The sequence below is a fragment of the Sphingopyxis sp. 2PD genome (assembly GCF_005503695.1).
Lineage (GTDB): Bacteria > Pseudomonadota > Alphaproteobacteria > Sphingomonadales > Sphingomonadaceae > Sphingopyxis.
Genome location: NZ_SCMU01000010.1, coordinates 1 through 57,153, shown reverse-complemented (window position 1 = coordinate 57,153; position 57,153 = coordinate 1). Strand labels below are relative to the sequence as shown.

Genomic DNA, 57,153 nt, shown 5'->3' with positions numbered 1-57,153 from the left:
GCGCCTGCGACCGCCGCATGAAGCGCACGCACCTGCCGCTCAACGCCCTGCGCGTGTTCGACGCCGCTGCCCGGCATTTGAGCTTCACGCGCGCTGCCGACGAACTGGCGGTAACCCCGGCTGCGGTTGGACAGCAAATCCGCGCGCTCGAGGATATGCTCGGCGTCGTGCTGTTCCGCCGCACGCCCAAGGGCTTGGAGCTGACCGGTGAGGCCGAGGCAGGCCTTGATGCGCTGCGACAAGGCTTTCTGCAGTTCGAGGAGTCGGTCCGCGCGATGCAGGCGGGGCAATCGTCGCAATCGCTGACGATTGCAGCGCCGCGCGATCTGACCGCCAAATGGCTGGCGCCGCGGCTCGCGCGCTATAGCCAGCAGGCGCCCGACGTGCGTTTCACCTTGGTGTCCGCCGACAGCGGCATCGACTTCACCGAGGCCAACCTCGATCTCGCGATTTTCTGGACCGACGGCGCGGGTGATCATGAGGGCGTGGCGCTCGCCGATCCGCTGATGGTGACTGTTGCGGGCCCGGGCAGCAGTAGCGACACGCGGATCGCTTGGCCGGGCTGCCCGGTCGCCGATGGCGAACCGGCGCTGCGTTTGGGCGACGCCGGTCTCGCCATCGATGCGGCAGCCAACGGACTTGGCCACGCCAATGTCCCGGCAATGCTTGCCGAGGCCGATATTGCGGCGGGCCGCGTTCGCCAGATTGGCGAGGCCGTTACAGTGAAGCGCGGTTACTGGCTGGTCGCGCCGACGCCGCAATGGCGACAGGCCAAGGTCAAGGCGCTGGTTGCCGCGTTGACGGCGTAAACATCGCGCATCGGGTCGCTATTTGGCGGCCAGCGCCAACAGTCGGGTCACCAGGCTGACCATCGTTTCGGTTGCCACCGGCGCGTCGGGGTTGTTCCAGCTTGCGGTGACCACGAACCATTTGCCGTCGGACTTGCGTTCGCCAAGCAGGCTCATCGATATTACGCCCAGTTCGGACCCGCCTTTGTAACCGAGCCAGCTCCAATCCTTGGTGGCGCCCGGATTTACGCCGGGGTTGATCGCCATCACCGACATCGCCGTCGGCGAGTTGCGCTTGCGCAGGTCGATCATCAATTTTGCGACGTCGTTGGGGCTGGCGAACCATTCGAGACTGTCGATATAGCGCGGTTTTCCGGCGAAGCTCACGCCGTCAACATTGGACAGGGTCAATCGGTGCTGGTTGGCATTGATCAGTTCGCGTTGCGCCGCATCGTCACCCGCAATAAAGGTGGAGCGCTCGCTTCCGAAATTGTTGCCCTTGAGGGCAAAGGCCTCGACCGTGGTCAGAAACGGAATATTGCGCGACGGATTGCTGTGCCCTGCCGCCCGCATCCGCGCCTCAATCGCCTCGCGGCCGAGCTGGAGGATCAGCGTGTCGGTCGCGCTGTTGTCGCTGACCGAAATCATCCAGTTCGCCAGGCTTTGCAGCGTGACCGGTGTATCCTTCGGCCAGTTTGCGGTGCCCATCGACGAAAAGCTGAGATGCGAAAGCGGCACGACATCGGACCAGCGGCGCTTCTTCGCGGCGACCTGGGCCGCCAGTTCATCGAGAATATAGAGCTTGAAGGTCGATCCGACGGCGAATTGCTGGTCGGGGTTGGCCGATGCGAGCGGGCGAACGGTGTCGCCGGTGATTTCGGCAACGAGGAAGCCGGTCGACCCCGGCAATGCGGCAATTTCGGCGGCGACGGTGTCGAAACTGTCGTTCGCCATTTCAAAGCCGGTCAGGCGCAGGCCGATGACGCGCGCGTCGGGATCGGCGCCAACGTCGAGCAGTACCGTCCCGACGCCCTTCTCGAACCGCAGCGCAAGCGAGCCTGAACGGCCGTCGTTCGACGCCAGCTTCTCGACGGCGATCGGCTTGCCATATTGCGCGATCAGGCTGGCGGTCATCGCCCTGAACTGCGCCTCGGGCAGGGCGGATTGGAATGTCGGGTCGAAATAATCGGCGAAGGCAACCGAGCCGCCCAGCACATCGACAAGCTGCGCAGCGCGTCGCTCGAAGGCGGAGTCAGCCGCGGCCTGCATTTCGGGCGACTGCGCCAGGCTCGGTCCGGCGGGCAACGTCAGCCCAAGCGTAAATGCCAGTAAAATAGTCTTTCGGACCATGACGACCCCCGTTTCCGGCGAAAATTCAGCGGCAATCCTACGCGTCGATCGCCGCCTCGTCGAGCGTCGCGGCATTGGCCTGAATGAACTGGAAACGATGTTCGGGATGCTTGCCCATCAACCGGTCGACCAGATCCTTGACCAGATGTCGCTCCTCATATTCCTGTGGGAGCGTAACGCGCAGCATTGAGCGCGTGGCGGGGTCCATCGTCGTTTCTTTCAATTGGTTAGGATTCATTTCTCCCAACCCTTTGAAGCGGCCGACCTCGACTTTCTTGCCCTTGAACTGCGTCGCTTCAAGCTCGGCGCGATGCCCGTCGTCGCGCGCATAGGCCGACATGCTGCCCGCGGTCAGGCGATAGAGCGGCGGTTGCGCCAGATAGACATGCCCGCGGCGTACGATGTCGGGCATTTCCTGAAAGAAAAAGGTCATCAGCAAGGTCGCGATATGCGCGCCGTCGACATCGGCATCGGTCATGATCACGATTTTTTCGTAGCGCAGCCGGTCGGCATCGCAATCCTTGCGCATGCCGCAGCCCAGCGCGAGCGCCAGGTCGGCGATCTCCTGATTGGCGCGGATCTTGTCGGCGCTCGCGCTCGCTACGTTCAGTATCTTGCCGCGGATCGGCAGGATCGCCTGCGTCTTGCGGTCGCGCGCTTGCTTGGCGCTGCCGCCGGCACTGTCGCCTTCGACGATAAACAATTCCGTGCCTTCGGGGCCATCATTCGCACAATCTGTCAGCTTGCCGGGCAGGCGAAGCTTTCGCCCGCTGGTTGCCGTCTTGCGCTTGACCTCGCGCTCGGCCTTGCGCTTCAGTCGCTCGTCCATGCGATCGAGCACAAGCCCGAGCAGCGCGCGGCCACGGTCCATATTGTCCGACAGGAAATGGTCGAAATGGTCGCGAACGGCGTTTTCTGTCAGGCGCGCCGCTTCCGGGCTGCTCAGCCGGTCCTTGGTCTGGCTCTGGAACTGCGGGTCGCGAATGAACACCGACAGCATCATCTCACCGCCGTTGAACACGTCCTCGGCGGTGATCTGCGCCGCCTTTTTCTGACCGATCAGCTCGCCAAAACCGCGCAAACCCTTGGTCAGCGCCGCGCGCAGCCCCGCCTCGTGCGTGCCGCCGGCGGGGGTCGGAATGGTGTTACAATACCAGCTATAGCTGCCGTCGGACCACAGCGGCCAGGCAATCGCCCATTCAGCGCGGCCCTGGTCGCCCGGAAAATCCTGACGGCCGATGAACGGCTCGGCGGTCGCACATTCGCGCGTTCCGATCTGCTCCTTCAAATGATCGGCGAGACCACCCGGAAATTGGAAGGTGGCTTCGGCAGGGGTGTCGTCACCGATCAACTCGGCGGCGCATTTCCACCGAATTTCCACGCCCGCGAACAAATAGGCCTTTGACCGCGCCATGCGATACAGCCGCTGCGGCTTGAAGCGCTGATGGTCGCCAAAGATTTCGGGGTCGGGGATGAACGACACGCTGGTCCCGCGCCGGTTGGGGGTCGGGCCGAGCTCCTCAAGCCCGCCGACCGGAGTGCCGCGCGCAAAGCGCTGGCGATAGAGCTGCTTGCCGCGCGCCACTTCGACCTCGGTATCAATCGACAGCGCGTTGACGACGCTGATCCCGACGCCGTGCAGGCCGCCCGATGTCGCATAGGCCTTGCCTTCGAACTTGCCGCCCGAATGCAGCGTCGTCAGGATCACCTCCAGCGCCGATTTGCCGGGAAATTTCGGATGCGGATCGATCGGGATGCCGCGGCCGTTATCGGTGACGGTCAGCCGGTTCCCGACATCGAGCGTGATTTCGATGCGGCTGGCATGGCCCGCCACCGCCTCGTCCATGCTGTTGTCGATCACCTCGGCGGCCAGGTGGTGCAGCGCGCGCTCGTCGGTGCCGCCGATGTACATGCCGGGGCGCCGCCGGACGGGCTCCAGCCCCTCCAGCACCTCGATCTGCGAAGCATTGTAGCTCTCGGTAGCCGGGGTCGCGGCGTCGAACAAATCGTGACTCATGCCTTGGCTATAGGGGGCGGGAAAGCCCGCTGGCAAGCGCGGTTTTCGGGCGATGCGAACCGGACCGCAGGCACTCGATTCGTCCCGTTTTTGTGTGTCGACGGAACTTTGGGCAAGCAGGACGGGTTTGGCGGGTGACTAAAAAGTCATTCAAAAAGCGGAGTAAAACATGAAAGCTCTTTCTCTCCTCGCCGTTCTGGCGGCCAGCACCGTCGCCGTCCCGGCCTTCGCGCAGGACCGCGACCCGTCACAGGATTTTGACGGTCCCTACATCAGCATTGGCGGCGGCGGCACGTTGCAAGGCAGCGATCGCGGCGAAACCGTGCTGTTCGATACCAACCGCGATGGCACCTATGGCGACCAGGTCACGACCGTGGGCGGCGCCAACGCCTTCTCGACCGGCTTCTGCAATGGTGCGGCCACCAGTACCGCCAACCTCAATTGCCGCAACGACAAGGACGGCCCCGAATATTTCGCCCGGTTCGGCTTTGACAAGCGCATGGGCAATTTCGTCCTTGGCGCCGTGATCGAGGGCGGTCGCAGCGTGGCGCGCGACAGCGTCACCGCATTTTCGACCACGCCGGCGAGCTACACCTTCAGCCGTGAAGCCGATTATCAGGCGAATGCCCGCCTGCGCGCCGGTTACACCCCCGGTGGCGGCGCGTTGTTCTATGTGACCGGTGGCGGCGCCTATGCCCGTCTCGATAACCGCTTGACCACGAGCAACACCGCCAACAGCTTTGCCGACAACGGCAAGACCAACGGCTGGGGCTATACCGCAGGCGGCGGCGCCGAAATCATGGTGACCAACAACATCGCGGTTGGGCTCGAATATCTGTACACCGACATCAAGGACAATGATTTTGTCGTCAATGTCGGCCAGGGTACGGCACCCGCGACCAACCCGTTCCTGCTCAATGGTGGCGGGACCGACATGAAGCGCAGCAGCGACCATTTCCGCACCCACAGCGTGCGCGGGACGCTGAGCTTCCGTTTCTAAACTATTGAAAATAAGTAGTTGAAAGGCGTCGGATCGAAAGGTCCGGCGCCTTTTTGGCTATTCGGGCGTCGGTGCCGCGAAGATCGCGAAATTTCCGTTCGCACTGCTGACCAGGCGGCCATCCTGATACAGTTTGGCGTCGATATTGGCGACACGTTTGCCGCGGTGCAGCACTTGCGCCTCGCAGGTGAGCCGCCCTTCACCGACACGGACATGATAGTTGAATTTGATCTCCAGCGTCGCGCACCATCGATCGGCGTCGAGCACGCTGGTCAGCGCACCCCCCATCGCGGTGTCCGCCAGTGAATAGGCAACACCGCCGTGCGCGGCACCTTGCGGGCTGAAATGCTGATGGCGATTGACGTCGATCGCCATCACGCAGCGCCCGTCGCCGCGCTCGACCATTTGCAGGCCAAGCGCGCGCGCGAACTCGAACTCCTGAGCGAACGGCCTCACCGAACGCGCCCTATCGTACGCGCGGACCTCCGAACGGCGGCGGCGGGGGCGGACGGCGCGTGCCGCGCGGCAACTGCGCCTGATAGGCGCGGCCGCAATGCTCGACGCAATAGGGGAAGCCGGGGTTCACGGCCTGCCCGCAGAAATGGAAATCGGGCTCGCCCGGATGCCCCATCGGCCAGCGGCAGATACGGTCATTAAGGTCAAGCAGGCTGGTTTTGTCCGCGATTTCCGGGCTTGGCTTGGCCGGCACCAGACGGCGCGGCGGCGCAGGCGGGATCGGCGCCTGCTGATCGCCAGGTCCTTGGCGGATAAAGCCGCCAGGACCGATCGACACGATACGCGGCTGGTCGCTCTTCGGAGGCTGTTCCCCCACCGATCCGTCGGCGGTCGGCGTATCGACCGTCGGCCGTGCTTCGGACTTGGGCGGCGCGGGTGCGGCGGGCCGCGGCGCGACCGGTGCAGCGGCGCGCGGGGCGGCGACGGGCGCCGCCGGCTTGGGCGCCGCAGGGGCTGCGACTTTCACCGGCTTGACCTTGTCGGTCGCCTTGACCGGCGAGGGGCGCGATTTCAGACCGAGGCGATGCGCCTTGCCGATCACCGCGTTGCGGCTGACCCCGCCCAATTCGTCGGCGATCTGGCTGGCGGTCAGCCCTTTTTCCCACATGGTGCGCAGGCTTTCGATGCGCTCATCGGTCCAAGACATATTCAAATCCTTATCATTCCACGCCGCGGGTGGTGTCGCGGTCATCGATGCGATCCATAGGGATCGGCGCCACTGCCCAGCTTGCGGTAAGATCGGGGAGGCGATAGGCGAGAACGCCATGAACGACCAGCCCCAAATTTCGCGACCCGACTCGAGCAAATTCGCGGCAACCCCGCCCTTTGCCGAACCGGGAGTGCCGCACATCCGGACGCTCAACGTGCCCGGCATGCAGGCGCTATATGTCAAGGAGGTGCGGCGGTTTTTCAAGGTCCAGCTGCAAACAATCTGGGCGCCCGCGATCACGACGCTACTGTTTCTGGTCATTTTCACCGTGGCGCTCGGCGGCGCAGGCCGCGAAGTGATCGGGGTTCCCTTCGCCGATTTCATCGCGCCGGGGCTGATCATGATGGCAATGCTGCAGAACAGCTTTGCCAATTCCAGCTTTTCGCTGCTCGTCGGCAAGATCCAGGGCACGATCGTCGATTATCTGATGCCGCCGCTTGCGGTGGGTGAGCTGATCATCGCGCTGATCGGCGCGGCGATCACGCGGGCTATCCTTGTCGGGATCGCACTGTGGCTCGCGATGACACTGTGGCCGGGGGTCAGCGTGACGCCTCAGCATTTTTGGGCCGTCGCGGTGTTCGGGGTTCTCGGTGCCGCGATGCTCGGGTTTCTGGGCCTTATTACGTCGGTCTGGGCAGAGAAGTTCGATCATGCCGCCGCAGTGACCAATTTCGTCGTCACCCCGCTCGCGCTGCTTTCGGGAACCTTCTATTCGGTCGACCGGCTGGCGCCCTGGTTCCAGACCGTCGCGCACGGCAATCCCGTCTATTACGCGATCATGGGATTTCGCTACGGCTTTATCGGTACGGTCGATTCGACGATCAACAAGCCGGTGGTGACCGCAATCGCGGTGCTGATCGCGGTCAATATCGTGCTGGGACTGCTGACCTATCGCCTGCTTGCTTCCGGCTGGAAGCTCAAAGCCTGACCATCAGTGGCGATGGATGGCGCGGACGCGGTAACGGCCGTCGTCCAGCCCTTCGAACATCGCGTCGATCTGCGGATGATCGATCGGCCCGCCTTCGGCGTCGGGCACCAGATTCTGCTGGCTAACGTAAGCGATATAGGATGAATCGCCATTTTCGGCGAGCAGATGGTAATAGGGCTGCTCTTTCGCCGGACGGATTTCCTCCGGGATCGCTTCATACCACTCGTCGCTGTTCGCAAAGACCGGGTCGATGTCGAACACGACGCCGCGAAAATCGAACATGCGGTGGCGCACGATGTCGCCGGGCGCGAAGCTGGCAGCACCGATCAGCGGCGCCGTTACCGCCCCATGATGGTCGGAGGAAGATTTGGAAATCATGTGCCTAATCTATGGCTATTCCCTGCTGTTTCAACCCTGTTACACTCGGCTGCCCGCCGGTGGGTCGAATCCCGGCTGTGATACGCGTTACAGATGTTGGCGCGAGCCGAGCTAAGCTGTCTGCTCGGCCGCCGGTTATACCGGGCTGGATTGCGGGCCGTGTTGATTGCAACAGGGAAAGGCATAGCATGAGCGACATTCCGACGAGCAACCCACCGCCAAGCCCCGCATCGGGCATTATCGAGCGGGCCAAGAACATCATCCTGAAACCCAAGGAGACGTGGGCGGTCATCGACACCGAGCCCGCGACGACCCAGTCGATCTACATGCCTTACGTGCTGGTGCTGGCCGCGATCGGGCCGATCGCCCAGTTCATCGGCGGGCAGGTTTTTGGCTACGGGGCATTTGGCATCAGTTTTCACCCCCCGATCGGCACCGCGCTGGTTTCGGCGATACTGTCTTATGGCCTGGCGCTCGCGACGACCTTTGCCCTGGCGCTGGTGATCGACGGGCTGGCGCCCAACTTCGGTGGGCAAAAGAATCAGGTCCAGGCGCTGAAGGTCGCGGCCTATTCGGCGACGGCAGGCTGGCTGGCGGGAATATTCGGCCTGATCCCGGCGCTTGCGATCCTGGGACTGCTCGGCCTCTACAGCCTCTATCTGCTATACCTGGGACTACCGATCCTGATGAAGGTGCCGCAGGACAAGGCGATGGGCTATACCGTGGTCGTGATCATCGTCGCGATCGTATTGTTCCTGATCGTCGGCGCGATCGTCGCGTCGCTGACCACACCGTCGCTGCCCGACATTCGAATGTAGATCAATCGACCGTCCCGATAGCGATGCCGGGGCGGTCGTCCGCTGGTGGTCAGATCAGGGAAAAATGGAGGAGAGTGAGGGATTCGAACCCTCGGTACCGTTGCCGGCACTTCGCATTTCGAGTGCGACGCTTTCGACCACTCAGCCAACTCTCCTCGCTGAGAGGTGACGCCCCTAGCGGCGGCTCGCGCGAGTTGCAACCCTCTCGTCACAATTTCGCGCGTCCGCCGCCCGATGGCGTCCCAATCAGGGCTTTTCGGCTTCCCACCAATAGGGCGCGCGCGTGCGATTGCCCGTCGCGACCTCGTTCATCGTCAGCGGATCGTACAGCCGCCCGCCCAGCATCACGCGGTGAATTTTTTCGGTATTGCGAATGTCCTGTGTCGGATCGGCGTCGAGGATCAGCAGATCGGCGAGCTTGCCCGCTTCGAGCGATCCGACATCCTTGCCATAGCCGAGCGAGGTAGCGGGCATGATGGTCGCGGCGCGCAGCGCATCGACATTGCTCCACCCGCCGCGCACGAACGACCAGATCTCCCAATGCGCGCCAAGCCCCGATTGCTGTCCATGCGCGCCGATCGACACCATTCGTCCTGCGGCGGCGATCTTTCCTGCCTCGCGCGCCGAATCATCGTCGACATAGTCGCCCTCGGGCGCGATCGTGCGGCGCTTGTTGTTCGCGGCGAGCTGGGCAGGCGGGATGTGCCTGGTCAGGATCGGATGCTCCCATACATTGGTGTGCGCGCGCCAATAGGGGTCGCCCGCCGGGCCGCCGTAGGTGACGACCAGCGTCGGGGTGTAATCGACCTGCGTCTGCCCCCACAGCTGCACCAGATCCTTGTAGAAGGTGTGGAGCGGGATATTGTGCTCGACGGTCGAATTGCCGTCCTGGATCAACGACACGTCCATCGTGTAGAGCGAGCCGCCCTCCGGCACGACGAGCATGTTCTCGGCCTGCGCGGCCTTGACCACCATCTGGCGCTGATCGCGGCGCGGCTGGTTGTAGTTTTTGACGCTATGCGCGCCCTGCGCCTTCAGGCGGCGGACATGCGCCAGCGCGTCGTCATAGCCGTTGATCTCGGCATAGACCCCCGCCGCTTTCGCGCCATAGATGATCTCGCCGGTCGAAAAGATCCGCGGCGCCAGGATCAGCCCGGCGCGCTGCATTTCGGACGACACAAAGATTTCCGAGGCGCGCGACGAGGGGTTGTGGCTAGTCGTGGTCCCCATCGCCAGATTGACGATTTCGGACCAGTTCTGCTGCGGGATCAGTTCGTCATCGCCGTGACTGCCATGGGCGTGCGCATCGACGAAACCGGGTACGATCGTCTTGCCGGTTGCATCGATGGTGACGGCGCCGGTCGGGACGCTGATCGACGCCAAGGGGCCAACCGCAGTGATGCGGTCGCCTTCGATGACGATCGCGCCATTGTCGATGATGCCGCCGTCGGCGCCCGCCATGGTGACGATGCGCGCGCCGGTGATGACGACGGTGCCGCGGCGTTTGGCCGCCGTTTGCGTCATGGCGAGCGAGACGCCATCGGTCGGCGGCGTGAATTTGGGTGCCTTGTCGTCGGCGGGCGCGTTGGTGAACAAACGCGCTAGGTCGGCGCTGAACAGCGTCGCCCCCCGGCTCCAGTGCAGGCGTCGACCGCCGTTGGACCAATGGATATATTCGGCGCCGCTGCCGCTAACCCGCGTTACGGGCAAGGCTCCGCTCTTGGTGCCGAGCGACACGTCCTGCCCGCCGGGCATCAGCGGGGTGACATAGGCGTCGTAGTTCTGGCGGAATGCCAGCGTCCCGCCGTCGGGCGAGATTTCATAGTCGCTGACCAGTTCGCCGTTAGCATGGGTGCGCTTGTCCTGGCCGCTGAGGTCGGTGCTGACGAGCTGGCTTTTGCCGTCGCCCGCGGTCACCATGAAAATACGGTCGTTGGTCGCCCCATATTGCGGCTTTGCGCCGTCGCGGCTGACCAGTTCGGCAGAGCCTCCGCTCGCCGCCATGCGATAGACGCCGGTGTCCTCGCTCCAGCGCGCCGAGGTCAGCCCGCCGCTGCCGCGCCGCTCGAACACGATTGTCTTGCCGTCCGGAGAGAAACGCGGTTCGGCATAATGGCCGGGAACGGTCGTAAGCTTGCGCGATGCGCCACCGCCTGCACCGACGACGTGAATTTCGCCGAGCCCGCTGTCGGTCCAGCGGACGAAGACGAGCGACTTGCCGTCGCGCGACCAGCTTGGCCATGCCTCCATCGCATCGTCCCTCGCGGCGGTCAGTCGCCGCGCGGTGCCGCCGCTGGCGGGCTTGATGTACAGCTTGCCGAGCGTTTCGAACACGACGCTACGCCCATCGGGCGACACCTCGGCCCAGCGCGGCATCTGTGTCGTAAAGCTGTCCGGTGCCACCTCGACCGCCGGGTGGGTGGCGTCGATGATCACGCGGTCATCGTTGATGCTGAACGGAATGATCCGCGCGTCGCCGCCCTGGCTGCTGACGCGGCGCAGCTTGCCGCCCGACCAAAAGACGATATCGCTACTGTCGGGAGTCCACGCCATGTTCGGATAGACGCCGGTGACCGCCCAGGTTTCCTGCACATCCTGGTCGAGCGCATCATAAACCTTGCGCTCGATCCCCGAAGTGAGATCTTTCACATAAAGCTTCGATTGGGTCGCTTCACGGCGCACGAACGCCAGTCGCTTGCCATCGGGGGAAGGGGTGGGGCGCACCGCCCCGCCATCGCCCGACGCCGCAGTGGTAACCTTCGCTGCCTGCAAATCATAGCGTTCGATGTGGAACAGGTCGGTGTTGCTGTCCTGCGCATATTCAAAGATCGGGCCCGGGGTGACATTGCGCGTGTAAAACACGCTCTTGCCGTCGGCGGCGAAGATCGGTTCGCCGAGCTCCTTCTGGTGGCGCTCATTGGGTTTCTTGACCAGCGGCACGCCGGCGCCGCCCGAGACATGGTACATCCACACCTCGCCGGTGCCGAGCGAGCGGCCCGTGGTGAAATGTTTCTTCGCGACAATGAACTGCCCGTCGGGCGACCAGCTTGGCTGATTGAGCAAGCGGAAATCTTCCTTGCTCAATTGCACCTTGTCGCTGCCGTCGCGATTCATCAGCCAGATATTGTCGCCGCCTCCCCGGTCGGACACAAAGGCGATCCGCTTGCCGTCGGGCGAAAAGCGCGGCTGATGCTCGAACGCGAGACCTTCTGCGATGCGCGTCGGGGTGCCACCCTCGATCGGCATGGTGTAAATGTCGCCAAGCAGGTCGAAAGCGATGGTGCGGCCGTCGGGTGAAACATCGACGTTCATCCAGCTGCCTTCATCGACGGCAATCGGCACCTTGCGCGTCGCCATCCCCGGCGGAGCGTTGACGTCCCATTTCTGGGCTTTCGCATCTGCGGCGGGCGCTGGTGCCGCCTGCTGGGCAAAAACCGAAGTCGAACAAGCCAAAGTCGCCGCAAGGGCGAGAGCGAAGCGCGCCATGAAATTATCCCCGTTTGAAATTATGTGCCGACCATATGATGCTGTAACGAACATGCAAGCGACAGGTTTCGACGAAGGCGCTGGCACGCTCGACAGGCGGCTGCTAGCCCGACCCAAAGACAGCAATGGGGAGAGTGAAGCGTGCCGCTCAAGGGAATAAGAGTCCTCGATTTCGGGCGCTATATCGCCGGTCCCTATTGCGCCGCCCTGCTCGCCGACTATGGCGCCGACGTCATCCGGATCGAGGCGCCGGGCGGCAATGACGACCGGTTCACGGTTCCGGTGGCCGACGACGGATCGGGGGCGATGTTCCTGCAGATGAACCGCGGCAAGCGCTGCCTGACGCTGAAGCCCGGCAGCCCCGAAGGACGCAAAATTGTCCGGCAGCTCGTCGAAACCGCCGATGTCGTCGTCGCCAACCTGCCGCACGACGCGCTGACCAAGCTGGGGCTCGATTTCGCGAGCTTGTCCGCGATCAACCCGCGGATCATCCTTGCCACCGCGTCGGCATTCGGCAGCGAGGGGCCGCTGGCGCAGAACGTCGGTTTCGATGCGGTCGGACAGGCGATGTCGGGCGCGGTACATTTGACCGGGACGCCCGATCAGCCCTACCGCGCGCAGGTCAATTACGTCGATTTCGGCACCGCGCTGCACACCGCCTTTGGCGTCATGCTGGCGCTGCGTGAGCGCGAAACGACGGGGAAGGGGCAATGCGTTTCGGGGTCGCTGCTCGGCACCGCGCTTGCCTTTTCGAACGCGTTGGCGATCGATCATGCGCTCAACGGCGTCGAGCGTCAGCCGATCGGCAATCGGAGTTACAGCTCCGGGCCGACCGACATCTTTCGGACGTGTGATGGGTGGATCGTTACCCAGATCGTCGGCGGCGGCATCTTTGCCCGCTGGGCCAATCTGGTCGGGCGGCCCGAACTGATCGACGATCCGCGCTATGCCAGCGATATCTTGCGCGGCGACAATGGCGAAGCGCTGAGCGCGATCATGCAGGCATGGTGCATCGACCGGAGCAGCGCTGACGCCATCGCCGAACTGGGCGCGGCCCGCGTTCCGGCAGCGCCGGTGCTGCGCGCAGCCGAAGCGTTAGCGCAGCCGCAAGTGGCCGCAATGGGGCTCGTCGAGCCTGCCGACTATCCGGGAACGCCCGGCGGCGCGCCCATCATTCGGGCGCCGATCAGTTTGTCGGGCAGCGACAAGGTCGCTTCGACGCGCGCGCCGCAAGTCGGCGAACACAGCGACGCGATCCTGGCCGAACTCGGCTATGACACGACTGAGGTCGCAGCTTTACGTGCGGCAATTATTATTTGACCGGCTAGGGGTGGACGGCGATGGCATCGATCTTTAAATACCGTTCAGTATGAAATTCAGTGCAGGAGCTCCGCGATGACCGATCAAGCCGAATATGTGCCGCCAAAAGTGTGGACGTGGGACAAGGATAGCGGTGGACGCTTTGCCAACATCAATCGCCCGATCGCCGGGCCGACGCACGACAAGGATCTGCCCATCGGCAAGCATCCGCTGCAACTCTATTCGCTCGGCACCCCCAATGGGGTGAAGGTCACGGTGATGCTCGAAGAGCTGCTGGCGGCAGGTCATAGCGGCGCCGAATATGACGCGTGGCTGATCAACATCGGCGAGGGCGATCAGTTTTCGAGCGGCTATGTCGCGGCGAACCCGAACAGCAAGATCCCTGTTCTCGTCGATCGCAGCGGCGCCGAGCCCATCCGCGTGTTCGAATCGGGGGCGATCCTGATTCATCTTGCCGAAAAATTTGGCGCCTTCCTGCCGACCGAGACCGCGAAGCGTGCAGAGACCTTGTCGTGGCTGATGTGGCAGATGGGCAGCGCGCCGTTCCTTGGCGGCGGCTTTGGCCATTTCTACGCCTATGCGCCGACGAAGCAGGAATATCCGATCAATCGCTATGCGATGGAAGTGAAGCGCCAGATGGACGTGCTCGACCGGCGCCTCGCGGAGAGCGAATATGTCGCGGGCGCCGACTACACCATCGCCGACATGGCGATCTGGCCCTGGTACGGCGCGCTGGCCAAGGGGCTGGTCTATGACGCGGGCGAGTTCCTGCAGGTGCATGAATATAAGAATGTACAGCGCTGGACCGACCAACTGGCCACGCGCCCCGCGGTCAAGCGCGGGCGGATGGTCAATCGCGTTACCGGCGATCCGGCGAGTCAGCTTCGCGAACGCCACGACGCATCGGACTTTGACCTCAAGACCCAGGACAAGCTGGAGACCGCTCAATAAGCGCAATTTGCGACGGGCGACGACCGCCCGTCGTTAGCGCTGCGTCAAGGAATGGCGCAAACCGCCGACAAGGCCGCTGCACTGCACGCAAATGCTATGTAAAATACGCAAAAGCGGCGTCGGGCGATCTCGACGCCGCTTTCATTTCGGACCGTCATGCTGGCGGCCATGACAGCTTTCCCTGTCTTGCCGCGGCCCGCCCGCCGTCCGTCTCCGCCCGGCCCCACTCTGCTGCGCGAGGAGCGCGGCGCTGCCATCGTCGAAATGGCGCTGGTGCTGCCGCTGCTCCTCATGCTGCTGACGGGCATGCTGGTCTATGGCCAATATTTCATGCTCGCGCACAGCGTCCAGCAGGCGGCGAACGACGGTGCACGCGCCGCCATCGTCGGGCTCGATGCCGCCGATCGCAGCGCGGTGGCGACGCGCGCGGTTGCGCGGAGCCTGCAATCGGTGAGCGGCTCGCATAGCGTCGCGGTGTCCGAAACGAACGAAGCCATCACGGTTGCGGTCGCCTTTACCGCTCCGCCGGACAGCTTCCTGCGTTCGGCGCTGGTCCCGTCGCCGACCAATGTCATTCGGTCGCGCGCGACCTTTGAATTGCCGGTCGATTGACCGTGGCGCTGCTCCCGTTCCTTTGCGGCTTGGTCCGCGACCGCCGCGCGGGAATCAGCATCGCGACCGCCTTCGCGATGACGATGCTGATCGGTGCCGCGGCGCTCGCGGTCGATGTCGGCTCGCTTTACCTCGACCGGCGGAAACTGCAGGGCATCGCCGACGCGGCGGCAATGGCGGCAGCCGGGCGACCGGGCGAGGAGCGGGCGGCGGCCGAGCGGATCATTGCCGCCAATTGCGATTGCGGCATCCAGATCGCAGCGCTCACCACAGGCACCTATACGCCCGAACGGACCGTGGCGGCCGAGCAGCGTTTCGCGCCCGGAGGAGCGTCAGCGAACGCCGTGCAGATCAGCCTGACCCGCAACCGCCCGCTCTACTTCGGCCGTTTCCTGACCGGCAAGAGCGACACCGTCATCCGCGCCACGGCCACCGGCGCGCGGCGCGGCTACGCGGCCTTTTCGCTCGGGTCGCGCGTCGCTGCGGTGCACGGCGGCCTTCCCAACGCGTTGTTGTCGGGGTTGACCGGCAGCGAGCTCAGCCTGTCGCTGATGGATTATAACGCTCTCGCCAGCACCGACATCGACTTGCTCGCCTTTTCCGAGGCGCTCCGGACCGAGATCGATGCCGATGTGCTGACCTTTGGCCAGACGCTCGACAGCCATGTCACGCTGCCGCAGGTCGTATCAGCGCTGGCTAGCGCATCGGATGGCCAAGCCGCAGGGGTGCTCGAACATATCGCCGGACGCGCCTTGCCGCGCAGCCTGCTGCCGTCGCGCGCGATCGATCTGGGGCCGCGCTCGTCGAGCATCCGCGTCGACCCCGCCAACCCCGTCAAGGTCAATGCGCTCAGCCTGCTGCGCGCGATGTTGTTGCTGAGCAACGCCAATCGCCAGGTCGACCTTTCGGTCGCGAGTGCGCTGCCGGGCGGGTCCGGCATCGACATCGCGCTGCTCGTCGGCGAGCCGCCAGCCCATTCGCCTTTGATTGCGGTGACCGACACCAATCAGGTCGTCGTCCGCACCGCGCAGGTACGGCTGAAGATCGACACGAGGGTCCAGACCCTGCTTGCCAGCGTCCACGTCCCGGTGCTCGCCGAACTGGGCTCGGCATCGGCGCGGATTTCTGAGATCGATTGTGGTCCCGACAGCAGCGCGGCGGTGTCGCTCGCGGTGGTGACCTCGCCCGCCATGCTGGCGATCGGCACCGTCGACGCCGCCGATTTCCAGGATATGAAGCGCCCGCTCGATCCCGCTCCGGCGCGCGTGGTGAAACTGCCGCTGGCCAGCGTTGACGCCGAGGCCGAACTGGTGCTGTCCGACCTCGCCGAAAAGCCGGTCGCCTTTTCGCGCCGCGATATTGACGATGGGCAAGTCAAGACCGTGTCGAGCAGCGGCATCGTCGCGGGTGCCGCCCGATCGCTTGCTGACCGCATGGAACTTCGCGTCAATGTGCTGGGCATCGGGCTCAACCTCAACGCGCTGCGCTCCGCCGTCGCCGACGGCGTCGCGCTTGCCGCGCCCGTGGTCGATACCGTGATCGCCGACCTCACCGGACTGCTCGGCGTGCACGTCGGACAGGCCGACGCGCGGGTCAACGCGCTGCGTTGCGGGAAAGCGAAGCTGGTCTGATCCGCCAGACCGGCGCCGGATCGGACGCAATTCGCGGCCAAGCTTTGGGAAAACGCCCCAATATACTCGCGAAGCATCGACATTTCGGGAGGTCAGTGTGGCGACGGCGCAGGAACCGCAGCGAGTATCGGCAGCCGATTTCATTCGCGGCTTTGCCAATTGGCGCCTGCAATCGGCGCGCGAGCCTGTCGTCGTGACGCACCATGGCAAGGATGCCCATGTGCTGATCTCGCTCGACGATTATCGTCGGCTCGATAGCGAGGCGAACAATGTTGCAGGGACCGCAGACCGCCTGCAACAATCGCTGGCGGGGGTGGTCGAATCGATCCGCGACGGAGTGATCCTGATCGATCGGCAATGGCGGATCGTCGCCGCCAACCCGGCGGCCTGCGACATGCTGGAACGATCATGCGCGGAGATGATCGGCGTACCCCTGACGACCGCGGTGCCACGGATCGAGCGCAGCATGCTGACGCAGCATATCATCCGCCTGATCGACCATCGTGAGCGTTTTTCGGGCGAGTTGCCGGACATTTTGCGACCGCGCCAATGGCTGCGGATCGATCTTGTGCCGACCCCGACCGGCGGTGCGATGATCCTGCGCGACGTCAGCGGTGCCATCGACAATTTTGCCGCCACCGACGCACGCGCCGCCCTGTTGAGCGCGATCGAAGCGCAGGGCAGTATCGGTCACGCCCGCATATCGGTGCGCGGAGCGGTCGAGGCGGCGAACGACTCGCTACTCGTTATGCTCGGGGTCGATGCCACCGCGATCCGGCGGGTGCGTTTTTCGGCGTTGTTGGCGGTCGGTGATCGGTCAGGTTTTTCTGAGGGACTGGAGGCGCTGTTCCGATCGGGTCAGCCCGTCTGCATCGCGTCCCAAATGGTGACGCGCGACGGCGACGCCATCGACGTCGATCTGACGATCGCCGAAGTCCGTGGACCTTATGCCAGCGATGGTGCGGTTGTTCTGGTCACCCGACGCGCTGCCTAGAACCAGCTGCCGCGGTCGATTGTCTTGCTGCCAGCGGGCAGCGAGAAATATTGGCCGTCCTCGCCGACGATAATCGGCCCGTCGAACCGATCTTCGGCGCCGTCAAGGAACGCCGCATTCAGGTAGGGCGATGGCATCGACGGCACGACGTGGCTGAGCACCAGCATCTGGACCCCTGCGACGCGCGCGCTGTCGGCGGCTTGCGCCGGGCTGGCATGATAATCGAGGATGTCGCGCATGATCTGTGCAGTCTGGTTGCGGCCCGCCTTGTCGAGCTTTGCCGCGAGCGTCTTGACCATCGCGGGGTTCAGTGCCTCGTGAATCAGAAGGTCAGCGCCTTTGGAAGCCACTTCCAGCGTGCTTGATGGTGCCGTGTCGCCACTGACGACGAGGCTGCGTCCCTTATAGTCGAACCGATAGCCGACCGACGGCTGGACCGGGCGGTGATCGACGGCGAAAGCGGTGACGCGAAGGCCGCCCGCGTCGTAGATGACCGTCGGTGCCGCCGGGAGCGCAAAGGCGATCGCCGTCGCGCCGGCAGCCGCGGGAGGCGTGATCGCCTCGCCATGGTGCGCGGTGCGATAGCCATTATCGAGTGCGTAGGCGGCGTTGAACCCGGCAATAACCTGCTCGACACCCGACGGCCCATAAACGGGCAGAGGACTTTTGTTGCCGCTGGCGGTCCAGCGCAGCAGCATCATTGGCCCCATCCCGTCGATATGGTCCGAATGAAAATGGGTCAGGAACATCGCCTTGATACGGCCATTGGGCAGGCCCATCTGTGCAATATTGCGCGCCGCACCCTCTCCTGCATCGACGACGAACAACGCCTTGCCCGCGATCACGACGGTGCAGGACGCCGCACGCTCGCGGCTGGGGAGGGGGGAGCCGGTACCGCAGAGACCGACGTGCAATCCGTCTGGCAGATCCTTGAGCGTGTCGCGCGCCGCCGCGCGTTCGACCGCGCGCTCGAAGAGCCAAAGGCCGATCGGCCGCTGAAACAACCACGCCGACAGAAGCGCGATGCCAAGGATCGTCGCCACCCAGAGCGCTGTACGCTTGCCTTTTGTCATCTCCCATCCCCCAACTTTGTCCGCCCGTGACGAATGCACGCGCTGGACAAGCGGCGATGTTACGCCCAATCATTGGGCCAAGGAAAGTTGCAAGTAGCAACTTGCCGTTTACGTAAAGGTGAGCGCGCAGTATAAGCGCGCCATTACCCAATGGGAGATTCGTGATGGACATGGAATTCAGCCCCGAAGATCTCGCCTTCCAGCAGGAAGTGCGCGACTTCATCGCCGAAAATTACCCCGCCGAACTGCGTGAAAAGCAGGATGAGGGCGAGGAGATGTCCAAGGAGGATTTCCTTGTCTGGCACAAGATCCTGCACAAGAAGGGCTGGATCGCACCCGCATGGCCGGTCGAGTATGGCGGCACCGGCTGGACGCCGACGCAGCGTTTCATCTGGTCGGAAGAAACGGCGCGCGCCGACTGCATCCGCCTGATGCCCTTTGGCCTCGCGATGGTCGGACCCGTCATTTACACCTTCGGCACGCCCGAACAGAAGGCGCATTTCCTTCCCCGCATCCTGTCGGGTGAGGATTGGTGGTGCCAAGGCTATTCGGAGCCGGGTTCGGGCAGCGATCTTGCCTCGCTGCGCACGACGGCCGTCCGCGACGGCGACGACTATATCGTCAATGGGCAAAAGACCTGGACGACGCTCGCGCAGCACGCTGACTGGGGCTTCTTCCTGGTGCGTACCGACAAGGACGCCAAGCAGCAGGAGGGGATTTCCTTCCTCCTCATCGACATGAAGTCGCCCGGCATTACCGTGCGCCCGATCATCACCTTGGGCGGCGAGCATGAGGTCAACGAGGTGTGGCTGGAGGATGTCCGCGTCCCCGTCGCCAACCGCGTTTACGAAGAAAACAAAGGCTGGACCTGCGCCAAATTTCTGCTCGCGCATGAACGGACCGGCATTGCCGGGGTCGCGGCGTCGAAGCGCGGGATCGAAAAGGTCAAGGCCATCGCCCGCACCGAAGTCGATGGCGACAAGCCGCTGCTCGCCAATGCGTTCTTCAAGCGCAAGGTCGCCGAGCTGGAAGTCGATCTGGCGGCGCTCGAATTTACCGAGCTGCGCAGTCTCGCCGGCCCGAACGCCGGGCGTGGCCCGGGGCCGGAATCGAGCCTGCTCAAGATCAAGGGATCTGAAATCCAGCAGCGCTTGACTGAATTGTCGCTGGAGGCCGTCGGCCATTATGGCGCGCCCTATTTCCGCGGATTCGGCGAGGGCGATAACGAACATCCGATCGGCCCCGACTACGCCCACCGAGCCGCGCCGACCTATTTCAACATGCGCAAGACGACGATCTATGGCGGGTCGAACGAGATTCAGCGCAACATCATCGCAAAGATGGTGCTCGGGCTCTGACGCATGCGTCGCCCCCGCGCAGGCGGGGGCCGCAATCGGCCTGGCTCAGCGCCGCTGTATAAACCAATAGCGGCCCCCGCCTTCGCGGGGGCGACGGGGATGTAAAATGGATTTCACCTATACCGAAACGCAGGACATGATCCGCGACACGCTGTCGCGCTTCCTCAGCGACACCTATGATTTTGAAACGCGCCAGAAGTTCATCAATTCGGACAGCGGTCGCGATCCGGCGATCTGGACCGCCCTGGCGCAGGAACTCGGCATGCTGGGCGCAGCCTTTGACGAGGACCATGGCGGTCTTGGCGGCGGCGCGCTCGAAAATGCGATCGTGATGGAGGAATTGGGCAAGGTCATCGGGATCGAGCCCTACTTGCCCACCGTCGTCATCGCAGGCGGCGCACTGAAAGCCGTCGGCGGGGCGCAGTCTGACGCAATGATCCCCGAGATCATTGCCGGCAACGCGATCATCGCTTTCGCCTATGCCGAGCCTCAGGGCCGCTACGATCTTGCCAATCTGCGCACCACCGCGAAGAAGGACGGCGCGGGCTATGTGCTGAACGGGCACAAGGGTGTTGTTTACGCCGCACCATGGGCGACGCATCTGCTCGTTACCGCGCGTACCGGCGGCGGCCAGCGCGACCGCGAGGGCGTGTCGCTGTTCCTGATCGACGCCAATCTGCCCGGCATCGTCCGCCGCGACTATCCGACCGTCGATGGCAGCCGCGCGTCGGAAATCTATTTCGAAAATGTCGCAATCCCCGGCGACGCGCTGCTCGGCGGCGAAGGCACCGGCCTGCCGCTGGTCGAACAGATCGTCGATGAAGCGACCGTCGCGGTGTGCGCCGAAGCGACCGGCGTCATGCAGAAGCTACACGAAGGCACGCTGGAATATACCCAGCAGCGCAAGCAGTTCGGCATTCCGATCGCCAAATTCCAAGTGCTCCAGCACCGTATGGTCGACATGTTCATGGAAGTCGAACAGGCGCGTTCGATGACGATCATGGGCGTGCTGAAGCTCGGCCTGCCCGCGAACGAACGCATGGCGGCGGTTTCCGCCGCCAAGGCGAAGGTCGCGCGCGGCGCCAAATTTGTCGGCCAGAACGCGATCCAGACGCATGGCGGCATCGGCATCACGCAGGAATTGGCGATCGGCCATTATTTCAAGCGCGCTACGATGATCGAGGGCCAGTTCGGCAGCCATGATTATCACATGGATCGTTACGAACGGTTGGTACTGGCGGATTGATCTAGCGAACACCTCTCGGGCGGAGTGGGGCATCGACGACGGCAGTGGCAGTTATCGACCGATAGCTGCCGTTGATCCTCCCTGTCGCGCAGCGATGGGGAGGTGGCAGCGCGGAGCGCTGGCGGAGGGGCTTTGGCGCTACCGTCGCCGCCCCTCCACCATTCGCTTCGCGAACGGTCCCCCTCCCCATGGCTTCGCCACAGGGAGGATCTATAGCATCGTCATCCCGGCCTGCGCCGGGATGACGAATTGAGCGTAGCGGTTACCGATCGAAACAAGCCGTCGCCCCCGCGAAGGCGGGGGCCGCTGTCGGTTTACGCAGCGACGCAGGGATAGGCAGCTAGCGGCCCCCGCCTTCGCGGGGGCGACGGTCAGTCGGAACGTCCGCTCACCACCCCAAAGCCGACATTCGCTAATACGCTACATCCACCGCGATCCGCAGCGTCCTTGGCCGCAGCGGGGTCATGAAACCCTCATTACCCTCGACAAACGGCGTCCCCAGCGAAAAGCGATTGCCGCGCGAATCGAACAGGTTGGTCAGCGTCAGCGACAATCCGCGCCGTTCATTGCCGACGCGCATCGCCAGTCCGGTGTCGATATAATCGCCCTGGCTTTCGCCCAGAACCGGCCCGATCCCAAGCCGCGACGGTCCGACATAGTTGGCCCAGCCATTGACACGAAAATCCTCGTCGCCGACGACGGTCGCATAATTGACCGATCCGCGCACCGCGTGGCTCGCGACATTGGGAATGCGGCCCAGTCGGGCGGGCGCTGCGGCAAATACCGGCAGGATTTCCAGCGCCAGATCGTCGACGCGGCTGTGGTTATAGACTGCGCCGAGTTCAAAGGTCAGTGCCTCGGTCGGGCGCATCGCGAGCGCGCCCGAAACGCTGGTGATCCGGCCATCGCCGATGTTGGCGGTGGTCGGAAAGCCCGTGCTGTCGATGAAATCGGCCTGGATGTTGCGCCAACGACTGTGCGACACCGCAATGCTGGCATCGAACAGGGTTTGCCGCTTGTCGCCGAAGCGGACACCCGCCTCCCACGTCCGCACCTGATCGTTCAGGAAGCGCCGCACAAAATTGCCATCGACCGCGAGGCCGCCGGGCCGGAATCCTTCCTGATAGCGCGCATAGAGGCGCAGGTTATGCAGCGGCGTCGCGAGCAGGGAGAAGGAGGGCAGCAGGTCGGTTTCGCTTCGCGACGCGGTCGTCGCGCGGCCCGCCTGGGCGAGCGCGAACGAGACGCCTTCCGCCATCCCGCCCAGCCGCGCGTGCGACAGGCGGACGCCGCCCGCCGCGATCAGGTTCGGCGTCACTTCGACCGTCGCCTCGGCATAGCCCGTGACTTCGGTAATTTTGTTGGTGACGCCGGGGAGGACCGCGCGCAGCGCGCCATAGCGATATTCGCGGTTCTGCTGCGCGCGATTGTCGATGAAGCTCGCGCCGATCACCCAGCCCAACCCGTCATGATAGGGACGCGACAAGCGGTTTTCGCTGACGAACATTCGCGTCGCGTTGCGCTGGTCGAGCACGCGGGGCACCGTGCTGAGCGGGATGACCTGGATCGGTGCGAACAGGCGCTCGACATCGACCGCGCCGCTCGAGACGACCGATCCGGGCGGCGCTTCGGGCAGGCTGGCGTCGAAGCGTTCGAACAGGCGATGGTCGACAAAGGCGTTCGACGACTGGAAATGCAGGCCGTCCCAGTCTTTCATCACCACAATCGTACCGAGCCCGTAACGCGCCGAGGCATTCTGCTCGACCATCGAATTGCGCGTCAGCGGGTCGGCCGCCTTGTCGGCATATTGTGCATCGTTCGATTTGATCGACTGGTAAACGCCGCCCAGATCGACGGTCCAGTCATCGCCAGCGTCGAAGCGAAAGGCCGCGCGGCCGCCGCGCACATGGACGCGGTTGACGTCATTCTGTCCCCGTAGCGGGTTATCGATATAGCCGCCGTCGGTCAGCATATAGCCGACGAGACGGAGCGCATGGCCATTGTCACCGACGGGGAGGTTGGCGATCGCGGCGATGTCGCCACCGGGGTCGCCATGCTGGGTGACCGAGACGCCCGCGATCGCCTGCACCGACATCGCGCGCGGATCGGGCGATTTGGGGACGACGCGGATGATGCCGCCGAGCGATCCGGCACCATAGAGCGTGCCCTGCGGTCCTTCGAGGATTTCGACATTGTCGACGTCATAAAGACGCAGGTCGGGATCGGGGGCATTATAGCTGAGCCGGATGTCGCCCAGATATTGCCCGACGGTCGATTGCGTCGGGCCGGTGAAGCTGGAATCGGCGATGCCGCGAATGAACAGCTTGTTGCGCCCCGAACCCAGATGGGTCGAGGACACCGTCGCGGTGCGCGACAGGATCGATTCCATCCCGCGTTCGCCGCCAAACGCCAAATCGCCGCCACTCAATTGGGTGACGACGCCGGCAAAATGCGAATAGGGCAGGTCGGTTTTCGACGCGGTGACGATGATCTCGTCCTGCGCCGTGGCGACCATATCCTGCGAAGGCGCGCGCGCGCGCGGCTGCGGCGTCTGCTGCGGCGGCGGGGCGGGGCGGTGGGCAACACGCGGCGCAAGCGGACGGCGTTCGATACGCCAGCTCGTGGCCGAGACACGGATTGCGCGGGCGTCGGAACCGCTCAACAGCCGCTGGATCGCTTGCTCGACGCTCATCCGACCGCGCACCCGTTTGACCCGCGCTTTCCACAGTTTCGCGTCAACGACGCTGATGCTCACCCCGGCCTGCCGACTGATCACCGGCAAGGCAGTCGACAGGCTCCCTCTCGGCACGTCGAACGTGCGTTCCTCCGCCGCCAAGGCCTGCGCAGGCAGGGCCAGCAGCGTCGCAGCGGCGACAAGGGCGAGGCGCGGGTGCATGGTCAGCGGGTCAATATCCAGCCGTCGCCCTGTCGCTGCACCTTTGTTCCCGACAAGGCGGCAAGATCGGCAATCGTACGACCGCGGTTCTTGTCAATGATCAGCGCGCCGCGGAACGACAGGTCGGCGGCCGCAGGTGCGATCCGAACATCCATTCCTGCGGTTCGCTTCAGATCTTCGGCGACCACCGCCAGCGGTGCCCCATTGTAAACCAGCAGCCCGCTGCGCCAGCCGCCGATACTGGCCACATCGACGTCCTGCACAACCGGCGCCTTTCGATCGCCATCGCGGACCTCGATCGCCTTGCCCGCGACCAGGCGAACCTCGTCGCGGTCGGGGTTGTAAAGAACGATACCCTCCGAAACGGCGACCGACGTCTGGCGCTCGCGCCGAACGACGTTGAACGCGGTTCCCAGATCGACGATGCGGTTGCCGCCCGTTTCGACGACAAAGGGATCGTTATCGCGGTGGACGACGTGGAACATCGCCTCACCGCTTTCCAGACGAGCAAAGCGCGGGCGATCCTTGTCGATTTCGATCACCGACCCGCCGTTGATCTCGATCCGCGATCCATCGGCAAGCTCGATCGTGCGCTGTTCGCCTGCCGCGGTTTCGATCCGATCGGCGCTAGCGAAGGGATTGAGGGTCGATAGCGCGATAACCGCGACCAAGGCTGCCGCCATGGCGCCGCCAAACCAGCCACGACGTGACGCACGGCGCGGCGTGGTAGGCACGGTCGCTGCCATGGGCTTTGCCGCCGGAGGCAGCGCGCCAAGATCCTGATCGAGGCTCGCGACGGTATCGTAGATGGCGGCATGGTCGGGGTCCTCGCCGAGCCAGTCGGTAAAGCCGTCCCAATCGTCGAACGCCGGGTCGCGCTGGCGGATCAGCCAGTCGATGGCGCGCGCTTCAATGCTGTCGATATCAGGACGCATCGAACTGTCTCCGTAACGCGGCAAGCGTCGCATACACCTTACGCAAATCGGCTTCGACTGTGCTCAGGCTGACCCCCATTTCACTGGCAATATCGCGTTGATTGGCGCCGTCGACGCGGAACCGGCGAAAGATGCGGGCGGCGCGTTCGCCGCTACCCGCAATCGCCGCCTCGACCAGCCCAAGCTGCTCGCGCGAGATCAGTGCGATCTCTGCCGACGGGGCGTGGGTGGCCGCCGTCTCCCCCCAGGCTTGATCGCGCAGCGCGCTCTGCCGCGCTGAACGATACCGGTCGAGCATCAGATTGTTGGCGGCGCGCATGACATAGGGCAGGGGGTCGGCGACCGGCCCCATGGGACGATCGGTCAGTCGCATCCACAAATCCTGGAACAGATCCTCGGCCGCATCCCCCGCGCCGCGCGCCAGCAAGAAACGGACGATCCGATCGCGGTTGGCGAGCAATACGCCTTCGATGCCTTGCGCAGCATCGGTTCGGTCGTTCGAACTGGTCATCGATTGCTTGCTCTGGAACGCCATCTTTTGCCGGTCGGCGCCGCCCCGGCGCGCGCCATAGCTTCCCCTGATGCCGCCGTCATATAGCGGCCAAGTCCCACCGCGCAACCGCGGTGCCGGACGAGAGGGAAGGGGTTGTGCAAACATCGGCGTCTTGTTTCATTTCTGTCTAAGCAAGGGGGAGGCGGGGGTAGGGAGGTGCCTCCCCCTTGCACGCGGGGCCGGCCGGGGGGCTAGAGGCCGACCCGCAGACTCGCACGGAACGCCCAGCCGATATGGCTTTGCTGTTCCTCCGCGGACACTTCACCGGCGACCTGAAAGGCCGAGTTGCCGGCGATGCCACGGAGACGGCCGACCCAGCCGCTCGTGCGATCATCAGGGATAAGGGTGAACGGCGTGCCATCCTTGAACGACGCGGTCGTCGCGCCGAGCGTGCCGCCGACGATCTGGCGACGGCCGCCTTCGATTTCGAAGCGCGTCCAGCCGTCATATTGGTCAAGGCCGCCGAAATCCATGCCGAGCGCCACGGTGCCCGACACCGCCAGTTCATCGCTGTCACGCCCCAGCACCTTCAGGTCGAGCGCGTCGCCGCCGCCGGTTTCCTGATAGCCCTTTTCGGTAAGTTTGAAGTAATCGACCGCGACCATCGGGCGGATCGTGATCCCCCCGGCGCGGGCGTCATAGGCGAGCGAGCCCGACGCCGACCACAGGGTTCCGTCCCATTTCCCCTTCATCGTCTTCTCGATGTCGTCAGCGCCCGCCTCGGCGCTGAAGATGCGGGTGCCCTTCATCTTGATCGGCGCGCCCGAGACGCGGGCGTTGGCCATGAAGCCCTTCGACCGCAGGCGCCAATGCAGGGCGCCCTCGAACTGGCTGGTGCTGACCTCGTTCGCATTGCTGCCGTTGCTGTCCTTGCCGCTGAGAAAAGCGACCGAACCACCGAAGTTGCCGATGTCGCTCTTGATCTCGGCGCCGAGCCCGATGCCCCAGCCGCTGACGTCATAGCTCGCGGTATCGCCGACGCTTTTCGACGTACCCCAGACGGCCTGGTTCACCCAATAACCCCATTTGTCCTCGTCCTGGAACGGCGCGTTGGGGTCTTGCAAATGCCGCGACAGCGCGCGCGAGCCAGAGGTGACGGTTTCGAATACGCCGCCCTCATGCTCGGGAAGCATCTGGCCCAGCTGGCTACGGAACTGATCGCCGCTGGTGATCCCCAGGAACACGTCCTCGATCTTCTGGTCGGCGACCACCGCGTCAAGCACCGCGTCGAACGCGCCGGCTTCCGACCGATTGAGCCCGAGTTCGGATGTGCTCTTGCGCGACACATCGACGATCAGCTGCGTCGCATTCGACGTCAACGTGCCTTTGTAGAGGAACGGCAGCAGCGTCTGCGACGCAGTGAGGTTGTTCGCGCCGGTCAGCGTACCGGCGGTCAGGACGACGTGCCGACCTTCGGCCTGTTCGATGCTCGACAGACGCAGCGCCAGCTTGGATTCGGCGCCAAAGCTTGCGTTGCCCGTGACCTGCAACGCGGTGCCGGTGCTGCCGGTGTCGAGCAGGACGCCCAGCGTTCCCTTGTCGGTAACCGCCAGCGATGCAATCCGCGCTGCGCCCGTGACGTCAAAGGTGCCGCCCCCGACCGTGACGGCGAGTCCCTGCGCATTGGCCAGCGAGCCAGAGAAGATCGACGTACCGCCGATGCTGAGCGTATCGGTGCCACCACCGAAATCAACGGCTCCTGTGAACTTCGACGTGCCGACCAGCGTCATGCTGTCGTTCCCGGCGCCAAAGCGCGCGTTGCCAGTGTAGATCGCGTCACCCGACAGCGCGAGGCGGTTGTTGCCGCCGCCAAAGAAGCTGTTCCCCTTCACCGATCCGTCGGCGATGTCGAATACGTCGTTGCCGCCGCCGAAGCGAACGTCGCCGACGATGCTGGGGGCGGTGACGCCCGACGCAACCGCGGTCTGCTTCACGGTTGCGCCTACGGCGTTGGCCGACAGGTCGATCGCGATATTGCGGTCCGATGTGGCTAGCGCGCCTGTGGCGCTGATCGTGCCGCTGTTTTCGACCGTGGCGACGGTACCCGACAGGTCGACGATTGCCCGCGCTGTGCCATTGTCGCCGCCGGTCTTGGCCGCGATCAAGCTGCTGTTGCGGATCAACGCGACGTTGCCGCCCGCTTCGACCAGCACCGCGGTCGCGACCGAACCCGCGACATTGCCTGCGGTCGTCGCCTCGATCTTGCCCGCGTTGCGCAGTTCGGGGGTCGTCGCACCGCTGCCAATCCGGATCGCGGTCGCCGCGACATCTTTCGACAGCGCTGCGACACTGCCGGTCGCGCCGATACCGATCCCGCCTGCGATGGTCACGGCGCCGCCAAGGCCGCCGATCTGCATCCCGTTGCCGTCCTTGCCCGCATAAAGACCGTTGCCGATCACGCCGCCATCGATGATCAGGCCAAAGCCGGTGCCGGTTCCCGCGACCGGGCCGATCGTCACGCTTTGCGTTGCCGACCCGATACGCACCGCCGCCGCCGAACCGAAGGAGCGCACCGCGGCGCTGCCTTCCTTGTCGTCGGGGATGCCGTCCTTGTCCTCGTCATTGTCGGTCGTGCTCGTATCCTTGGGCGGGACGGCGAGAATTATGCCGCCGGTCACATTCCCTTCGACCGACAGCGCCGGACCGCCGATCAGCAGGTCGTCGGCGTCCAGCTTCGACGGGTCGGCGGGCGGCGTCGTGAAGCGGTAACCGGTCGCGGTCAGATTGCCCTGAACGACGAGCGCGCCCGTGATGTTCCCCGCAACGCGCGCGGCCGTCGCATCGAGACCGGTCGCGGTGATCGTCCCGGCTAACCGGACGTTGCCGGTCACATCCTGCAAGCCGACGCCAAGCGCGCGGTCGCCCAGCACAGAGATCGTGCCGTCGTTCGTGAAATTGCCCGTCAGCGGCCCGCCGAGGCGAATGCCTGCCGAATCATTGCCTTCGATCGTGATCGCGCCGCTGTTGACGATATTCCCGGTAAAGTCGCCTAGCGTCGCAATGCCGACGCGGTTGCTGCCCAGCGCAAAAGCGCCATCGATGTCGCCATCATTGTCGATGTCGGTCGGCGCATAGGGTTCGTCGAGGATGATCTTGCCCGTCGCGGCATTGGTGATCGCGCCGACCGTCCCCGCATTGGCGACGATTCCGCGCGCGCCGTTGACGTTGCTGATCTCGATCGTGCCTTCGTTGATCACCTTGTGATTGCTGTCGATGGTGACCGCAGCGCCGCCCGCGGGTTTTACCGAACCTGTCGAGGTAACCTTGATATCGTCGGGCGCGCCCGATTTGATCGTCGACGTCCGCACCGGCGCCGTGGTCGCCGTGGTGATCGTCGTTTCCGCTTGGGCCGCGGTCGAAAGCAGGGCGGCCAGACAGGTGGTGGCCAGCAAGGTATTGCGCATCGGGTTCCTCTTGTGATCGGAGCCGGGATGTCATCCCGGCGACAACCACAAGACGGAGCGAATGCGGCACAGCCTTGAACAAAAATCGCGCGCTTCAAAGCCGCCCGGACATCGGGTTTACCATAGGCAACCCGCCTGATATGGCCGACCACGCTACGGGGGGCAAAAACATAAGGTCGCCGTGGCATTTCGCCGCGACCGTTTCGGACGTCGGGCCTGGGGTAGCGTCCACTCTGCACCGGGCATCGCGGTAATTTGCCAAACGCTGCATGCTGTTTGTGCATGCCGTGGCGGACAGGGTGGGATTCGAACCCACGGTGAGCTTGCACCCACGGCGGTTTTCAAGACCGCTGCCTTAAACCACTCGGCCACCTGTCCGCTTGGCCGCCGCCATAGCGCGCGGATGCGCTGCGGCAAGAAAAACCTTGTCGGCTCGGCCCGCCGCGCGAATGACTCGGCTCGTCCCGCCCTTGCCTAGCCAAGCCGCTCGCATCTGTGCGAGACACGCCCTATGGGTGGGAGCATCATGCACGCTATCAGTTTAAAAATCGGACGCCTTTTCGCTGTCACCACTGCCATTCTGTCGGCATGGCTGCTCACCGCATCGGCGCCGCTGCACGCGCAGAGCGGCGACAGCGGCTTCGATGCCTATGTCCAGTCGCTGTGGCCCAAGGCGCAGGCGCGCGGCGTGTCGCGGCAGGTGTTCGACCGGGTTACCGCCGGTCTGCGCTACAATCCGCGTGTGGTCGCGCTCGACCGCGACAATCTGGGTAGCCCGCCGACCAACGACACCCCGATCCCGAATTTCGCGCCCTACAAGGCCAAACATGTCGATGCCGCGCGGATCGGCGGTGGACGCCGCGTCCACGACCGCCTGCTGCCCTTGTTGTCGCGGATCGAAGCGCGCACCGGGGTACCGACCAGCATCATGATCGCGATTTACGGCCATGAAACCGCTTACGGCCAGGTAACCGGCAGCTTCGACCTGCCCGAAGCACTGGCGACACTGGCCTATGAAGGGCGCCGCCGTAGCCTGTTCGAACCCGAATTCCTCGCGACGCTGGAGATGGTCCAGCGCGGGGTGCCGCGCGAAGTCTTGAAGGGCAGCTGGGCGGGCGCCTTCGGCTATCCGCAGTTCCTGCCGTCGGTCTATCTGGCAGTCGCTGAAGATGGCGACGGCGACGGCCGCGCCAACATCTGGTCGAGCGAGGCCGATGCGATTGAATCGATCGGTGCTTACCTACGCCGCGCGGGCTGGCGCGCCGGACAGCCTTGGGGCGTCGCCGTAACGGTACCCAGCGGCTTTGACCGCAATCGTTTTGCCAGCCGCCTGACACCCACCCGCTGCCCACGCGTCTTTGCCCGCCACAGCCGCTGGCGTTCGATGGCCGAATGGCGCGCCGATGGGATCCAGCCGATCGGTGGGCGCTGGCCCGATGGACAGGTTCAGGCGGTTCTGCTCGAACCCGATGGGCCCGGACGGACCGCATATTTGCTGACCGGTAACTATCGTGCGATATTGGACTATAATTGTTCCAATTTTTACGCACTATCAGTGGGGTTGCTGGCGGATGAAATCGATCGGTAGAAAAGCGGCGCTAATGGCCGGGGCGATGCTGCTGCTCGGCGGCTGCGGCAGTTTTGGCGGCGAGCGCGACGGCGGTCCAACCGCCAGCCCGACACCGGCCCAATCCGCCGGCGGCGTGAGCGATACGCCGGTCAAGATCGGCGATCCCTATACGATCGCGGGCACCACCTACACTCCCGCGGATATCGCCGATTATGACGATGTCGGTTACGCAAGCTGGTATGGCGACGAACTCGCTGGACGGCCGACCGCCAATGGCGAGACGTTCGATCCCGCCGGGATCAGCGCCGCGCACAAGACGTTGCCGTTGCCGAGCTATGTCGAAGTGACCGCGCTCGACACCGGACGCACGATCCTGGTGCGTGTCAACGATCGCGGGCCGATGGTCGGCGACCGGCTGATCGACCTGTCGCGCGGCGCCGCCGAACAGCTGGGGCTAACCGGCGGTGTATCCGCGGTCCGGGTCCGCCGTACCAACCCGCCCGCCGCCGAGCGGGCGCAACTGCGCACGGGCCGTGCGGTTCCAGAGCGGATCGCGACCCCCGACTCATTGCTGTCGATCCTGCGCACCAAGCTCAAAGCCATGCCGGTGCCGAAAGCGTCGGCTGCCGCGCCGCCCGTCGAAGCGCAGCCCGCGGCGCCCATTGCATCGGGAACAGCGAAGCCCGGCGATGACCGGCTTGCGGTTGAAAAACCAAAGCCTGCGGCCAAACCGGCAACACCCGCCAAGCCCGTTCCCGCGGTGTCTGGAAAATTCGTCGTCCAGGTTGGCGCTTTCAGCAGCGAAAGCCGCGCCGATGCCGCCGCAAAGTCGGTGGGCGGGACGGTCAGCAAGGCCGGCAACCTCTGGCGCGTTCGGATCGGCCCCTTTGCGAGCGACGCCGAAGCGCGCACCGCGCTCGGCACGGCGAAGGCGAAAGGCTTCCGCGACGCGGTGGTCCAGCGCGATCGCTGACGGGCGCCGCGTGCGAAAGACCACAAAGCAAAGCGTCGCGATTTTCGCAGCCATTCTGCTGGCGTCGGCAACGTCAGCGGTGGCAGCCGACGGGTCGCAACCCAAAAGCGCAGCGGCAACACGCCCCGCCTACACCACGCAGGCGCCGATCGTGATGCTCAAGGATCTCGATTCAGGCGAAATATTGTTTTCACGCGGTGCGGAAAAACGCTTCGCGCCCGCGTCGATGGCGAAAGTCATGACAGCCTATGTCGTGCTCGACCTGATCAAAAAGGGCGAACTGACGCGCGACAAGCAGTTTACGGTCAGCGAAGCGACCTGGAAGAAATGGCGGGGCAGCAACGGCGGATCGACGATGTTCCTTCGCCCGGGCGAAAAAGTCTCCGTCGACGACCTGCTCAAAGGCCTGATCACCGTATCGGGCAACGACGCTGCCGCCGCACTGGCCGTCGGTATCGATGGAAGTGAGGAAGCTTTCGTAAAAAGAATGAACGCCGTAGCGGCAAAGATTGGCATGGCGTCGAGTAATTTCGGAACGCCGAATGGCTGGCCCGACGGCGGAGTGACCAAGGTCAGCGCCGCCGATCTCATCACGCTTGCCGACCGGCTGATCCGCGATCATCCTGCGGGCTACAACCGCTATTTTTCACTTCCCCGGCTCCAGCACGGTATTTCGCCCGAAGGCAAACCGATCATCCAGGCCAACCGCAATCCCATCCTCGGGCGCGTTCTGGGCGCCGACGGATTGAAGACCGGCCACACCTCGGAAGCCGGCTATTGCCTGCTGGGATCGGCCAAGCGCGATGGTCGGCGCCTGATCATGGTCGTTGCCGGCCTGCCGAGCGACAAAGCGCGCCGCGACGAAGCCGAGCGGCTGATGACTTGGGGTTTCGCCAAATCGATGGCCACCAACGAAGGCGGCAAGGGCAAAAAGATCGCGAGCGGCGGCGCGCGCGCCGCGCCGTGATGACAAACGCCGTGCTGGCGGCTACCGCGGTGCAATGCACGCGCGCCTCCCATTCGATCCTCGTCGGCTTTCAGCATGACACCCGGGCGCTTTATCACGCTTGAAGGCGGCGAGGGGGTCGGCAAATCGACGCAAATCGCCGCACTGGCCGAGGCGATTAGGGCGCGCGGCCTCGACGTCGTGGCAACGCGCGAGCCCGGCGGCAGCGCAGGTGCCGAAGCGATCCGGTCGCTGTTGATGGAAGGCAGCGACGACCGCTGGGATGCGCGCAGCGAAGCCTTGCTGTTCGCCGCCGCGCGCGCCGACCATGTCGCGCGGACCATCCGTCCGGCACTGGCCCGCGGCGCGTGGGTGCTGTGCGATCGTTTCGTCGATTCGAGCCGAGCTTATCAGGGCGGCGGCGGCGGCCTGACCGACGCCGACATATTGGCGCTGCACGGTGTCGGATCCGAAGGGCTGATGCCCGATCGCACCTTTCTGCTCACCGTCAGCCCCGCCGAGGCCGCGCGCCGCCTGACGGCCCGTGGTGGCAGCGACCGCATGGGCAGCAAGCCCGCCGAATATCAGGCGCGCCTGGCCGAGCGCTTCGTCGAAATGGCTGGGGCGGAGCCCGAGCGCTGGCGGATCGTCGATGCCGATGCCCCCGCCGAACGGGTCACCGCGGCGATCCTCACGGGGCTGACCGAATGGCTATGATCGGTCATCAGGACGCCGAGGCGGCCTTTCTCGAAGGCTGGCAGGGCGGCAGGCTGCATCACGCCTGGCTCCTCGCCGGGCCGCAGGGAATGGGGAAGGGGGCTTTTGCCGCCCGCGTCGCTCGCTTCCTGGTCACCCATGGCGCCGGCGGCGACGGGCAGGCATTTGGGGTCGATGATCCGGGGGACAGCGCCGCGGGGCGACTTGTCGAGGCGGGGAATCATCCCGAGATCCTGCACCTGACGCGCCAGCCGAAGGATAAGAGCAAGGAACTGGCGCGCAACATCACGATCGATCAGGTGCGGACCATGATCCGCCGCTTGCATCTGTCGCTGTCGCTGGGCGACTGGCGCGTGATCATCGTCGACGCGATCGACGATCTGGAAATCGACGCCGCCAATGCGCTGCTCAAGACGCTGGAGGAACCGCCGGCAAAAACGCTGTTCCTGCTCGTCAGCCACTCACCGGGACGTTTATTGCCGACGATCCGGTCGCGGTGCAGAACGCTGCGTTTTCAACCCGTTGACCGTGACGTCATGACCGCATGGCTGCATGATTTGCGCCCGATGCTCGATGTCGCCGAGGTGCGCGCGATCGTCGCCGCATCGGGCGGCGTGCCGGGCAAGGCGCTGGCACTGATCGACAGCGATGTCGCCGCCATGGAGAAAAAACTGCTCGCGATCGCCGCGACCGGCGACCCCGAAAACCGGCTGCGCGAGGCGCTGGCGCGCGAGGTCGGCGGCACGAGCAATCGCCCTCGGCTCGAACTGGTGATCGACATCGTCCCCGGGCTGCTCGCGCGGCTGGCGCGCGAACGGTCAGTAGCCGAGATCGCTCCCATCTTGGCGCAATGGGACCGCATCCAACGCACGGTTCGCGACGCGATCCGCGGCTCCTATGACGGCACGATGGTCGGGTTTGAAATCGGCAACTGCCTTGCCGAACTGGCGCCGCGTTCGACGCAACCGGCACGCTGACGCTTTCCCTCGCGCGCGCCAGCGGCTAAGGCGCGGCCATGTCCGAAAACAGCGCCCCTTTCTACATCACCACCGCGATCAGCTACCCCAATGGTCGTCCGCATATCGGCCACGCCTATGAAGCGATTGCCACCGACGTGATGGCGCGGTTCCAGCGCGCCCAGGGCCGCGACGTGCGGCTGATCACCGGCACCGACGAACATGGCCTGAAAATGTTCCAGACGGCGCGTGACCAGGGTCGTGAAACGATCGACCTGGCTGATGAAATGTCATCTTATTTCCGTGAGATGTATGCCAAGCTGAATATCAGCTATGACAATTTCATGCGCACGTCGGACCCAGCGCATCATGCCGCATCGCAAGCGATCTGGCGCGCAATGGAGGCCAATGGCGATCTTTATCTCGACCGCTATGAGGGCTGGTATTCGGTTCGCGACGAAGCTTTCTACGACGAAAGCGAGCTGGTCGACGGGGAAGGGGATGCCCGCCTGTCGCCGCAAGGCACCCCCGTTGAGTGGACCGTCGAGGAAAGCTGGTTCTTCCGCCTGTCGAACTATCAGGACAAATTGCTCACGCTCTACAACGACCAGCCCGATTTCATCCGCCCCGATAGCCGCCGCAACGAGGTGATGCGCTTCGTCGAAGGCGGCCTCAAGGATCTCAGCGTCTCGCGCACCAGCTTCGACTGGGGCGTTCCGGTTCCGGGATCGCCGGGGCATGTGATGTATGTGTGGGTTGACGCGCTCACCACTTATCTTTCGGGGCTGGGCTATCCAGATCTGGATGGCGATTTCGGCAAATTCTGGCCCGCCAATATCCATATGATTGGCAAGGATATCGTGCGTTTTCATGCCGTTTACTGGCCGGCTTTCCTGATGAGTGCCGGTCTGCCGCTCCCCAAACAGGTGTTCGGCCATGGCTTCCTGCTGAACCGCGGTGAAAAGATGTCCAAGTCTCTGGGCAATGTCGTCGATCCCATGGCGCTCGCCGACACCTTCGGGGTCGATCCGCTGCGCTATTATCTGCTGCGCGAAGTCAGCTTTGGCCAGGACGGTACCTATTCGGCGGAAGCGATCGTGTGGACCGCCAATGCCGATCTCGCCAACAGCTTCGGCAATCTGGCACAGCGCAGCCTGTCGATGATTTTCAAGAACTTGGATGGCGCTCTGACCGCGAACTATGCGTCGCACGAGGATGATCGCGCACTGTTTTCAATCGTAAACGATACTTGCCGCAACTTGCTGCCGCGCGAATTCGAACAGCTAGCCTTCTCGGTCGGGATTGAGGAGTGGTTGCGTGCCGTGTTCGCGTGCAACCAATATGTCGACACCCAAGCCCCCTGGGCGCTGCGCAAAACTGACCCTGACCGTATGCGCGCCGTGCTGATGACCTTGTTCCAAGTCGTTCGCACCCTCGCGATAGCAATCCGCCCGGTGGTACCTACCGCGGCCGACATGCTACTTGATCAGATGGGCATTGCCGAAGATGCGCGCAATTTTGCGGCGTTGAACGACGGCGATTGGTTCGTAAAGCTTACTGAAAGCGGCTTTTCGCTCGGACAGCCGACCCCCCTCTTCCCGCGCCTCGACGTGCCGGAAGGGGAAGGGGAGGCGTGATGCTCGTCGATTCGCATTGCCACCTCAATTACAAGGGGCTCGCCGAACAGCAGGGAGATGTGCTCGACCGCGCCCGCGCCCGCGGCGTGACGGCGATGCTCAACATCGCAACGCGCGAGAGCGAATGGGACGATGTCCTGGCGGCGGCAGAAGCCAATCCTGACGTGTGGGCCAGTGTCGGCATCCACCCGCACGACGCCGACCGTCATCCCGATGTCGATACCGCCAAGCTGATCGAGCGTGCGGCGCACCCGCGCGTGGTTGGCATCGGCGAGACCGGCCTCGACTATTATTACGACAAGAGCGACCGCGTCCGGCAGCAGGACAGTTTCCGCCGCCACATCCACGCGTCGCAGGCAACGGGGCTGCCGATCATCGTCCATACCCGTGACGCCGAAGCGGACACGCTGGCGCTGCTGGGCGAAGAGATGGGCAGGGCGGCGTTTACCGGCGTGATCCATTGCTTCACCGCGAGTGACGATTTCGCGCGCAGGGCGCTCGAACTGGGATTGATTATTTCGATCTCTGGCATCGTGACGTTCAAGAATGCCGCCGATCTGCAGGCGACCGCCAAATGGCTGCCGCAGGACCGGCTGCTGATCGAAACCGACTCCCCTTTCCTCGCCCCCGTCCCGCACCGCGGCAAGACAGGCGAACCAGCGTTTGTCGCCGATACGCTGGCGTTTCTGGCAACGCTGCGGGGCGAGGACCAAGAAACGCTGGCCGCGGCAACCAGCGCCAATTTTTACAAGCTTTTCAAAAAGGCGGCGCCGTGACGTCAAGCGCGCTATGAAGGTTCGCATCCTGGGCTGCGGAACGTCGTCGGGCGTACCGCGGATCGGCAATGACTGGGGGCAATGCGACCCCGACAATCCGCGTAACCTGCGCAGCCGCGCATCGATCCTGATCTCGCTCGGCGGTTTTCGCTTGCTGGTCGACAGCAGCCCCGACATGCGGCTCCAGCTGCTCGATGCCAAGGTCGGCGTGATCGACGGCATCATCTGGACGCATGAGCATGCCGACCATTGCCATGGTCTCGACGACCTGCGCCAGATCATGCACCTGCGCGGGTCGCAGGTGCCCGCCTATGCGCGCGGCCATGTGCTCGACACGCTCAAATGGCGCTTCACATACGCCTTTGCGGGAAATGCCGGCTATCCGGCCTTGGTCGATCCGATCGATCTGCTGGATCACCAGTCGATCGGTCCCATCGAGGTTTCGGCGATCGAAATGCCGCACGGGCCGATCAAGGCGAGCGGACTGGTCTTTAGCGATGGTGTCCACAAGATTGGATATGCCACTGATTTTTCAAAATTTACCGACGAAATGGTCGACTTTTTCCAGGGTGTCGATCTGTTCGTGATCGATGCGCTGCGCCGCTATCCACACCCGACGCATCCGCATCTGGCGATGACGCTCGCGGCGCTTGAGAAATGCGGCAATCCACGCGCGATCATCACCCACATGGACAACACGATGGATTATGACGATCTGGCGGCCGAATTGCCACCGGGTGTCGAGCCGGGATATGACGGGCTGGAGGTGCAGCTATGAGTGGTGACACAGGCGTCCAGCTGATCTGGTTCGTCGGGGCATTCGCGCTGGTGATCAGCTCGCTGGTCGCGCGGCGCTTGCCAATGACCGACTGGGTCAAAATGGCGCTGGCGTGGGTCGCGATTTTCGCTTTGGTCTTTCTGGTCATTCGGACGTGGCAACTCGTCACATGATCCGCGACGAATAGGTTGCCTGACGGTTGATGAGAAAGCTGCCTGATTCCAACGGCAGGGGGCTTTCTGGCCTCACCACATCAATGTGTATTTAACATAATATATATTATCGGATAAATATATGCCCGACGCGTCGCTCCAATACCCCATCGATCGGCTGCTGGCTGTGATGGCCAAATTACGTGACCCCGATGGTGGATGCGAATGGGATCTTGCGCAGAGTTTCGCGACGATCGCACCCTACACGATCGAAGAAGCCTATGAAGTCGCCGATGCCATCGCTGGCGGTGATCCTGCGGCGATTTGCGACGAGCTTGGCGACCTGTTGCTCCAGGTCGTGTTCCATAGCCAGATTGCCGCCGACGCAGGCCTGTTCGACTTCAACGACGTCGCGACCGCGATCAGCGACAAGATGGAACGCCGCCATCCGCATATCTTCGGTGACGGCAAGACGGATGACGTCCGCCAGCAGTGGGAACAAATCAAGGCCGACGAGCGCGCCGCCGACGGCCCGAAAGGCGCACTGTCGGGCGTGGCGCTGTCGCTTCCGGCACTCCTGCGCGCCCAAAAGCTCCAGTCGCGCGCCGCCCGCGTCGGTTTCGACTGGCCCGATGCCGAAGGACCGCGCGCCAAGATTGCCGAAGAATTGGAAGAGGTCGCGACCGCCTCCGACGATGCCGCGCGCCACGAGGAGGTCGGCGACCTGCTGTTCGCCGTCGTCAATTATGCAAGCCATCTGGGCGTCGATGCTGAAACCGCGCTGCGCGATGCCAACGCGAAATTCGCGCGCCGCTTTGCCGCCATGGAAGATCGCGCCGGCGGCAGCCTGGCCGGGCTGTCGCTCGACGTGCAGGAAGCCCATTGGCAGGCGGTCAAGGCGTCGGAGCGTCGTCCGTAGGCCAAAGCCGCGCAAATCTCGCGCCATCGGCGGGATCAAGCCGCACGGTCAGCACATGGCCTTCCCCCTGCGGCTCGTCCGCGAGCACTTCACCGCGCGCGTAAAGCCATGCCGCAGCTTCGCCGTCCTGATAGCTCAGGTAAATCCGCTGGATCTTGTGGAGCGCGGTCAGCTGCGACGCCATCAGCGCGCGCGCGTCTTCGACACCCTCGCCCGTTACGGCCGAGATGACCGCGACGTCAGAACGACGGGCCGCCATCTCCTCGATCGCGGCGCGGCTGTCGTCGTCTGCGGTGTCGATCTTGTTCCAGATTTCGATCTGGGGGATCGGCGGTGGCGCATCGCCCTCCCCGTCGTCCTGCGGCCCGTTGACGCCCAGTGAGCCCAGGATCGCGCTGACATCGTCATATTGCGCTTCGCTGTCGGGGTGGACGATATCGCGGACGTGCACGATCAGGTCGGCGGTCGTGACCTCTTCGAGCGTCGCGCGGAAGGCCGCGACCAGTTCGGTCGGCAAGTCCGACACAAACCCCACCGTGTCCGACAGGATCGCTTTGTCGATCCCGGGCAGCCGGATTTCGCGCATCGTGGGGTCGAGGGTCGCGAACAACATGTCTTCCGCCATGACGTCACTTCCCGTCAAGCGATTGAAAAATGTCGATTTACCGGCGTTGGTATAGCCAACCAGCGCGACCACCGGCCATGGTGCACGCTGACGCTTGGATCGCTGGAGCTGGCGCGTGCGCCGCGCATCGTCGAGCGACCGGCGGATGCGGGCCATGCGGTTGCGGATCATCCGGCGGTCGGCTTCGATCTGCGTTTCGCCGGGGCCGCCAAGGAAGCCGAAGCCGCCGCGCTGGCGTTCGAGATGGGTCCAGCTGCGCACCAGCCGCCCCGCCTGATAATCGAGATGCGCCAGTTCGACCTGCAACCGCCCCTCCGCAGTTGCGGCGCGTTCGCCAAAGATTTCGAGGATCAGCCCGGTCCGGTCGATCACCTTGGTGCCAAAGGCCGTTTCCAGATTGCGCTGCTGGATCGGGCTAAGCGCGGCGTCGACCACGACCAGTTGGACGCCGTATTTCTCGATGTCGGGCGTAATCGCTTCGATCTGCCCGACGCCGAGCAAGGTCGCTGCGCGCGTCTGGCGCAGGCGCAAACTGTGGACGGCAACGACGTCGAGCCCGATCGCGAGCGCAAGTCCCCGCGCCTCCTCGGCGCGCGCGTCGAGATCGCGCGCTAGCCGCTGGCTATGCCATTCGGGCACGACCAACAGCGCGGCCGCGCCGCGGGTCACCTCTTCCGGACTGTCGATAATCGAGGCGATCAGGCGTCGTCCGCTTCGCCGTCACCCTCGCCGCTATCGGTCAGGTTGATCGGGCCGTTCGGCTGCACCGTCGAAATCGCGTGCTTGTACACGAGCTGCACCTGGCGCTCGCGCTCGAGCAGCATGCAGAACAGGTCGAATGCGACGATATCCCCCTGCAGCATCACGCCATTGACCAGGAACATGGTCACCGATTCGTCGGATTTGCGCACCGCATTCAGGAATACGTCCTGCAAAGCCTTGCCTTTACTGGCCGGCGCCTCGCGCAGATTGCCGCCGAGCAAAGACAAGTCGAAGTCGTGCGACGGCATCACCGTCGAGATCGCATGCTTATAGACGAGCTGGGACTGACCATCGCGGCGCAGCAGCAACGAGAAATTGTCAAACCAGGTGATGATGCCCTGAAGCTTCACCCCCTTGACGAGGAACATCGTTACCGGGGTTTTGCTCTTACGCAGCGCGTTTAGGAAAATATCCTGGAGATTCTGGTTCTTATCGGACACATTTGCCTCCTGTTTTTGGCGGTACGACCGCGGGTATGCACCGGTGTTCCGGCTTTAAGACCTTCTTCTTGCTGTCAATATGCGGCAAAGCCTGCCTCAGGTCTAGCGCAAAGCCTTTACCCCTCGCCGTCCGAACTCTCGGTGAGCCCCAAAAGTTTCAGTTTGCGGTGCAGCGCCGACCTTTCCATGCCGATAAAGGTCGCGGTGCGCGAAATATTGCCCGAAAACCGATTGATCTGGATCCGCAGATATTCGCGCTCGAAATTCTCGCGCGCTTCTTTCAGCGGGATTGCGGTGATCGATTCCGAATTGGGCAGGATGTCGGTGCCGCCGCGCACGAGCTCGCCGGGCAGCATGTCGGCGTCGATCCGGGCCAACCGGTCGCTCGGCGCGAGGATCATCACGCGCTCGATCACATTGCGCAGCTCGCGGACGTTGCCCGGCCATTCATGCGCTTGCAACGCCGCCATCGCTTCCGAACTGATCTCGGGCGGCGGCACGCGGCGGTCGGCGGCGTAGCGGCGGATATAATGGTCGCACAGGCTGGCGATGTCGTCGCGCCGTTCGCGCAGCGGCGGGATATGCACCGGCACGACGTTGAGCCGGTAATAGAGATCCTCGCGAAAGCGGCTCTCGGCGATTTCGGTCATCAGGTCGCGCGCCGATCCGGAAATGATCCGCACGTCGACGCGGATCATCGTGCGGCCGCCCACGCGCGTAAAGCTCTGGTCGGTTAAGACGCGCAGGATCTTGCCCTGCGTCGTCAGCGGCATGTCGGCGACCTCGTCGAGGAACAAGGTTCCGCCATGCGCCTGTTCGAGCAACCCGACACGAATCGCCCCGTCGTCGCCTTCGGCGCCGAACAATTCGGTTTCGACGGTCTCCGGGTCCATGCGCGCCGATGAAATGACACGGAAGGGCGCATTGTGGCGACCGCTCCAACCGTGCAGCACGCGCGCAGCGACTTCTTTCCCGACCCCTGCCGCGCCGGTGATCAGCACCCGGCTGCCGGTGCCCGCCACGCGCTTCAGCGTCGCGCGGACATTGTTAATCGCCGCGCTGGTTCCGGTCAGCTCGTCCGATGGCCCCGCCTTTTCGCGTAGCTGCTCATATTCGAACTTCAGCCGTTCGCTCTCGGTCGCGCGCGCTACCAGATGGAGCAAACGCGAGGCTTCGAACGGCTTTTCGATGAAATCATAGGCGCCGCGGCGAATGGCTGCGACGGCGGTGTCGAGCCCGCCATGGCCCGAAATGACGATGATCGGCAGCGTCGGGTCGAAATCCTTGATCGCTTCGACCAAGCCCAAGCCGTCGAGCCGCGAGCCCTGCAACCACACGTCGATCAGTGCGAGCGATGGGCGTCGCTGGCGGATCGCTTCGAGCGCGGAGTCGCTGTCCGAGGCGATGCGCGCCTCATAACCCTCGTCTTCCATGACGCCGGCGACCAGATCGCAAATGTCGCGTTCGTCGTCGACGATCAGAATATCAAGCGCCATGTTCTTCTCTGTCCTGTCGGTTGCGGATCCGCCCCGGAACCGATTCTGCGTATCCCATGCTTGTTTCTTCGCCCTTGCCTTCCAATCCGCGCAGCCGGTCGGGATGGAGCGTCAGTGTGACGCACGTCCCCTGCCCTGCCGGATTGTCCGAAAATTCCAGTTCGCCATAATGTTGCTCGACGATCTTCTTGACGATGGCGAGCCCCAATCCGGTCCCGCCCTGGCGGGTCGTCATATAGGGCTCGGCAATCGCTTCGCGCGCTTGCGGCAGCCCGATGCCATCGTCCGATATCCGAATGATCAATTCCCCGCGCGGCCCCATGTCGAGCGTCGCATCAATATGACCACTTGGCGTAGAATCGGAATGTTTTAGTCGTTCTTCAATTGCTTCCACCGCATTCTTGACAATATTTGTCATTGCCTGCGACAATAGGCGGCGGTCGCACACCAGCGGTTCGATCTCGTCCGGGGTTTGGATCGTAAACGCGATCTCGGGCTTCGCGACCTCGAACAGAAAGACCGACTGGCGCAGAATATCGCGGACATCTTCGACCCCGAAGGTCGGCTTGGGCATGCGGGCGAAGCTCGAAAACTCGTCGACCATCCGCCGCATATCATGCACCTGGCGGATCACCGTATCGGTCAGCTTTTTGAAGGTTGCGCTGTCGCCTTCAACCTTGTCGCCGAAGCGCCGCTGCAGCCGTTCCGCCGCGAGCTGGATGGGGGTGAGCGGGTTCTTGATCTCATGCGCGATGCGCCGTGCAACGTCGGACCAGGCGGCGCGGCGCTGATCCAATAGTTGCTGGGTAATATCTTCAAAACTCAGGACAAAGCCGTCCCCCTGCGCAACCGCCTTGGCGGCCAGCGTCGCGGGCTCGGCATCAGGGCGGGCCAGTTGCACGATCGCCTCATGTTCGTCGCCGGTCAGCAATTGCGCCAGTTCGGGCGCGACCTCGGCCAAAGGCCGTCCGGTCAAACAGTCGGTCGACTGACATATCAGACGTTCCGCAGCGGCGTTGGCGAGCTGGATCCGGTGGTCGGCATCGACCGAAATCACCGCCGACGACACTCCGCTGAGCACCGCTTCGATGAAGCTGCGGCGCGCCTCGAGCTGTTCGTTGACGCTGACCAGAGCGCCGGTCTGGCCTTCCAGCTGTTCGGTCATGCGGTTGAAGGCGCGGGTCAGCACCGAAATCTCGTCATCGCGTGCAGGTGGCGTCACGCGAACCGACAGATCGCCCCCCGCCGCTGTGCGCGTCGCGCCGATGAGCGTGCCGAGCGGGCGGACGATCCGGTCCGCGACGACGATTGCGGCGATGACCGCCAACGCGAGGAGGAGCAGCGAACCGAGGTAAAGGGCGCCGTTGAACTGCAGCTGCAAGAGCTGCGAGCGCTCGAACAACGCGTTGTAGTCCGCAAGTACCGTGCGAGCGAGTTGAAACTGCTGCTGCCCAAGGCTGGACACGGCACGCGACGCATAAAGGAACGCGTTGGGCCTGCCAGGAAGTCTTGTGACCGCCTCAATCCTGTTGGCGCTTCGCGTGACTACTACGTCTTCACCAGCGTTGAGCCGTTGGATAATCGATGGCGTTATCCGCCCTTCCGCCGCCCTATTGTCGGGGTCGATCATCACCGCAGTCCGCGGGATTCCATCGCGCCCAATCTCGATAATGGCGGATTCATTCAGTTCGCGAACTACAACTTGAAATCCATAGGCGTCTTGGAAACTGATGCTATCGATCGTCTGGCTGTCCAGATATTTGCCCAAATCCGTGGACATTGCCTTCGTTTGTCCGGCGACCGACTTTTGACTTTCCTCGTAAAACGACTGAGCCAGCGTTGCAGCGTTTTCGAACATGCCGCGCGAACGGTCGGAGTACCAGAAATCGACGCCGAACTGGAAAAGTAGCGACGCGAAAATCACGACAAGCAGTGTCGGAGTAGCCGCGATCAGCGAAAACAAGGCCACGAGCCGGACGTGCAGGCGGCCATTGCCCCCCTCCATCGATCGCACCGCGCGCGCCCGCGCGATGCGGCTGCCGATCAGCACGATCAACGCCATCGCGGGCACCAGGTTGGCGACCATGATCGCCGCGACCAGCGCCGGGGTCAGCAGCCGTTCGCTCTGCGCGTCGCCGGTGACGAAGACATAGGTTGCGATGCCGATACTGACGATCAGCGCCAGCGTGTAATATTCGGGCGCGGCGAAGCGCCAGAAGCCCGAGCGCGCTTCCTCTTCGGCGAGATCATGATCGTGAGTCAGGGGTGCCGCATGCGCCATTGTTGCCATGCTACGACAAACCTGTTGCATAGAAAACACACAAACTGCGCTCGGGCAGACTGAATGACGCTACTATGGACTAGGTCGGCGTCATCACAGCTGGTTTGGGTCGATATCGAGCTGACCCAAGCGCTTGCGCAGTGTGTTGCGGTTGATCCCCAACCGCCGCGCCGCCTCGAGCTGATTGCCGCGCACCTCGCGCAGGATGCGGCGGAACAGCGCGGCCTCGACGATTGCCTCGAGCTGGCCGTGCAGATCGCCTTCGCTGGCGCCATTCGCCATCTGCTCGCGCGCCCAGTCATCGACCGCGCGGGCGATCAGGTCGGCGGGCGCCGCCACGCCGCCACTCTCGCCATTTTCGTGCAGCACCGTGTCGACGTCACGTTCGGTGACGACGGTGTCGCGCGACAGCACCGCCAGACGCTGAACGACATTGCCAAGTTCCCTGACATTGCCCGGCCAGTCATGGCGTTCGAGCCACTGCATCGCAGCGGGCGAAAACTGGCGGTCGGGCAGCCCGGAGCTGCGCCCCGCGTCGACAAAATGGCGGACGAGCGCCGCGATGTCGCTGCGCCGGTCGCGCAGCGGCGGCAGCGTCACCGGGATGACGTTGAGGCGGTAGAAGAGATCCTCGCGGAACCGGCCATCGGCGACGAGCGTCCGCATGTCGCGATGGGTGGCGGCAATGACGCGGACATCGGCGCGCAGCGCCTGATTGCCGCCGACGGTCGAATATTCGTTGCTTTGCAGGACGCGAAGCAGCCGCGTCTGTGCCTCGAGCGGCATGTCGCCGATTTCGTCGAGGAACAGCGTACCGCCCGCCGCTTGCTCGAACCGCCCCGCATTGCGGCTGTGCGCGCCGGTGAAGGCGCCCTTTTCGTGGCCGAACAGCTCGGCCTCGATCAACTCGCGCGGGATGGCCGCCATGTTGATCGCCACGAACGGACCCGACCGGCGCAGCCCCGTGGCGTGGATCGCGCGCGCCACGACTTCCTTGCCGGTCCCCGATTCGCCGAGGATCAGCACCGCGAGATCGTTCGATGCGAGCCGCGCGATGGTCCGGTACACCGCCTGCATCGCGGGCGCGCGCCCGACCAGCCCATGGCTGTCGGCCTGCGCCGGGTCTGCACTCGTCGCCGGTTCGGCGCGGCGTTGCAGCGCGGCGCGGACGCTCGCGGTCAATTCGTCGAGGTCGAACGGCTTGGGCAGATAGTCGTAGCTGCCGATCCCGGTCGCGCGCACCGCCGTGTCGAGCGTATTTTGCGCCGACAGCACGATGACCGGTATCGCCGCATCGATGCGAAGCGAATCGATGCCGTCGCCATCGGGCAGGACGACGTCGGTGATGACCAGATCGGGGCGGTTGCCCGTCAGCCAGGCGTTGCGCTCGGCAATGCTGGCGACCGATGTGAAATGTCCGCATTCGCCAAGCAGCGTTTCGCGAATGATCATCGCGATCGCGGGATCATCCTCGACCAGCAGGATCGTTTTGGCGGTGCTCATGCGGGGCGGACCTTTTGCGCGACCGGCAAATGAACGCGAAAGCGCGTCCAGTCGCCGTCGCGCATATGCTGGACGGTGCCGCCCATATCGCGCGCCAGCTTGGCGACGAGGGCGAGGCCGAGTCCCCGCCCCTCGCGCTTCGTCGTTACGAACGGGTCGAACAGGTCGCCGCGAATATCGGCTGGAACCCCCGGGCCATTGTCGCTGACGCTGACCTCGATCGGCAGCGCGATGCGCCCGCGCCCGTCGCCATTGTCGATCGACAGCCCGTGGCGATAGGCGGTGGCGATCCGCACCACGCCGTCGTCGCGCCCACCCAGCGCTTCGCAGCCATTGGTGACCAGGTTGAGCAATATCTGCACCATGGCGTCATGGTTGCCGTGCACGAGCGGCAAGGACGGGTCGAAATCCTCCGCAAAGCGCACCCCCGGAAACTGGCGCGCGCGCGCGGTTTCCATCGCCTGGTGGATCGGCTGGTACAGGTTGATCGCGGCGCAGGCGATCGGCTGCCCGCGCGAAAAATGCTCCATCTGATCGATCAGCGTCGCGATCCGGTCGACCTCGGCGCAGATCAATGTCGTAAAGCGTTCGCCGCTGGCGTCGGTCTTGCGCGCCAGCAATTGCGCCGCGCCCTTTATACCCGCGAGCGGATTCTTGATTTCGTGCGCCAGCATCGATGCCGCGCCGCCGGCGGCGCGTCCCGACCGTCCAATCGCGCCGCCCATCAATTCGGCATCACTGTGGGCCGGAATCAGCGCGAGGATGCGGTGGCCGCTCTGGCCATAAGGCACCATCTGCATGTCGACATAAATCGCCTTGCGCCCACCCACCGAAATTTCGGCGCGATGCGCGAACAGCGCCGACGTCGCGGCGTCGCTCATTCGCTGGCGATAGCTGCGGTCCATGTCGATCACGTCATAGACCACGCGGCCGATCATCGCCGACCGGCTCATATTGCACATTTGCTCGGCGGCGGCGTTGACGAACAGAACGACGGCACCCTTGTCGATCAGCAGGGTGGGAACGGGGTGCGAGTGGATCAGCTCGTCATGGTCGAAACGCGGGATGCTCGACGTGAGCGTGGTCACGCCGCGGCCTTGGTCAGGAAGGGCGCATAGAAGCGTTCGAGCGCGTCGAGCACGTCACGGCTGCTCGGGATCTGGTTGACCATGTTGCGAAACTCGGCCGATCCGTGTAGCCCCTTGACGTACCAGCCAAGGTGCTTGCGCGCCATATTGACCCCGGTAATCTCGCCATAATGGTCGATCATCGCCCGGTAATGCGATGTAATGACGTCATATTGTTCGTCGATGCCGGGGTCGGGGCGCTCGCCCTCGCCGCGCAGCGCCGCCATCACCTGACCCAGCAGCCACGGGCGGCCATAGGCGCCGCGACCGATCATCACCCCGTCGGCGCCGCTTTGCGACAGCGCGGTCCTCGCGTCGTCCGCCGAGCAGATGTCGCCATTGACAATGACCGGGATCGACACCGCATCCTTAACCGAACGGACAAAAGCCCAGTCGGCCTCGCCGCGATACATCTGATTGCGAGTGCGGCCGTGCACGGTCACCAGCTTCGCGCCCAGATCCTCGGCAATATGCGCCAGTTCGGGCGCGTTGAGACTGTCGTGGCACCACCCCATGCGCATCTTGACCGTCACCGGGACCGACACCGCCTTCACGCAACTGTCGATCAGCGCCGCGGCGAGCTTCAGGTCGCGCATCAGCGCGGATCCGGCATCGCCGTTGGTGACCTTGCGCACCGGACAGCCCATGTTGATGTCGATGATCGATGCGCCGCGATCCTCGTTGAGCTTGGCCGCCTCGCCCATTTCATAGGGGGTGCACCCGACAAGCTGCATCGAAACCGGCTCTTCGACCGGATCCCAGGCGGCTTTCTGGATCGACTGGCGCGTTTCGCGGATCGCGGCCTGACTCGCGATCATCTCGGTGACGTTGAGCCCCGAACCATAATAGCGCACCAGCTTGCGGAACGGCAGGTCGGTGACGCCCGTCATCGGCGCAAGGATCACGGGATCCGCGATGGTGATGTTGCCGATCTGGATGGGCCGCAGCGGCGCCATGGCGGGAGCTTTCTCGAAATTGCCTAAAATTTGAGCAGCCCGTACACGCTAAGCCGCTTTCCCGCAAGCCGCCGCTGCGCTAACCGGCGCGCAACATGACTGAGTCCGCTCCCCTCGCCACGCCGCGCGCGATGGCTATATTGCTTGCGGGCGGTCGAGGGAGCCGCGCCGGTTTCGTGATGCCCAAGCAGCTTGCGATGCTCGGCGGCAAGCCGGTCTTGCGCTGGAGCCTCGACGCCCTCGCTGGCCACCCTGCGATCGCTGGCGGCGTTGTCGTCGGCAATGATGACGTTATGGCGGCGCTCGGTACACTGCCGGATGGCTGGATTTCCGCCGGTCCCGGGGAAGAACGGCAACAATCGGTCGCCAACGCGCTCGCCGCGCTGGCCCACTGCGACGACGCGGTGCGGGTGCTGGTTCACGACGCGGCGCGGCCCGGCGTGACCGCCGACGTCATCGATCGGCTGCTTGCGGCGCTTGATGTCGCCAACGCTGCAATTCCGACGCTGCCGGTTCCCGATACCCTCGTCGAGCACGCGGGGAGCGAAGCAGGCGAGGTCGTCGACCGCGCGGCGCTGGCGCGCGTTCAGACCCCGCAGGCGTTCCATCTTGGGACATTGCGCCGCGCGCATGGCGTGGCGGCCGAGGAAGCCGCAACCGACGACGCGCAGCTAGTACGGCGCCAGGGGCTTTCCGTCGCGACCGTCGCGGGCGACGCGCGGCTCCACAAACTGACTTATGCCGAAGATATGGCAATCCTGTCAGGATTGTTGGGGATTAAGACCATGACAAGAACCGCCGTCGGAATGGGATATGACGTCCACAGGCTTGTTGCCGGTAAGCCGCTGTGGATCTGCGGCATAGAAATCGCGCATAGTCATGGGCTTGAAGGCCATAGCGATGCCGACGTCGGACTTCACGCGTTGACCGATGCGATCCTCGGCGCGCTTGGCGATGGCGACATTGGCGATCATTTCCCGCCCAGCGACCTGCAATGGCGCGGCGCCGCCTCGCACCGTTTCCTGTCCTTTGCAGCAGCGCGCGTTGCGGCGCGTTCGGGCCGGATCGACCATGTCGATCTCACCATCATCGCCGAAGCGCCGAAGATCGGCCCCCACCGTGCGGCAATGCGCGCACGGATTGCCGAAATCCTTGCGATTCCGGTCGAACGGGTTAGTGTGAAGGCCACAACGACAGAGCGGCTGGGGTTCACCGGTCGCCGCGAAGGGATAGCTGCCCAAGCCGTCGCGACCCTGCGACTTCCGGAGAATTGATACCGTGTTGCCAGACCCTGAATCGCGCCTTTTCGCGCGCGACGAGCTTGCGACCAGCGTGCTCGCAAACAATCGCGCGGCGGGGCGCAAGGTGGGAGTGGCCGAAAGCTGCACCGGCGGCATGGTCAGCGCCGCGCTGACCGATATCGCAGGCAGTTCGGACGTGTTTTCTGCCGGCTTCATCACCTATTCGGGCCATGCCAAGCAAAGCCAGCTCGACGTCAGCAGCGAAATCCTCGAAACCTTCGGCGAAGTGTCGCTGGCGACGGCGTGGGCGATGGCATCCGGAGCGCTCGCCAATAGCGACGCCGATATTGCCGTAGCGATCACCGGAATCGCCGGCCCGGGCGGGGGATCGGAGAAAAAGCCCGTCGGGCTGGTCGTTTTCGCCCGCGCGCTGCGCGGCCAGGATCCCGACGATTATTTCACCCAGCGAGTACAGTTCGAGTCGACCGATCGCGCCGCGATCCGCCATGCGGCCACGCTGTTCGCGCTCGACCTGCTTCAGCCCGACAGGGACGCGCTGCGCCCGTCGGAGGACATCGCCCTCCCCGCGCCGTAAAGGTCATCGGCGCGCGTTTCGAACGCCGCGATCATCTTGCGCAACGCCTTGTCGAACATCTGCCCTGCCAGTGCTTCGAACATGCGGCTGCGGAAAGCGAAATCGACCATGAAGTCGACGCGGCAGCCGCCACCCTCGACGGGTGAAAAATGCCATTCATTGTTCAGGTGGCGCATCGGCCCGTCGATATAGCTCACCGTCACTTCGCGCGGCCGTTCTTTGTGGACGCGGCACGAGAAGCTTTCGCGCAGTCCCTTGAACCCGACTATCATGTCGGCGACCGCTTCATGTTCGCTGTCGCTGCGGATGCGCAGCGCAATCACCCACGGCAGAAACTCGGGATAGCGCTCGATGTCGGTGACGAGCGCGAACATCTGCTCTTCGCTATACGGCAGAACGCGGGTTTCATGGTGCCTTGGCAATCAGTCCGCCTTGGTCCGGGCCAATTGCGCTTCGCGGGCAGCGCGCATCCGTTCGAAATCATCGCCGGCATGATAGCTGGAGCGCGTCAGCGGCGACGAGGCGACCTGAAGGAAACCCTTGGCGCGCGCGATCTGGGCATAGGCGTCGAACGCTTGCGGGGTCACGAAGTCGATGACCTTGGCGTGCTTCGGCGTCGGTTGCAGATATTGACCCATCGTCATGAAATCGATGTCGGCGCTGCGCATGTCGTCCATCACCTGATGCACTTCCATCCGCTGCTCGCCGAGCCCCAGCATGATGCCCGACTTGGTAAAGATCGACGGATCGCGGCGTTTGACGCTTTCGAGCAGGCGAAGCGACGCATAATAGCGCGCGCCGGGACGGATCGTCGGATAGAGCCGCGGCACGGTTTCGAGATTGTGATTATAGACGTCGGGCCGCGCATCGACGATCGCTGCAACTGCGCTTTCGGGCTTGTTGCGGAAGTCCGGCGTCAGGATCTCGATCGTCGTCTGCGGCGTTTCGCGGCGCAGCGCATTGATCACCTTCACAAACTGGCTCGCGCCGCCGTCGGGCAAATCGTCGCGGTCGACCGAGGTGATGACGATGTGGCTGAGCCCCATCTTCGCCGCCGCAATCGCGGTATGCTCGGGCTCGAACGGATCGACCGCCCGCGGCATCCCCGTCTTGACGTTGCAAAAGGCGCAGGCGCGGGTGCAGGTATCGCCCAGGATCATCACCGTCGCATGCTTCTTGGTCCAGCATTCGCCGATGTTCGGACACGCCGCCTCTTCGCACACCGTATGCAGGTTGAGCTCGCGCATCAGCTTGCGCGTTTCCGCATAGCCGGGGCTGGTCGGCGCCTTGACGCGGATCCAGTCGGGCTTGCGCGTGCGCTGGCTGGGAGTCGAAACGGGCTGTGCGGGAGCGGTCATGCCGCCCACATAGTCGCGCGCGCGCCTCTTCTCAACCTCTCTACCTATGCTAAGGCGAGTCCATGACTCACTTTACCGACATGATCGAGGGATACCGCCGTTTCCGTAGCGGCGGCTGGCAACAACAGCGCGACCGCTGGGACGAACTGGCCGAAGGCCAGTCGCCCAAGGTGATGGTGATCGCCTGCTCCGACAGCCGCGTCGAACCGTCGCAGATTTTCGACACCAATCCGGGCGAAATCTTTGTCGTGCGCAACGTCGCCGCTCTGGTCCCGCCGTTCGAAACGACGCCGGGCCGTCACGGCGTGTCGGCGGCGCTCGAATTCGCCGTCCAATTCCTGAAGGTCGAGGAAATCGTCGTGATGGGCCACGGCCTCTGCGGCGGGTGCCATGCCGCGCTTCACAAATCGATGGCGGGCGCCGAGCCGGGCCGCGGCGGTTTTATCGCCGACTGGATCGCGCTGCTCGACGACGCCAGTGAACAGGTGCGCCACGATCATACCGACATCGACAACCGAGAAGCGGGCCGCGCGATGGAGCTGGCCGCGGTGCGCGTCAGCATCGACAATCTGCGGACCTTCCCCTGCATCCAGGAAAAGGAACGGCGCGGCACCTTGCGTCTGCGCGGGGCCTTTTTCGCGATCAGCGACGGGGTGCTGCACCTTATGGACGACGCGACGCGGGAGTTTGAGCCCGCCGCCTGAAACGGGAGCGCGATATGAGCAAGAATGCGATATGGTTGACGCTGATTTTTGCGGCGGCCATCGTTGGCGCGCTCATGGGACCGTCGCTGGCCAGCGTGCTGGCGCCCGAAACCCTGCTCATCCTGTCGGTGCTGCTGATCGGGGGCGTTGTCATCTTCTGCTTTTGGGCGTTGTCGAGCAACAAGGGCGGCGCGAAGGCCGATACCGCGGCGACCGCCGACGCGCGAACGATGCAGGCGCCCGCCGGCAAGGCACGACTCTATGTGGTGCGCCGGGGCTTTGTCGCGGCGCTGCAGGGGATGGACGTCACGCTCGACGGCGTGGCGAAGGGGCAGATCAAGTCAGGCCAGATGCTGATGGCGGACGTCGCGCCTGGAATGCACCATTTACATATCGCCACGGCAAAGGCGAAGCTGGCGCACCCCGCCGAATTCGACATCGATGTCGGCCCGGGCGGGGTTGTCGTGATCGGCGCGATGATCGAAATGGAGGCGCTCAAGGGCAGCATCAAGCTCGAACGCCTCGACGCCGCCAAGGCGCGCGAAGATGTCCGCGCGACCAAATTAATCTTGTGGGAGGTGCCGCCCGCCTGACCTTCTTCTCGGCGTCATTGCGAGCGAAGCGGAGCAATGCAGTGCAGGTTTACGCAGGCTCTGGATTGCCGCGTCGCTTCGCTCCTCGTGAAAGGCCCGCGTCACGGTTTCGCGGGAACAAACCCCGCCGCCGGCCAATCGCTATCGCCGATCCGCGCGACTTCCAGCTTGGCGAATTCGACCGGCGGCATCCCGACGCCGACATAGCTGCCGACCTCGGTCCATTTGCCGTCGGCGACTGTCGCGACATATTTGATCGTGGCGCCGTTCGGGACGGGGATGCTCCATTCAAAGCCCGTATCGGTCACCGCAAACGGGAATTTCCCGGTGCGACCGTCGGTCCAGCTGTTCATGGCATATTGATCGGTCGCGGCGTCGTACGAAATCACCGCAAAAGCATTGAAGGCGAGCTTGCCCGCCTCGTCATAACCGCGCCCCTCGATCACCACCGCGGTGCCGTCCAGCATCGGCCCGGCGCGCTCGGTCTGCACCAACTTGATCGTACCGCCCGGCGACGTGATCGTCGCGGTCCCGCGCCATTCGCCGTGCAGTTTCGCCAATCGGGCGATCGCGGCCTTTTGTTCGGCGACGACCGCAGGATCGGTCCGCATCTGCGCCTGCGCGGGCAAGACGGCGGCCGACAGCAAGGCCGCAGCAACAAGAGCAATTCGCATGATGTTCCTCCCCAATTGTGTTATCGCTATAACACAGCGGATAGCCGAGGAGAATAGGCGTTCAAGCAGCGATCTAGGGAATGGCGTAGGTCACATTCGCCTGTCCGACAGGCTTTTCGGGGTCGTCGGTCCAGATCCGGACGTCCATCACCGCGAGCCGTTTTCCAAGCCGCAACATATGCGCATCGGCGAACAGCGGCCCCGGCCGGCACGGACGCAGGAACTGATAGTTGAGCGCGCTCGTCACCGCCATCGCGACCGGACCGATATGCGCCAGGACGAGCGCGTAGGCCGCCATATCGGCGAACCCCATCTGCGTGGGTCCGGAAATGAGGCCACCGGGCCGCAAAGCGTTTTCATTCGGGTCCATCCGCGCCTGGATATGCCCGGGCGCCGCCGACACGACGGTGCCGCGCGAACCCGGCGCCGAATTGGGAAAGGCGTCCGCCATGAACGCGTTGAGCGCATCGGCGTCCAGCCGGATCGCGCCCGACGAGATTGGCTCCGAGATTGGCTCCGCCTTCCCCGTCATCGCTTTTAGCGCGACAGCTTCTTGTACGTCGTTGCGTGCGGACGGGTCGCGCCCTCACCAAGGCGGCGGATCTTGTCCTCTTCATACGCTTCGAAATTGCCCTCGAACCATTCGACATGGCTGTCGCCCTCGAACGCCAGAATGTGCGTCGCGAGGCGATCGAGGAAGAAGCGGTCGTGGCTGATGACCACCGCGCAGCCCGCGAAATTTTCGAGCGCTTCTTCGAGCGCGGCGAGGGTTTCGGTGTCGAGGTCGTTGGTCGGTTCGTCGAGCAGCAGCACGTTGCCGCCCTGCTTCAGCATTTTTGCCATATGGACGCGGTTGCGTTCACCGCCCGACAGCTGGCCGACCTTTTTCTGCTGGTCGACGCCCTTGAAGTTGAACGCGCCAACATAGGCGCGGGTCTGCATTTCGTGCTTGCCGATGTTCATCATGTCGTGGCCGCCCGAAATCTCTTCCCAGACATTCTTGTTCGGGTCGAGCGCATCGCGGCTCTGGTCGACATAGCCGAGGCGGACGGTATCGCCGATCGCGACGCTGCCGCTGTCGGGGGTTTCCTGCCCGGTAATCAGCTTGAACAGCGTCGATTTGCCGGCGCCGTTCGGGCCGATCACGCCGACGATGCCGCCCGGCGGCAGCGTGAACGACAGATCTTCAAAGAGCAGTTTGTCGCCATAAGCCTTGGAAATGCCCGACACCTCGATCACCTTGCCGCCAAGGCGTTCGGGCACCTGAATGACGATCTGCGCCTTGCCGGGCGCGCGGTTTTCCTGCGCCTCGATGAGCTGATCGAACGATTTGATACGCGCCTTCGACTTGGCCTGACGCGCTTTCGGCGACTGCCGGATCCACTCGAGCTCGTCCTTGATCGCCTTCTGGCGGCCCTGGTCCTCGCGCGCTTCCTGCTCGAGGCGCTTGCCCTTCTTTTCGAGATAGGTCGAATAATTGCCTTCATAGACAAAATAGCGGCCGCGATCGAGTTCGAGGATCCAATTCACGACATTGTCGAGGAAGTAACGGTCGTGGGTGACGAGGATGACGTTGCCCGGATAGTCCACCAGATGCTTTTCGAGCCAGGCGACGCTTTCGGCATCGAGGTGGTTGGTCGGTTCGTCGAGCAGCAGGATCGACGGCTTTTCGAGCAGCAGACGGGTCAGCGCGATGCGGCGGCGTTCGCCGCCCGACAGATTCTCGACGCTCCAGTCGCCCGGTGGGCAACGCAGCGCTTCCATCGCAATTTCAAGCTGGTTGTCGAGCGTCCAGCCGTCGACCGCGTCGATCTTTTCCTGCAGCGTGCCCATTTCCTCCATCAGCGCATCAAAATCGGCGTCGGCGGGCGGATCGGCCATCAGCGTGCTGATCTCGTTGAAGCGGTCCATCATGTCGGCGACACCGCGAACGCCGTCCATGACATTTTCCTTGACCGTCTTGGTCGGGTCGAGCTCGGGCTCCTGCGCGAGATAACCGACAGTGATCCCCTCGCCCGGCCAGGCCTCGCCCGAAAATTCGGTATCCATGCCCGCCATGATCTTCATCAGCGTCGATTTACCGGTGCCGTTCGGACCGACGATGCCAATCTTGGCATCGGGATAGAATTGCAGGCTCAGATTGTTGAGCGTCGGCTTTTGCGCGCCGGGATAGGTCTTGGTCAGACCCTTCATCACGAAACTATATTGGGCGGCCATGGAAATGCTCCGGTGTGGGCTGGGCCGCAGGCGCGGCCTTGGTAACAATGGAATCGTGGCGCGGTTAGCGAATGGGGGCCATCTTGGCAATCATCGGGGCGATCGGCGCTTGCGCCCGCGAGACGCGCAGCTACGACAGCGGGATGAGAAACCCCCGCACACCGATCCGCCTTGCCGGAATCACCGCACTCCTCTTCTCCTCTGCCGTAACTGCCCAACCTATACCGAGTGCTGCCGAGCTGGCGCTGCAAGGCAACGATCCGGCATGGGCGATCACCCGCGACCTGACAACCGAGATCGGCCCGCGCATGCCCGGAACCGAGTCCGAAGCCGCTGCGCGCCGCTGGGCCGCGCGGCGGTTGCAGGCCATGGGCTTCGCGAACGTCCGCGAGGAGGCGTTCGACATGCCCGTGTGGGTGCGCGGTGCCGAAGAGGCTTGGTTGACCAGTGCGATCGTGCCCCAGAAGCTGGCGATCACCGCGCTTGGCAACAGCGCATCGACGGGCGCCAAGGGCATCGAAGGCGAGATCGCCTATTTTGAGAGCTTCGACGCGCTGGCCGCCGCACCCGCCGCCAGCGTAAAGGGCAAGATCGTCTTCATCGATCATCAGATGAAGCCGGCACAGGACGGCAGCGGCTACGGCTATTATGGCCGTGGGCGGTTTTCCGGCCCCAACGTCGCCGCCCAAAAAGGCGCGATCGCGATCGTGATCCGCTCGATCGGGACCGACAGCCACCGGAACCCGCACACCGGCGTCACCAATTTCGACGCCGGAGTGAAGCCGATTCCAGCGGGCGCGATCTCCAATCCCGATGCCGATCAACTTGTCCGGCAGTGGCGACGCGCGCAGCCGGTGCGCAGCGATGAAGCGCCGCTGCTCACGATGAAGCTCATCCTGACTCCGCAGAACCTCGGCATCCGCAAATCGGGGAACGTCATCGCCGAAGTGCCCGGAAGCGATCGCGGCGCCAGCCCGGTCATCATCGCCTGTCATCTCGACAGTTGGGATCTGGGCACCGGCGCGATCGATGACGCCGCGGGGTGCGGGGTTATCACCGCAGCGGCGAAACATGTGATGACGGCGGGCCAGCCGCGCCGGACGATCCGCATTTTGTGGGCGGGAGCAGAGGAAGTGGGCGTGTTCGGCGGCAAGGCCTATTTCGAGCGCCATGGCGAACAGAAGCATGCGGTCGCGCTCGAGTCCGATTTTGGAGCCGATCGCGTGTGGCGCATCGATTTCAAGCTGCCCGACAGCGCAAAGCCGCTCGCCGACCGGCTGACCGCTGCCGTAGCTCCCTTCGGCGTCGTGCGCGGTCGCCAGCCCGCAAGTGGCGGTGCGGATATTGGCGCGCTGGTCGCCGCGGGGGTGCCGACGATCGACCTGGCACAGGATGGGACGCGCTATTTCGATCTGCACCACACGCCCGACGATACGCTCGACAAGATCGATCCGGTGCAATTGCGGAAAAATGTCGCGGTCTGGAGCGCGACACTGGCGATTCTCGCCAATAGCAGCGACGCCGAGCTGCCGTGAATGTTGCGCGGAAATGACAGTTTTCCGCCAGCGCACGGCATCTCAATTATTTTTGTTGACGATCCATACGGAACGGCTAAATCCCGCCGCTCGCGGGACGGGAAGTTTCCCCATCGCGGTAAGGCATTTTAGGGAGCCCACACATCATGAAGAAATTTGCTGCTATCGCCGTTGCTGCCAGCATGTTCGCCCTCGCCGCTTGCGGTGAAAAGGCTGCTGAAGAAGCCACCACGGAAGCCCCGGCTGCTGAAGCTGTTGCTGAAGAAGGCGCTGACGCCGCTGCTGCTGGCGCCGACGCCGCTGCTGCTGGTGCCGAAGCTGCCGCTGCTGGTGCCGACGCTGCTGCCGCTGCTCCGGCTGACGCTGCTGCGACCGCTGCTGCTCCGGCCGACGCCGCTGCTGCTCCGGCCGCTCCGGCTGAAGAAAAGAAGTAAGTCACAGCCCTTCGGGGCGTTGACCGAAACTAGAATTGGGCGGTCTTCCTTCGGGAAGGCCGCCTTTTTCTTTGCCTTTTGCAACGGCGGGATAGACTTGCGTGCGCGCGCTGTCTAAGGCGCCCAGCAGTAGTCGGGGAGTAGCGCAGCCCGGTAGCGCGCCTGCTTTGGGAGCAGGATGTCGCAGGTTCGAATCCTGTCTCCCCGACCACTGCCCCCCAAAAA

50 protein-coding genes, 3 tRNA genes and 1 pseudogene (1 of these 54 only partly in view) are annotated in these 57,153 nt (G+C 64.0%); 29 read left to right on the top strand and 25 right to left on the bottom strand.

The window, feature by feature from the left end; all coding sequences use genetic code 11:
• Positions 1–21 carry the 3' end of a Co2+/Mg2+ efflux facilitator ApaG/CorD gene (gene apaG / locus FFS18_RS09635; protein ID WP_120218160.1) on the top strand. Its footprint begins 381 nt before the window's first position, so only the last 21 of its 402 coding nucleotides appear in the window; its start codon lies off the left edge, out of view; its stop codon occupies positions 19–21.
• Positions 18–809, top strand: a complete 792-nt coding sequence (locus FFS18_RS09630; protein ID WP_137870630.1) for a LysR family transcriptional regulator — start codon at positions 18–20, stop codon at positions 807–809. The genes apaG and FFS18_RS09630 overlap by 4 nt, the downstream gene beginning before the upstream one ends.
• Before the next feature lie 18 nt (positions 810–827).
• On the opposite strand, the gene FFS18_RS09625 is transcribed toward FFS18_RS09630, so the two are convergent.
• Positions 828–2,138: a serine hydrolase gene (locus FFS18_RS09625; RefSeq protein ID WP_137870629.1), complete on the bottom strand. Its 1,311-nt coding sequence runs from the start codon at positions 2,136–2,138 to the stop codon at positions 828–830.
• Between the two features lie 37 nt (positions 2,139–2,175).
• On the bottom strand, positions 2,176–4,155 hold the full coding sequence (gene parE, locus FFS18_RS09620) for a DNA topoisomerase IV subunit B (RefSeq protein WP_137870628.1): 1,980 nt from the start codon (positions 4,153–4,155) through the stop codon (positions 2,176–2,178).
• Between the two features lie 169 nt (positions 4,156–4,324).
• On the opposite strand from parE, the gene FFS18_RS09615 reads away from it, so the two are divergent.
• A complete protein-coding gene (locus tag FFS18_RS09615; protein WP_137870627.1) occupies positions 4,325–5,155 on the top strand; it encodes an outer membrane protein in 831 nt (276 codons plus the stop codon).
• 57 nt (positions 5,156–5,212) lie between these two features.
• On the opposite strand, the gene FFS18_RS09610 is transcribed toward FFS18_RS09615, so the two are convergent.
• Positions 5,213–5,611 (bottom strand): PaaI family thioesterase, encoded by a 399-nt coding sequence (locus FFS18_RS09610; RefSeq protein ID WP_137870626.1) that lies wholly within the window; start codon positions 5,609–5,611, stop codon positions 5,213–5,215.
• Between the two features lie 10 nt (positions 5,612–5,621).
• Positions 5,622–6,317: a GcrA family cell cycle regulator gene (locus FFS18_RS09605; protein WP_137870625.1), complete on the bottom strand. Its 696-nt coding sequence runs from the start codon at positions 6,315–6,317 to the stop codon at positions 5,622–5,624.
• 118 nt (positions 6,318–6,435) lie between these two features.
• Here FFS18_RS09605 and FFS18_RS09600 point away from each other — a divergent pair, with 118 nt between their 5' ends.
• Positions 6,436–7,308 (top strand): ABC transporter permease, encoded by an 873-nt coding sequence (locus FFS18_RS09600; RefSeq protein ID WP_137870624.1) that lies wholly within the window; start codon positions 6,436–6,438, stop codon positions 7,306–7,308.
• A gap of 3 nt (positions 7,309–7,311) precedes the next feature.
• On the opposite strand, the gene hspQ is transcribed toward FFS18_RS09600, so the two are convergent.
• On the bottom strand, positions 7,312–7,686 hold the full coding sequence (gene hspQ / locus FFS18_RS09595; protein WP_120216197.1) for a heat shock protein HspQ: 375 nt from the start codon (positions 7,684–7,686) through the stop codon (positions 7,312–7,314).
• Between the two features lie 188 nt (positions 7,687–7,874).
• Between hspQ and FFS18_RS09590 the strand changes: the two genes are divergently transcribed.
• Positions 7,875–8,504: a Yip1 family protein gene (locus FFS18_RS09590; protein ID WP_137870623.1), complete on the top strand. Its 630-nt coding sequence runs from the start codon at positions 7,875–7,877 to the stop codon at positions 8,502–8,504.
• Between the two features lie 65 nt (positions 8,505–8,569).
• Here the strand turns inward: FFS18_RS09590 and FFS18_RS09585 are convergent.
• Positions 8,570–8,659 (bottom strand) — tRNA-Ser (locus FFS18_RS09585).
• A 91-nt stretch (positions 8,660–8,750) separates the two neighbouring features.
• Positions 8,751–11,990, bottom strand: coding sequence for an amidohydrolase family protein (locus FFS18_RS09580; protein ID WP_137870622.1), 3,240 nt, complete (start codon positions 11,988–11,990; stop codon positions 8,751–8,753).
• A 141-nt stretch (positions 11,991–12,131) separates the two neighbouring features.
• On the opposite strand from FFS18_RS09580, the gene FFS18_RS09575 reads away from it, so the two are divergent.
• The 5 genes from FFS18_RS09575 (at position 12,132) to FFS18_RS09555 (ending at position 17,498) form a co-directional block, all read left to right on the top strand.
• Positions 12,132–13,310, top strand: a complete 1,179-nt coding sequence (locus tag FFS18_RS09575; RefSeq protein ID WP_137870621.1) for a CaiB/BaiF CoA transferase family protein — start codon at positions 12,132–12,134, stop codon at positions 13,308–13,310.
• A gap of 75 nt (positions 13,311–13,385) precedes the next feature.
• Positions 13,386–14,261: a glutathione-dependent disulfide-bond oxidoreductase gene (gene yghU, locus FFS18_RS09570; protein ID WP_137870620.1), complete on the top strand. Its 876-nt coding sequence runs from the start codon at positions 13,386–13,388 to the stop codon at positions 14,259–14,261.
• Positions 14,262–14,429: 168 nt separating this feature from the next.
• Positions 14,430–14,873, top strand: a complete 444-nt coding sequence (locus tag FFS18_RS09565; RefSeq protein ID WP_137870619.1) for a TadE/TadG family type IV pilus assembly protein — start codon at positions 14,430–14,432, stop codon at positions 14,871–14,873.
• A 2-nt stretch (positions 14,874–14,875) separates the two neighbouring features.
• Positions 14,876–16,504 (top strand): TadG family pilus assembly protein, encoded by a 1,629-nt coding sequence (locus FFS18_RS09560; RefSeq protein ID WP_137870618.1) that lies wholly within the window; start codon positions 14,876–14,878, stop codon positions 16,502–16,504.
• A 97-nt stretch (positions 16,505–16,601) separates the two neighbouring features.
• Positions 16,602–17,498, top strand: coding sequence for a PAS domain-containing protein (locus tag FFS18_RS09555; protein ID WP_137870617.1), 897 nt, complete (start codon positions 16,602–16,604; stop codon positions 17,496–17,498).
• Here the strand turns inward: FFS18_RS09555 and FFS18_RS09550 are convergent.
• Positions 17,495–18,571 (bottom strand): MBL fold metallo-hydrolase, encoded by a 1,077-nt coding sequence (locus FFS18_RS09550; protein WP_137870616.1) that lies wholly within the window; start codon positions 18,569–18,571, stop codon positions 17,495–17,497. The two genes, FFS18_RS09555 and FFS18_RS09550, sit on opposite strands and share 4 nt — an antisense overlap.
• Before the next feature lie 164 nt (positions 18,572–18,735).
• Between FFS18_RS09550 and FFS18_RS09545 the strand changes: the two genes are divergently transcribed.
• Together FFS18_RS09545 and FFS18_RS09540 are read left to right on the top strand one after the other, a co-directional pair.
• Positions 18,736–19,929 (top strand): acyl-CoA dehydrogenase family protein, encoded by a 1,194-nt coding sequence (locus tag FFS18_RS09545; RefSeq protein ID WP_137870615.1) that lies wholly within the window; start codon positions 18,736–18,738, stop codon positions 19,927–19,929.
• A gap of 106 nt (positions 19,930–20,035) precedes the next feature.
• A complete protein-coding gene (locus FFS18_RS09540) occupies positions 20,036–21,175 on the top strand; it encodes an acyl-CoA dehydrogenase family protein (RefSeq protein WP_137870614.1) in 1,140 nt (379 codons plus the stop codon).
• A 412-nt stretch (positions 21,176–21,587) separates the two neighbouring features.
• Here the strand turns inward: FFS18_RS09540 and FFS18_RS09535 are convergent, their stop codons facing one another.
• The 5 genes from FFS18_RS09535 to FFS18_RS09515 form a co-directional block, all read right to left on the bottom strand.
• Complete coding sequence (locus FFS18_RS09535; protein ID WP_137870613.1) at positions 21,588–24,071, bottom strand: TonB-dependent receptor; 2,484 nt, start codon at positions 24,069–24,071, stop codon at positions 21,588–21,590.
• A gap of 2 nt (positions 24,072–24,073) precedes the next feature.
• A complete protein-coding gene (locus FFS18_RS09530) occupies positions 24,074–25,006 on the bottom strand; it encodes a FecR family protein (RefSeq protein ID WP_137870612.1) in 933 nt (310 codons plus the stop codon).
• Entirely contained in the window at positions 24,996–25,625 is a 630-nt protein-coding gene (locus tag FFS18_RS09525) for an RNA polymerase sigma factor (protein WP_349304046.1), read from the bottom strand. Before FFS18_RS09525 ends, FFS18_RS09530 begins: the two co-directional genes overlap by 11 nt.
• Positions 25,626–25,750: 125 nt before the next feature.
• Entirely contained in the window at positions 25,751–28,963 is a 3,213-nt protein-coding gene (locus FFS18_RS09520) for an autotransporter outer membrane beta-barrel domain-containing protein (protein ID WP_137870611.1), read from the bottom strand.
• Positions 28,964–29,251: 288 nt separating this feature from the next.
• A tRNA-Ser gene (locus tag FFS18_RS09515) sits at positions 29,252–29,341 on the bottom strand.
• 148 nt (positions 29,342–29,489) lie between these two features.
• On the opposite strand from FFS18_RS09515, the gene FFS18_RS09510 reads away from it, so the two are divergent.
• The 10 genes from FFS18_RS09510 to mazG all read left to right on the top strand — a co-directional run bounded on the left by FFS18_RS09510 (position 29,490) and on the right by mazG (position 38,387).
• Positions 29,490–30,551, top strand: a complete 1,062-nt coding sequence (locus FFS18_RS09510) for a lytic murein transglycosylase (protein ID WP_502704171.1) — start codon at positions 29,490–29,492, stop codon at positions 30,549–30,551.
• Between the two features lie 13 nt (positions 30,552–30,564).
• Positions 30,565–31,506 carry a septal ring lytic transglycosylase RlpA family protein gene (locus tag FFS18_RS09505; RefSeq protein WP_249340357.1) on the top strand — a complete coding sequence of 314 codons (942 nt, stop codon included), beginning with the start codon at positions 30,565–30,567 and terminating at the stop codon, positions 31,504–31,506.
• A gap of 10 nt (positions 31,507–31,516) precedes the next feature.
• Positions 31,517–32,473, top strand: a complete 957-nt coding sequence (locus tag FFS18_RS09500; protein WP_137870608.1) for a D-alanyl-D-alanine carboxypeptidase family protein — start codon at positions 31,517–31,519, stop codon at positions 32,471–32,473.
• A gap of 75 nt (positions 32,474–32,548) precedes the next feature.
• Positions 32,549–33,169 (top strand): dTMP kinase, encoded by a 621-nt coding sequence (gene tmk, locus FFS18_RS09495; protein WP_137870607.1) that lies wholly within the window; start codon positions 32,549–32,551, stop codon positions 33,167–33,169.
• Positions 33,160–34,146, top strand: a complete 987-nt coding sequence (locus tag FFS18_RS09490) for a DNA polymerase III subunit delta' (protein WP_137870606.1) — start codon at positions 33,160–33,162, stop codon at positions 34,144–34,146. The genes tmk and FFS18_RS09490 overlap by 10 nt, the downstream gene beginning before the upstream one ends.
• A gap of 38 nt (positions 34,147–34,184) precedes the next feature.
• Positions 34,185–35,762 carry a methionine--tRNA ligase gene (metG, locus tag FFS18_RS09485; RefSeq protein WP_137870605.1) on the top strand — a complete coding sequence of 526 codons (1,578 nt, stop codon included), beginning with the start codon at positions 34,185–34,187 and terminating at the stop codon, positions 35,760–35,762.
• Positions 35,762–36,538 carry a TatD family hydrolase gene (locus FFS18_RS09480; protein ID WP_137870604.1) on the top strand — a complete coding sequence of 259 codons (777 nt, stop codon included), beginning with the start codon at positions 35,762–35,764 and terminating at the stop codon, positions 36,536–36,538. The genes metG and FFS18_RS09480 overlap by 1 nt, the downstream gene beginning before the upstream one ends.
• Positions 36,539–36,551: 13 nt before the next feature.
• A complete protein-coding gene (locus tag FFS18_RS09475; RefSeq protein WP_120216177.1) occupies positions 36,552–37,316 on the top strand; it encodes an MBL fold metallo-hydrolase in 765 nt (254 codons plus the stop codon).
• A complete protein-coding gene (locus FFS18_RS17440; protein ID WP_168452868.1) occupies positions 37,313–37,489 on the top strand; it encodes a hypothetical protein in 177 nt (58 codons plus the stop codon). Before FFS18_RS09475 ends, FFS18_RS17440 begins: the two co-directional genes overlap by 4 nt.
• A 169-nt stretch (positions 37,490–37,658) precedes the next feature.
• Positions 37,659–38,387 carry a nucleoside triphosphate pyrophosphohydrolase gene (gene mazG, locus FFS18_RS09470; protein ID WP_249340356.1) on the top strand — a complete coding sequence of 243 codons (729 nt, stop codon included), beginning with the start codon at positions 37,659–37,661 and terminating at the stop codon, positions 38,385–38,387.
• Here the strand turns inward: mazG and hflX are convergent.
• The 7 genes and pseudogenes from hflX to dusB all read right to left on the bottom strand — a co-directional run bounded on the left by hflX (position 38,362) and on the right by dusB (position 47,577).
• Positions 38,362–39,702 (bottom strand): GTPase HflX, encoded by a 1,341-nt coding sequence (hflX, locus tag FFS18_RS09465; protein ID WP_137870602.1) that lies wholly within the window; start codon positions 39,700–39,702, stop codon positions 38,362–38,364. The two genes, mazG and hflX, sit on opposite strands and share 26 nt — an antisense overlap.
• An 8-nt stretch (positions 39,703–39,710) precedes the next feature.
• Positions 39,711–40,232 (bottom strand): annotated as a pseudogene (hfq, locus tag FFS18_RS09460) (RNA chaperone Hfq); the annotation flags it as partial.
• A gap of 98 nt (positions 40,233–40,330) precedes the next feature.
• A complete protein-coding gene (gene ntrX, locus FFS18_RS09455) occupies positions 40,331–41,710 on the bottom strand; it encodes a nitrogen assimilation response regulator NtrX (RefSeq protein WP_120216173.1) in 1,380 nt (459 codons plus the stop codon).
• Entirely contained in the window at positions 41,700–43,991 is a 2,292-nt protein-coding gene (locus tag FFS18_RS09450; protein ID WP_249340360.1) for a sensor histidine kinase, read from the bottom strand. Before FFS18_RS09450 ends, ntrX begins: the two co-directional genes overlap by 11 nt.
• A gap of 93 nt (positions 43,992–44,084) precedes the next feature.
• A complete protein-coding gene (locus FFS18_RS09445) occupies positions 44,085–45,494 on the bottom strand; it encodes a sigma-54-dependent transcriptional regulator (protein WP_137870599.1) in 1,410 nt (469 codons plus the stop codon).
• The gene (locus tag FFS18_RS09440; protein ID WP_137870598.1) at positions 45,491–46,582 is read right to left on the bottom strand and encodes a two-component system sensor histidine kinase NtrB; all 1,092 of its coding nucleotides are present in this window, start codon (positions 46,580–46,582) and stop codon (positions 45,491–45,493) included. The genes FFS18_RS09445 and FFS18_RS09440 overlap by 4 nt, the downstream gene beginning before the upstream one ends.
• On the bottom strand, positions 46,579–47,577 hold the full coding sequence (gene dusB, locus FFS18_RS09435) for a tRNA dihydrouridine synthase DusB (protein ID WP_137870597.1): 999 nt from the start codon (positions 47,575–47,577) through the stop codon (positions 46,579–46,581). The genes FFS18_RS09440 and dusB overlap by 4 nt, the downstream gene beginning before the upstream one ends.
• Positions 47,578–47,672: 95 nt before the next feature.
• On the opposite strand from dusB, the gene FFS18_RS09430 reads away from it, so the two are divergent.
• On the top strand, positions 47,673–48,851 hold the full coding sequence (locus tag FFS18_RS09430; RefSeq protein ID WP_137870596.1) for a bifunctional 2-C-methyl-D-erythritol 4-phosphate cytidylyltransferase/2-C-methyl-D-erythritol 2,4-cyclodiphosphate synthase: 1,179 nt from the start codon (positions 47,673–47,675) through the stop codon (positions 48,849–48,851).
• A gap of 4 nt (positions 48,852–48,855) precedes the next feature.
• Positions 48,856–49,413: a CinA family protein gene (locus FFS18_RS09425; protein WP_137870595.1), complete on the top strand. Its 558-nt coding sequence runs from the start codon at positions 48,856–48,858 to the stop codon at positions 49,411–49,413.
• Here FFS18_RS09425 and FFS18_RS09420 read toward each other — a convergent pair.
• Both FFS18_RS09420 and lipA read right to left on the bottom strand, forming a co-directional pair.
• On the bottom strand, positions 49,356–49,835 hold the full coding sequence (locus FFS18_RS09420) for a type II toxin-antitoxin system RatA family toxin (protein WP_137870594.1): 480 nt from the start codon (positions 49,833–49,835) through the stop codon (positions 49,356–49,358). The two genes, FFS18_RS09425 and FFS18_RS09420, sit on opposite strands and share 58 nt — an antisense overlap.
• Positions 49,836–50,771 carry a lipoyl synthase gene (gene lipA, locus FFS18_RS09415; RefSeq protein WP_137870593.1) on the bottom strand — a complete coding sequence of 312 codons (936 nt, stop codon included), beginning with the start codon at positions 50,769–50,771 and terminating at the stop codon, positions 49,836–49,838.
• A 62-nt stretch (positions 50,772–50,833) separates the two neighbouring features.
• Here lipA and FFS18_RS09410 point away from each other — a divergent pair, with 62 nt between their 5' ends.
• Together FFS18_RS09410 and FFS18_RS09405 are read left to right on the top strand one after the other, a co-directional pair.
• Positions 50,834–51,475, top strand: a complete 642-nt coding sequence (locus FFS18_RS09410; RefSeq protein WP_137870592.1) for a carbonic anhydrase — start codon at positions 50,834–50,836, stop codon at positions 51,473–51,475.
• Positions 51,476–51,489: 14 nt separating this feature from the next.
• Positions 51,490–52,068 carry a hypothetical protein gene (locus FFS18_RS09405; RefSeq protein WP_137870591.1) on the top strand — a complete coding sequence of 193 codons (579 nt, stop codon included), beginning with the start codon at positions 51,490–51,492 and terminating at the stop codon, positions 52,066–52,068.
• A 101-nt stretch (positions 52,069–52,169) separates the two neighbouring features.
• Here FFS18_RS09405 and FFS18_RS09400 read toward each other — a convergent pair whose 3' ends face one another.
• The 3 genes from FFS18_RS09400 to ettA all read right to left on the bottom strand — a co-directional run bounded on the left by FFS18_RS09400 (position 52,170) and on the right by ettA (position 54,959).
• Complete coding sequence (locus tag FFS18_RS09400; RefSeq protein ID WP_137870590.1) at positions 52,170–52,742, bottom strand: DUF1579 domain-containing protein; 573 nt, start codon at positions 52,740–52,742, stop codon at positions 52,170–52,172.
• A gap of 73 nt (positions 52,743–52,815) precedes the next feature.
• The gene (locus FFS18_RS09395; protein WP_137870589.1) at positions 52,816–53,274 is read right to left on the bottom strand and encodes a PaaI family thioesterase; all 459 of its coding nucleotides are present in this window, start codon (positions 53,272–53,274) and stop codon (positions 52,816–52,818) included.
• Positions 53,275–53,279: 5 nt separating this feature from the next.
• Positions 53,280–54,959 carry an energy-dependent translational throttle protein EttA gene (ettA, locus tag FFS18_RS09390; RefSeq protein ID WP_137870588.1) on the bottom strand — a complete coding sequence of 560 codons (1,680 nt, stop codon included), beginning with the start codon at positions 54,957–54,959 and terminating at the stop codon, positions 53,280–53,282.
• Between the two features lie 143 nt (positions 54,960–55,102).
• Here ettA and FFS18_RS09385 point away from each other — a divergent pair, with 143 nt between their 5' ends.
• From FFS18_RS09385 to FFS18_RS09375, 3 genes are all read left to right on the top strand, one after another.
• A complete protein-coding gene (locus tag FFS18_RS09385) occupies positions 55,103–56,494 on the top strand; it encodes a M20/M25/M40 family metallo-hydrolase (RefSeq protein WP_137870665.1) in 1,392 nt (463 codons plus the stop codon).
• A 204-nt stretch (positions 56,495–56,698) separates the two neighbouring features.
• Complete coding sequence (locus tag FFS18_RS09380) at positions 56,699–57,046, top strand: hypothetical protein (RefSeq protein ID WP_168452885.1); 348 nt, start codon at positions 56,699–56,701, stop codon at positions 57,044–57,046.
• Between the two features lie 16 nt (positions 57,047–57,062).
• Positions 57,063–57,139 (top strand) — tRNA-Pro (locus FFS18_RS09375).
• The last annotated feature ends 14 nt before the right edge of the window (positions 57,140–57,153 follow it).

Excerpts from the sequence above, each read along its gene's own strand:
- ntrX (WP_120216173.1), bottom strand. The coding sequence starts at position 41,710 with ATGGCGCTTGATATTCTGATCGTCGACGACGAACGCGACATTTGCGAT.
- FFS18_RS09475 (WP_120216177.1), top strand. The coding sequence starts at position 36,552 with ATGAAGGTTCGCATCCTGGGCTGCGGAACGTCGTCGGGCGTACCGCGG.
- FFS18_RS09510 (WP_502704171.1), top strand. The coding sequence starts at position 29,490 with ATGCACGCTATCAGTTTAAAAATCGGACGCCTTTTCGCTGTCACCACT.
- FFS18_RS09540 (WP_137870614.1), top strand. The coding sequence starts at position 20,036 with ATGGATTTCACCTATACCGAAACGCAGGACATGATCCGCGACACGCTG.
- dusB (WP_137870597.1), bottom strand. The coding sequence starts at position 47,577 with ATGGCGCCGCTGCGGCCCATCCAGATCGGCAACATCACCATCGCGGAT.
- FFS18_RS09520 (WP_137870611.1), bottom strand. The coding sequence starts at position 28,963 with ATGCGCAATACCTTGCTGGCCACCACCTGTCTGGCCGCCCTGCTTTCG.
- FFS18_RS09490 (WP_137870606.1), top strand. The coding sequence starts at position 33,160 with ATGGCTATGATCGGTCATCAGGACGCCGAGGCGGCCTTTCTCGAAGGC.
- ettA (WP_137870588.1), bottom strand. The coding sequence starts at position 54,959 with ATGGCCGCCCAATATAGTTTCGTGATGAAGGGTCTGACCAAGACCTAT.
- FFS18_RS09580 (WP_137870622.1), bottom strand. The coding sequence starts at position 11,990 with ATGGCGCGCTTCGCTCTCGCCCTTGCGGCGACTTTGGCTTGTTCGACT.
- lipA (WP_137870593.1), bottom strand. The coding sequence starts at position 50,771 with ATGACCGCTCCCGCACAGCCCGTTTCGACTCCCAGCCAGCGCACGCGC.
- FFS18_RS09565 (WP_137870619.1), top strand. The coding sequence starts at position 14,430 with ATGACAGCTTTCCCTGTCTTGCCGCGGCCCGCCCGCCGTCCGTCTCCG.
- FFS18_RS09600 (WP_137870624.1), top strand. The coding sequence starts at position 6,436 with ATGAACGACCAGCCCCAAATTTCGCGACCCGACTCGAGCAAATTCGCG.
- FFS18_RS09505 (WP_249340357.1), top strand. The coding sequence starts at position 30,565 with ATGGCCGGGGCGATGCTGCTGCTCGGCGGCTGCGGCAGTTTTGGCGGC.
- FFS18_RS09615 (WP_137870627.1), top strand. The coding sequence starts at position 4,325 with ATGAAAGCTCTTTCTCTCCTCGCCGTTCTGGCGGCCAGCACCGTCGCC.
- FFS18_RS17440 (WP_168452868.1), top strand. The coding sequence starts at position 37,313 with ATGAGTGGTGACACAGGCGTCCAGCTGATCTGGTTCGTCGGGGCATTC.
- FFS18_RS09545 (WP_137870615.1), top strand. The coding sequence starts at position 18,736 with ATGGACATGGAATTCAGCCCCGAAGATCTCGCCTTCCAGCAGGAAGTG.
- FFS18_RS09590 (WP_137870623.1), top strand. The coding sequence starts at position 7,875 with ATGAGCGACATTCCGACGAGCAACCCACCGCCAAGCCCCGCATCGGGC.
- FFS18_RS09400 (WP_137870590.1), bottom strand. The coding sequence starts at position 52,742 with ATGCGAATTGCTCTTGTTGCTGCGGCCTTGCTGTCGGCCGCCGTCTTG.
- FFS18_RS09530 (WP_137870612.1), bottom strand. The coding sequence starts at position 25,006 with ATGCGTCCTGATATCGACAGCATTGAAGCGCGCGCCATCGACTGGCTG.
- FFS18_RS09535 (WP_137870613.1), bottom strand. The coding sequence starts at position 24,071 with ATGCACCCGCGCCTCGCCCTTGTCGCCGCTGCGACGCTGCTGGCCCTG.
- FFS18_RS09480 (WP_137870604.1), top strand. The coding sequence starts at position 35,762 with ATGCTCGTCGATTCGCATTGCCACCTCAATTACAAGGGGCTCGCCGAA.
- FFS18_RS09445 (WP_137870599.1), bottom strand. The coding sequence starts at position 45,494 with ATGAGCACCGCCAAAACGATCCTGCTGGTCGAGGATGATCCCGCGATC.
- hspQ (WP_120216197.1), bottom strand. The coding sequence starts at position 7,686 with ATGATTTCCAAATCTTCCTCCGACCATCATGGGGCGGTAACGGCGCCG.
- FFS18_RS09605 (WP_137870625.1), bottom strand. The coding sequence starts at position 6,317 with ATGTCTTGGACCGATGAGCGCATCGAAAGCCTGCGCACCATGTGGGAA.
- FFS18_RS09630 (WP_137870630.1), top strand. The coding sequence starts at position 18 with ATGAAGCGCACGCACCTGCCGCTCAACGCCCTGCGCGTGTTCGACGCC.
- FFS18_RS09385 (WP_137870665.1), top strand. The coding sequence starts at position 55,103 with ATGAGAAACCCCCGCACACCGATCCGCCTTGCCGGAATCACCGCACTC.
- FFS18_RS09625 (WP_137870629.1), bottom strand. The coding sequence starts at position 2,138 with ATGGTCCGAAAGACTATTTTACTGGCATTTACGCTTGGGCTGACGTTG.
- parE (WP_137870628.1), bottom strand. The coding sequence starts at position 4,155 with ATGAGTCACGATTTGTTCGACGCCGCGACCCCGGCTACCGAGAGCTAC.
- FFS18_RS09395 (WP_137870589.1), bottom strand. The coding sequence starts at position 53,274 with ATGACGGGGAAGGCGGAGCCAATCTCGGAGCCAATCTCGTCGGGCGCG.
- FFS18_RS09405 (WP_137870591.1), top strand. The coding sequence starts at position 51,490 with ATGAGCAAGAATGCGATATGGTTGACGCTGATTTTTGCGGCGGCCATC.
- tmk (WP_137870607.1), top strand. The coding sequence starts at position 32,549 with ATGACACCCGGGCGCTTTATCACGCTTGAAGGCGGCGAGGGGGTCGGC.
- yghU (WP_137870620.1), top strand. The coding sequence starts at position 13,386 with ATGACCGATCAAGCCGAATATGTGCCGCCAAAAGTGTGGACGTGGGAC.
- metG (WP_137870605.1), top strand. The coding sequence starts at position 34,185 with ATGTCCGAAAACAGCGCCCCTTTCTACATCACCACCGCGATCAGCTAC.
- FFS18_RS09550 (WP_137870616.1), bottom strand. The coding sequence starts at position 18,571 with ATGACAAAAGGCAAGCGTACAGCGCTCTGGGTGGCGACGATCCTTGGC.
- FFS18_RS09450 (WP_249340360.1), bottom strand. The coding sequence starts at position 43,991 with ATGGCGCATGCGGCACCCCTGACTCACGATCATGATCTCGCCGAAGAG.
- FFS18_RS09410 (WP_137870592.1), top strand. The coding sequence starts at position 50,834 with ATGACTCACTTTACCGACATGATCGAGGGATACCGCCGTTTCCGTAGC.
- FFS18_RS09430 (WP_137870596.1), top strand. The coding sequence starts at position 47,673 with ATGACTGAGTCCGCTCCCCTCGCCACGCCGCGCGCGATGGCTATATTG.
- mazG (WP_249340356.1), top strand. The coding sequence starts at position 37,659 with ATGGCCAAATTACGTGACCCCGATGGTGGATGCGAATGGGATCTTGCG.